The following is a 51362-nucleotide window of genomic DNA, read 5'->3' on the forward strand; positions in this document are numbered from 1 at the left end:
CGAGGGCCTCGACCGCATCGCCCACGGAAACGACCTCATTCGGGTCGACATCGTGCTTGATGGAGAGTTCGCGGGAGGGGATGACGCCTTCGGTCTTGTAACCGATGTCGAGAAGGACCTCGTCACGGTCGACCTTGACGATGGTGCCTTCGACGATATCGCCGTCGTTGAAGTACTTGATCGTCTTGTCGATGGCGGCGAGGAAGTCCTCGGCGGAGCCAATATCGTTAATGGCTACCTGCGGCGAGGTCACAGTAGTTGGCATGTGTTGGGAGGCTCCGGACGGATTGTGGTCGGTAGTGGACATGTGGGCTTTCGGTATTGCTGCGAACACACAGCGATGGAACTACGTTGGGTCATGCAACAGCACCTCGCTGTGGCGGAGCACAACGCTGCACTCAAAGCATGCGGACTCACAGCACGATTGTCTGCTCTGCCCGGCCTACTCGAAGAATCCGAGAGGATCGAGTACAGAAGACACTCGCGGAAAACAGCGTACGCGACGTCTGTTGTACCAAGCAAACACGGGTGCTGCGGCGCGAGTCGATAGGGTTGGGCAATGTCCGAAGATCAGCCCGCCCTCCCTGACGACGACCGCCACGCCGAAGCGAACTCCCTGCTCGGGACGGTAGGTGTGGCTCGCGCCAAGATTGACTCGGACGCCAGTCAGCGTGCCAGCCGCCGCTGGTGGGATGCGGACGCGGCGGCCTATCACGAGACGCATGCCGATTTCCTGGGCGTGGATTCGGCCGCGGGTGAGTTCGTCTGGTGCCCGGAGGGGCTGCACGAGGGTGACTGGCGGTTCCTCGGGGACATCGTCGACAAGCGCATTCTGGAGATCGGCTGCGGCAGCGCGCCCTGCTCCCGCTGGCTCGCCGCGCACGGCGCGCATCCGGTCGGGCTCGATATCTCCCGGCAGATGCTGGAGCGCGGCCTGGCCGCGATGGAGGCGGGCGGCCCGCGCGTCCCGCTGGTGCAGGCGGGTGCGGAGGAGCTCCCCTTCGCCGACGCCAGTTTCGACCTCGCCTGCTCGGCCTTCGGGGGCGTTCCGTTCGTGGCCGATTCCGCGCGGGTGATGCGCGAGGTGGCCCGGGTCCTGCGCCCGGGCGGCCGCTGGGTCTTCTCCGTCAATCACCCGATGCGCTGGATCTTCCCGGACGATCCGGGCCCCGAGGGCCTGCGCGCCGCGATCCCCTACTTCGACCGCACGCCCTACGTGGAACTCGACGCCGACGGCGAGCCCACCTACGTGGAGCACCACCGCACCGTCGGTGACCGCGTCCGCGAAATCGTCGCCGCCGGCCTCACCCTGGTCGACCTCGTCGAACCCGAATGGCCCGAGTGGCTGGAACGCGAATGGGGCCAGTGGAGCCCGCTACGTGGCGAAATCTTCCCCGGCACAGCCATTTTCATCACCGAAAAGCCCAGCTGACCTCCGATACGACGCCTGTGGCGGAGAGATCGCCAGCCACAGGCTCCACGGTCGCTAGAGGTCGAATCGCGCGCTGAGCGCAACCTTGAGTTGCTCCAATTGGGGCTCACCTAGCAGGCCGACTCGCTCTTTAAACCAGCCTCGGTCGAATGCAGCGAGGTCGTAAACCGCGATGGCGAGGCCGTCGTCAATGGGAACGACCAGCAGGCGCATGCCGTCAGGCACTTCGCGCATCGGCCGGACGCGCGCGGCGAGGATGCGCGAACGTTCCAGCATCGCGGGCATGGCGTCAAGTACGACAATGGTCGACTGTTGCCCGCTGACCGGGCTGACTGCTGACCAGATCTGGCCCTGTGCAATCGGAGGGTGGGTCACTCGTCGAACTCCTGCGGGAACTCGTCGCTCAGGGAAGGTTTGGGGTTACGCGTCTCGAATGCGGCGAGCTTGCGCAGGTCCTCTTCAAGAAGCCGCTGCCGCACGGCGCGGGCGATATATTCGGACACATTGCCGGCGGCGGAGGCCCGTAGAGCTTTAGCCAGCTCATCCGGCATCGAGATGGTCAGCTTGGCCATACAGCGAACGATACAGCTCAACGCTGTATCGCGCGCGGTTTCCGCTGCGGGTGCCTCCCGGTTCGAAACCCTTCCCCGGTAATAGCGGCGAGCGGCAGATCGGATCTCTTTCCCGTGATGCAGGACCGCAGCAGTATGGCCCCCTCCCGGGAGTGGGAGGGGGCCATACCGGCGATCAGGGGGATTTATGTTCTCGCCCTGCGTGTTTGAGAGCCTGGCGGAGGGCGTACTCGATCTGGGCGTTGATGCTCCGGAGGTCGTCTGCGGCCCATTTGGCGATCGCGTCGTGCACGGCCGGGTCCAGTCGGAGCAGGACTCGCTTCGGTTCGCGTTTGGCCGCCGACATCAGGAGTAGAGGGTTCCGGCATTGACGATGGGCTGTACGGCGCGGTCACCACACAGCACAACCAGCAGGTTGGAAACCATTGCCGCCTTACGCTCCTCATCGAGTTCGACCATGCCCTGTTCAGCCAGGCTGTCCAGGGCCATGCCGACCATACCGACCGCGCCGGCCACGATGCGGCTGCGGGCGGCGACCACCTGGTCGGCCTGCTGGCGAACCAGCATGGCCTGGGCGATCTCCGGTGCGTAGGCGAGGTGGGTGATGCGGGCCTCGATGATGTCGATGCCGGCCAGTTCGGTGCGGGCACGCAGTTCGGCGGTGAGCTCGCCCGCGATCTCGACGCCATTGCGCAGGCTGGTGCCCTCTACGTCATCGGTCTGATAGGGGTGGGTGGTGGCGAGGTGCCGGACCGCGGTCTCGGACTGGGTGCGGACGAAGTCGACGTAGTCGTCGACGGCGAAGGCCGATTTGAAGCTGTCGACCACGCGGTAGACGACCACCGCGGCGATCTCCACCGGATTACCGGCCGAGTCGTTGACCTTCAGCTTCTGGGTCTCGAAGTTCCGCACCCGCAGTGAGATATTGCGGCGGCTGCTCAGCGGGGTGACCCAGTGGAATCCCGACTCCTCGACCGAGCCGATGTAGCGGCCGAAGAACTGAATCACCTTGGCCTGGTTGGGGTTCACGACCACGAACCCGCTCAGTACCAGTACCGCCGCGAGAATCGTGACCGCGAGCAGCACGCCCAGCGCGGTCGAGGGATTCCCCGTGCCACTGTCACCCTTGAGCCCGTTGATCTCCGCGGCGATCGCGATGATCAGCAGGATGAGCACCCCCAGCATCAGGAACCCGTTCACCCGGAACGTCCGACGCATCTCCATGACACTCTCCTAGTATCGAAGTGATATCACGACGATAGCGCTCTCCGGAGCCGCTGCCAAGGGGTCGGGCCCGTGAAAACGCGTCACGCCCGCCATCGGAGTCATGGCGGGCGCGACGCGATTCCGGATCAGTGCGGCCGGATATTGCGGTTGAAGCGGAAGAGGTTCCGGGCGTCGTACTTCGACTTGAGGGCGGCCAGGCGGTCGTAGCCGTCCTCGGAGTAACCCGCGCGGGTCTGCGCCTCGTCCGCATCGGCCCCGCCGCCGTAGAGGAAGTTCAGATTGTGCCCGATAGTCCAGGGCTGCAACGTCTTCCGGATCCGGGCCAGTCCGTCCCCGATGGCGGCGTCGTCCGGCCCCGGCATGGCGATGGCGCGGGCGATGTACTCGGCATTGCGGTGTTCCAGCACGGACGGACCGGGACGGCCCAGCGCACCGCCCAGGTGGCGGAAACCGGCAACGACCGGCAGCGGAGATTCCGGACCCGTCGCCTCCAGGAAGGCATCGGTGGCGTCGGCCGGCAGCTCGGAGAGCAGCGCATTGGTAGCCGTATACGGGTGCGGGTTCGGCGGATCGTTGTAGATGGTGTGGCTGTCGGCGTAGGGCATGACCCGCAGATTGTCCGAGAACAGTTCGCCGACGGCGCGCAGCGGTGCGACCAGGCGCTCCCCCTCGGCCTCCGAACCGGTGTAGACGATATTCACCGTGGCCAGGTACCGGCCACGCAGGTGCTCCGGGAACTGCGGGATGTCCGGCATGGTCATCATGGTGATGGCGGAGGAAAGTTGTTCGGGGACATCGGCGGTCCACAGTCGCCAGGCCTCCAGTGCCCGCCCCACGAGCGGAGCGTCGAACTGCAGCTGGCCGCCGTACACCGTTGTCAGCGGGACCAATTCGAGCTCCAGTGCGGTGACCACGCCGAAATTGCCGCCGGTGCCCAGCACCGCGCCGAAGAGTTCGTCGCCGGGCTCGAGGCGGCGCAGGCGGCCGTCCGCGGTGACCAGCTCGACGGCTCGCACATGGTCTGCGGCATAACCGAATTCGCGGGCCATCAGGCCGATGCCACCGCCCAGCGTGTAGCCGACCACACCGACGGAGTCCGAGGAGCCGTTCAGGGGTGCGAGCCCGTGCGCGGTCGCCGCCGCGATGAGTTGTCCGGCCTGTACACCAGCGCCGACGCGGGCGGTACGGGTGGCGGTGTCGATCCGAATGTCGGTCATCCGGCGGGTATTGATGAGCATTCCACCGTCGGCCGGGACCGAGAGGCCGTGCCCGGTGGCCTGCACGGCCACCGGAAGTCCGTGCCGCGCCGCGTATTCCACGGCGGCGCGCACATCCTCGGCATGTGCGGCGGCAACCACAACGGCGGGGCGGTGTGTGTAAGCGGTTTGGAATCCCGAGATTTCGGCGTCGTAACCGGCGTCGCCCGGCCGCAGGACCGGACCGGTGGTGGCGGGCAATTCGGTGATCGAATGCGTTGTCTTGGTCATGTCCTCCACACTGCCCTACCCTGATTGATAACTCCAACAGCTAGTTTGTCTAGTAGCTATAATCATCAGTTATGGAACTGCGTCAACTGCGCTACTTCGTCACCGTCGCGGAGGAGGCCAACTTCACCCGGGCTGCCGCCCGCCTGCACCTGACACAACCCGGGCTGAGTTCGCAGATCCGCCAGCTGGAACGCGAACTGGGACAACCACTCCTGGACCGTTCGACCCGCACGGTCGGCCTCACTCCGATCGGCGCGGCGGTGCTACCGCACGCCCGGGCGGCGCTGGCGGCGACCGAGCAGATCACGCATACCGTCGACGAGTTCACCGGGCTGCTGCGCGGGCGCGTGCGAGTAGGGCTGATCTCCGGCGCGGCCAATGACGAAATCGATATCGCGCGGGTGCTGGCCGACTACCACCGCGACCATCCGCAGATCGCCATCTCGCTCACCGAGGACACCTCCGAGCACATGATCGCGGCGCTGCGGCACGGCGAGCTCGATATCGCCCTGCTCAGCATTGCGAGCGCGGACCTCGGGACCGCCATCGAGACCGAGATCGTCTTCGATTCCACCATTGTCGCGGCGGTCGCCATCGATGCCGATTTCGGCGACCGCATCGGCCTGGCCGAGCTGTGCGAGCATCCGCTCATCTGCCTGCCGCCCGGCACCGGCATTCGGTCCGTTCTCGAAAGGGCTTGCGCAGCAGCTGGTCTGACACCCGATGTGGCCTTCGAGGCGGCCGCACCACCCCTGCTCGTCCGGTTGGCCCGGCACGGGCTCGGGGTGGCGATCGTGCCCCCGCTCGCGGGCGATGACGCCACCGAACTCGGGGTGCGCATGGTCGATATCGATCCGCCGATGACGGGCCGCCTGGTACTCGGCTGGAACAACGAGCGGCCGCTGAGCCCGGCCGCCAAGGTCCTACTCGGCCAGCTCCGCATCGCCGTCGGCGGCTGGAAGGATCCGGCCACCATGTTCCGGCAGTAGGCGCCCCCGTCAGGCCGCGGGCGCGAACACCGTCCGCAGACCGCCGTCGCGCACGGCCTGAACGGCGACCAGCGCCAGCAGCAGGACGCCCGTGAAAATGTGCTCGGTGGCGTCCATGCGGTGATTCGGGAAGCTGAAGACGAGCACATGATCGGCGAACAGCGCCCAGAACCCGATGACGAATCCCCCACCGACACCGCCGATTACGCAGTACCATGCGGCCCAGTGCCTATGCAGAGCCGCCACCACGGCGGGCCCGAAAAGCAACAGTCCGGCCACCGCGTGCCAGCCGTTGTAGTCCATGCCCAGCACCGGTGTGGCGGGCGCATTTTCCCCCAGCGCGAAGCTGGGCTGAATGATCCAACCGGCGATCGCCCACGCAATGTGCACAACACCGAGCACCAGGACCGCCCATTGCAGAAAACTCCACTGCGCCACTGTGATTCGGCGCTGAACAATTGATTGTGCACTCACCGGGCACCTCCCACCCGTTGGACACTGTTACTACTACACAGTGTAGTTGACATTGGAGATGTCGAGGCGCTTCTCGAAAGACTCATTCATCATTCCCTAAACAACCCTATTGCCATAACAGATAGGGATGTTTAGAGTCGTATAGGTGAATGAACGCCTGTACTCGGTGGACGAAGTCGCCGACCGTCTCGGACTGCACGTCCGTACGGTCCGCAGCTATGTGCGGGACGGGAAGCTGCCGGCCGTGCGCATCGGTAAGCAGTACCGGATCGCGCATGCGGATCTGGAGGCTTTCACCGGCCGGCCGATACCCGACGCGCTGCGGGAATCCGTAGCCCGGGAGCGGCACAGCGAGGTGTCCAGCATTGTCGAGGTCGAAGCCGTGGATCAGGCCACCGCCCACCGGGTTTCGACGCTGCTGACCGGCGCGGCGGGCAATCAGCAGTCGGGTGACCAACGGCTGCGGTTCCAGACCTACTACGACGCCGAGCGCGCGCGATTGAAGATCATCATCGTGGGCGGCCTGGGCGCGACGGCCCGGCTGCTCGAATACATGGAAGGGGTGCTCACCTCATGAGCACGACTGTGCGGAAAACTCCCGCCCCGATCTACAAGTCCGAGGCCGGGGCGGAGGCCATAACGTGCCGCTACCGAGAAGTATTGAGCGACTGGCCCATTCCGGCCGAGCAGCTGCGAATCCCGACCCGCGAGGGCGAGACCTTCGTTCTCGCCTCCGGACCGCAGGACGCGCCGCCCCTGGTGCTGCTGCACGGCTCGGGGGCCAACTCCTCGACCTGGCGCGGCGATATCGTGTCCTGGTCGCGGGATTTCCGCACCTATGCCGTCGACCTCGTCGGCGAGCCCGGCGGCAGCGCACCGTCCCGCCCGAAGCTGGACTCCGACGCGGTCGCGCTGTGGCTCGACGATGTCCTTGCGGGACTGGGTATTTCGAGTGCGGCCCTGCTGGGCATGTCGCTCGGCGGCTGGACCGCACTGGATTACGCCGTCCGCCGCCCGGACCGCATCACCCGACTGGCCCTGCTGTGCCCCGGCGGCGTCGGCAAACAGCGCTACGGCTGGATCCTCAAAGAGATACTCCCCCGACTGGCAGGCCGCCACGACGTCCGCCGATCAGCGCAGACCGTAACCGGCTTGGACGCAGCACATCTCGGTCCCGTCCTCGACGATATCGCGCTGACCTTCACCCACTTCAACCCCCGCACCGAACGCCTCCCCCGCTTCACCGACACCCAGCTCGCCGCCCTGCCCATGCCGGTCCTGGTTATCGTCGGCGACCGCGACGTCATGCTCGACTCCGCCGAAACCGCGCGCCGAATAAACACTTTCGTCCCGAACGCAACGGTCCAGATACTCCCCGGCGTCGGCCACGCCATCCTCGGCCAAACCGACACAGTGCTCAACTTCCTCCGCACCCCCACCACCGTGCACTGAGTCCCTCCCTCGGGTGAGGGGTGCCGGGAAATGCGCCGGCCCCGCTCCGAGTCGTGGAGCGGGGCCGGGCGAGAAGGCTTGTCTCGCTACAGAATGCGGGACAGGAAGGCCTTGGTGCGGTCGTGCTGGGGGTTGGCCAGCACCTCGCGCGGAATACCGGCCTCCACCACCACTCCGGCATCCATGAACACCAGCTGATCGGCAACCTCACGGGCGAAACCCATTTCGTGGGTCACCACCACCATGGTCATACCGTCGGCCGCCAATTCGCGCATGACGCCGAGGACTTCGCCGACGAGCTCCGGATCGAGGGCCGAGGTGGGCTCGTCGAAGAGCATCAGTTTGGGATCCATGGCCAGCGCCCGTGCGATGGCGACCCGCTGCTGCTGCCCACCGGAGAGCTGCGCCGGATAAGAATGCGCCTTGTCCGCCAAGCCGACTCGGTCCAGCAGTTCATGGGCGCGGGTGAGCGCGACGGCCTTCTTCAGCTTCTTCACCTGCGTGGGCGCCTCGATAATATTCTCGAGAACGGTCCGGTGCGGGAAGAGGTTGAAGTGCTGGAACACCATGCCGATATCGCGGCGCTGCTTGGACGCATCGCGGGGATGGAGTTCGTAGAGCTTGCCGGCCTTCTCGCGATAGCCGACGAGTACATCGTCCACGTAGAGCCGTCCGGCGTTCACGTCCTCGAGGTGGTTGATGCAGCGCAGGAAGGTGGACTTACCGGACCCGGACGGGCCGATGAGACACATCACCTCACCGCGCTTCACCTCCAGCGAAATCCCCTTGAGCACATTGAGCGCGCCGAAGTTCTTGTACACCTGTTCGGCGCGCACCATCGGCGCCGACGCATCGGTAAGACTCATCAGTGCCCCTCCTCCGCCGAGCGCTCCATGGTGGCCAAGGCGCGCAACTGTTTTCCGGTCAGCTTCCGCGAAGTACCCCGCGAGTAGTAGCGCTCCAGATAGAACTGCCCCACCATGAGCACGCTCGTGATGATCAGGTACCAGGTGGCCGCGACCAGCAGCAACGGAATCGGCTGGAAGTTCACGCCGTAGATGTCCCGCGCCCGGCCGTACAGGTCGGTGGTGAGCGGGATGGCCGTCACCAGCGAGGTGGTCTTGAGCATGGAGATGAGCTCGTTGCCGGTCGGCGGAATGATCACCCGCATGGCCTGCGGCAGCACCGTCCGGGTCATGGTCTGCGACCACGACATGCCCAGCGCCACCGACGCCTCGCGCTGCCCGTCATCGACGGAATTGATTCCGGCGCGGACGATTTCGGCCATATAGGCAGCCTCGTTCAGACCCAGGCCGACCACCGCGAAGAAGAACGGCGCCGACCAGTGCTGCACATCGAAGTTCGTGAACGACGGCCCGAACGGCACGCCCACGGTGATCGTCTTGTACAGCGAGGGGAACAGACCCCAGAACACCAACTGCACGTACACCGGCGTCCCGCGGAAGATCCACAGGTACGCCCATGCCACCGAGCGCAGCACCGGATTCGGCGAAAGGCGCATGACCGCCAGCAGCACCCCGAGCAGCACGCCGATGAACATGGCCAGCACGGTCAGCTCCAGCGTGACCAGAGCACCCTTGGCAATGTTGATGTCGCGCAGGTACTTCCAGTACGTGTCCCAGTGGTAGGCCGGGTTCGTCTTGGCACCGTAGAGGAACAGCGCCACCAGCGTCAGCAGTACCGCGGCGGCGATCCACCGGCCCGGCCGTCGCAGCGGAATCGCTTTGATCGGCTGGGGGTCGGTGGGATTCGCGACCGTCACGGCCGAGGCTGCGGAATTAGTCTCGTCCTGTGACATCTAGCGTTATCAGCTCTGCGCGCCGTTGATGACCGACTTGGTGATCACGCCGTCCTGAACGCCCCAGTTCTCGGCGATCTTCTTGTACTGACCGCTGTCGATCAGGTGCTGCAGGGCCTCCTGCAGGACCGGCGCCAGGGTGGAGCCCTTCTTCAGCGGCCAGCCGTACGGCGCCGAGTCGAACATCGCACCGGCGGCCTCGATGGTGCCCTGGTTCTGCTTGATGGCGTACGCGGTCACCGGGGAGTCGGCGGACATGGCGTCGACCTGACCGTTCACCAGCGCGGTGGCCGCGGCGCTCTGCTCGTCGTAGGCGACCTTGGTGATCTCCGGCTTGCCGGCGGCCGTGCACTTGGCGCTCTTGGCCGGGATCTCGTCGGTGTCCTGAACGGTGGTGCGCTGCACCGCGACTCGCTTGCCGCAGGCATTGTTCGGGTCGATCGGCTTACCCTTCTGCTCGGCCCACTGGCTGCCCGCATTGAAGTAGTCGACGAAGTCCGCGGTGGCCTCGCGCTCCTTGTTGTCGGTGAACGACGACATGCCGATGTTGTAGGTGCCGGCCTCGATGGCCGGGATGATCTTCTCGAAGTCCGATTCCTGGTAGTCGGCCGAAACGCCGAGCACCTTGGCGACGGCGTCCACCAGATCGACGTCGAAACCGACGATCTTGCCGGTACCCGGATCCTTGTACTCGTTCGGCGAGTAGGGGACGTTCACGCCGACAACGATCTTGCCGCTGCTCTTGATGTCCGCGGGCAGCTTGGCGGCAATGGTGTCGACCTTAGACACATCCACCTTGGACACCGCAGGGGCATTGGAATCGGAGTTACTGGTACACGCGGTCAGCGCCAGGGCGCCGCCCGCGAGTACGCAGACGGCCCGCAGGGCACGCCCGCGGAAATCGATACGAACAGACACAGCAGTTCCTCCACAGTTCGGTCACGCGACAACCGGGCGTCGCCCGCCGATTGAAATGTAAGCGAGTCGAACATTCCATGCGGGTCGGTAACCGAACATTAATCGGCGACACGCCGATGCATGGCCGATACACGCCCGGTTCCGGAAGTGCGCTCACCAGCGGTGCAGCCGGGCCCGCACCTGCTCGGTGAATTCGGTGGTAGATGCTAACCCACCCAAATCGGATGTGGCGACTCCGGACCGCAACGTCTCGGCAACCGCATGTTCAATCCGCTCGGCCACCCGCCGCAGCGCGCTGTAGGAATCGCGCGCCGCCAGCCAGTGCAGCAGCATCGCGGAGGAGGCCAGCAGCGCAACCGGATTGGCGCGATTGTGCCCGGCCAGTGTCGGTGCGGCGCCGTGCACGGCCTGCGCCATGGCCTGGCTCTGCGAACAATTCAGCGACGGCGCCATACCGAGCGAGCCGCTCAATTCACCGGCCAGATCCGAGAGGATGTCGCCGAAGAGATTCTCGGTCACGATGACATCGAAATCGGCGGGCGTGCGGACCAGCAGCGCCGCCACCGCATCCACGTGCTCATCGTTCACGGCGACGTCCGGATACTCGGCCGCGACCTCGTAGCACACATCCCGGAACATGCCCATCGTCATCGGCAGCACATTCGCCTTGTGCACGATGGTGACACGCCTACTCCGACCCTGCGCGATTCCGAAGGCCAAGTGCGCAATTCGCTCAGTCGCCGCGCGCGTCACCACGCCGACCGACATGGACACATCGGCCGTGGGACGGAACTCCCCCGAGCCCGCGAACATATTCCGGTCGGCGTAGAGCCCTTCGCTGTTCTCCCGGACGATCACCAGATCCATTTCCGGGGTGGTCGCGCGCACACCGTCCAGGGTCCGCGCCGGACGGATGTTTCCGTACAGCCCGAATCGCTTGCGGATCGCGCCGCCCGGGGGCAGACCGGTGCGGTGATCGGCGGCATAGGAGGCATTGTCGTGCGGGCCCATGATCCAGGCGTCGAGACCCTCGAGCGCCTTCAGCGTCGGTTCCGGCATCGGATCGCCGAATTCCTCGATGGCGGCATGGCCGATCAGCAGCGGCACCCACTCGATGGGCGGCAGACCCACCACTTCGACGGCGTCGTCGACCACGGCCCGGGTGGCCCGCACGATCTCCGGGCCGATGCCGTCGCCCTCGATGAGGCCCAGCCGGAGCCGAATGTCACTGTCGCCCGGTAGCCGAGTCTCGCTGTCGCTCATGACAGTCATCCTCGCGTAAACGCCGAGGCAGCCACGCGGCGGCACGCGGTTGGCGGTTACCGTAGTGGGTAAAGGGAAGAGAACAGCAGGGACCGGTGTTGGACCGGGAAACCCGACACGAGAGGACGCCATGGCCACCCAGACACTGACCGAGCAGAACTTCGACGAGACCGTCACCGGAAGCGATGTGGTTCTCGTCGATTTCTGGGCCGCTTGGTGCGGTCCGTGCCGCCAGTTCGCCCCGACCTTCGAGACGTCTTCGGAGAATCACCCGGACGTTGTTTTCGGCAAGGTGGACACCGAGGCCGAGCAGGGACTGGCCGCTGCTGCAAATATCCGTTCCATCCCCACGCTGATGGCCTTCCGCGAAGGCGTGCTCGTCTTCGCACAGCCCGGCGCACTGCCGCCGGCCGCTCTCGAGGATCTCATCGGGCAGGTGAAGGCCCTCGATATGGAAGAGGTCCGCAAGCAGCTCGCCGAGCAGCAGGGCGCTGAACAGCAGGGTGCCGAGAAGTAAGGCAAACCCGCTCGCGCAGTACACAATTCGCACATCGAATGCGCCGCAACCGACGGTAACCATCCCGTGAACGGTTGCGGCGCATTCGTTCAGGCGAAGGTGTTGATACCGGCGATCATGGCGCGGACGGTGGATTCCGCGCTGTCGTCGGCAAGGGCTGCGCCCCAGCCGCGGCGACCGTTGAATTCGCACAGCACGAAGGTGGCGGTGCCGATTTCGGTGCGACGCTGATGGAACTGCAGGATCTCGATGGGATAGCCCTCGTCGTAGAGCGCCGAGGTGAGCGCGGCGACCGGGCTCCCGGACGCGGTGACGGTGCGCAGATGGCCGGCAAATTCCAGGGTCGCGGTGAAATACGCGGCGCGGAGGTGCGTCCATTCGCCCAGCTCGAGCACTCCCGCATCACGGCAGTAGCGATCGTAGAACTGGGCAGAACTCAAGCCGGCGCTCTCGGCCCGCAGACTCGCGGGGGCAGCGGCGATGAACATGTGGGTATCGATGGTGAGTGTCATTGAACTAGGTCTTCCCGACTTCTTCGCAGAATTTGGCAGAGGGGACCAGCACAAGAAAGAAATTCACACGGCCCGCAGCGGGGGGGCCGGTCCGGAATCAGACCCCGCTGCGGCGGAGAACTACGAGTACGCGCGCCACAGCCACCATCGCGGTGAGCGGAACAAGCGCGGCGCGGTCGCGGTCGGCGACATTCTGCGCTGCGCTGCGGCTGTAGGCGGGATTCGGCACGGCACCGAGCATAAGGGCAGATACAGGCATTGGCAACCATATTCGCATTCGACTCACGGGTAACTTTGTCGCAGGTCATCCACCCTGTGGCACGCGCCATAGCAACCTGCGTCACTGCCCATAGCAACCTTGGATGCCACAATGGGCAAACCCTGTCGGACTGTCGTTCGAACCCTCCGTGAACTCGAGGAGCACACCCGCGATGACCGACCCGAAAATCATGCAGACGATCAACCATCTGTTCGGCTGCCACCGCACCTGTGTCCGCCAAACCGGCGAATCCCTCGATCTCGGTGCTGCGCACGCCGCGCGCGATCACATCACCCAGCTCATGGACTGCGCCGCCATCTGCCGCCTGGCCGCCGACATCCTCGACCGCCGCTCCCCCTGGGCCCTCGCCCTCTGCGAACTCGCCGCCCAAGCCTGCACCGCCACCGCCGAGAGCTGCGAACGCCTCGACGAAAAAATCTGCGCCCGCACCTGCCGAGAAACCGCCGAAGTCCTCACCCTCCTCTGCACCCAGCTCACAGCAGCCCCCTAAACCCGCCCGTTTCGCCCACTAACGCCCGAAATGCCCGTCCCAACCTCTCTCCCTTGGCCGCTCGGGCGGCCAAGCTCTGCGGCCGGGCCGCTCGGGCGAGAAGCTCTGCGGCCGGGCCGCTCGGGCGGGAAGCTCTGCGGGGGCCGCTCGGGCGAGAAGCTCTACCGGCACCGGTCGGGCGAGAAGCTCTACCGGCACCGCATCTACGCACAGGGCCGAAAGCACTGCACCCCGCAGCTGCGCCGCGCATGAATTGGCGTGCCGCGCACGGAATGTGCGGCAATTCCATGCGCGGCACACCACTGTGTTCACGAATCTCCCTCTGACACACCGCAGCCCGTACTCATCAGAGCACGGGCTGCGAGGTCTGGAGGTGCTGCGACTCAGTGGGCGGCGGAGTCCCAGCTGCGACCGACGCCGACGGAGACCTCGAGGGGGACCGAGAGTTCGATGGCATTCGACATATGTTCGCGGGCAAGGGCTTCGAGTTGGTCGCGTTCGCCGGGGACTACCTCGAAGATCAGTTCGTCGTGGACCTGCAGGAGCATGCGGGATTTCAGGCCGGCGGCGCGGATGGCACGCTGGGTGTCGATCATGGCGACCTTGATGATGTCGGCGGCCGTGCCCTGGATGGGGGCGTTGAGGGCCATGCGCTCGGCGGCCTCGCGGCGCTGACGGTTGCTGGAGTCGAGATCCGGCAGGTAGCGGCGGCGGCCGAAGAGGGTTTCGGTGTAGCCGGTCTTGCGGGCCTCGTCGACGGCGTCGCGCAGGTAGTCGCGAATGGCGCCGAAGCGTTCGAAGTACACGTCCATCTGCGCCTTGGCCTCTTCGGCGCTGATCTTCAGCTGCTGGGACAGGCCGTAGGCCGAAAGACCGTAGGCCAGGCCGTAGGACATGGCCTTGATGCGGCGGCGCAATTCCGCGTCGACCGCGGTGATCGGAATGTCGAAGGCCTTCGAGGCGACAAAATTGTGCAGGTCCTCGCCGGAATTGAAGGCCTCGATGAGGCCCTCGTCCTTGGACAGGTGCGCCATGATCCGCATTTCGATCTGGCTGTAGTCCGCCGTCATGAGCGATTCGAACCCGGGACCCACCACGAAGGTGTCGCGAATGCGACGCCCGGTATCGGTGCGGATCGGAATGTTCTGCAGGTTCGGCTCGGTGGAGGACAGGCGACCCGTCGCTGCGACCGTCTGATTGAAGGTGGTGTGAATGCGCCCGTCGTCGGCGACCGATTTGAGCAGACCGTCGACGGTCACCTTGAGGCGCGTGGCATCGCGGTGCTCGAGCATGTGCTGCAGGAACGGGTGCTGCGTTTTCTCGTAGAGGCTTTCCAGCGCATCGGCATCGGTGGTGTAGCCGGTCTTGGTGCGCTTGGTCTTCGGCATGTCGAGCTCGTCGAAGAGCACCACCTGCAACTGCTTGGGCGAGCCCAGATTGATCTGCTTGCCGATCACGTCGTAGGCCGCATTGGCCGCCTCACCGACCCGGTTCGCGAATTCGCGCTGCAACTCCTCGAGCTGATCGGAGTCCACGGCAATGCCGGCCTCCTCCAGATCGGCGAGCACGGTCAGCAGCGGCAGTTCCATATCGCCGAGCAGCGCGGTGGATTCGATGCCCTCGAGTTCCGCGTCGAAGGCGTCGGCGAGATCGTAAACGGCACGCGCACGCAGCATTTCGCCCTGAGCGACCTCGGCATCGGCCTGATCCTCGTCGTCGAGCAGGGAGAGCTGGGTTTCGACGCCGTCGTCCACGCGCAGTTCCCGGCTCAGGTAACGCAGTGACAGATCGTCGAGGTTGAAGGAGCGCTGGCCGGGGCGTACCAGATAGGCCGCGAGCGCCGTATCGGTGCTCAGCCCGCCCAGCTGCCAGCCCCGCCCACGCAGCGCGTGCATGGCGGCCTTGGCCTCGTGCACGGCCTTGAAGGTGTCCGGGTCGGCGAGCCAAGCGCCCAGCGCCGCTTCGTCTTCCGGGGTGAGGATGTGGACGTCGAGGTAACCGCCCTCACCGTCCGCGGCGGCCAGCGCGATCGCCTTCACATCACCGTGCATCGGGGTGCCCACGCCCACCACCGAGAGACCGTGCCGCACACCGGACTTCGCATGCTCGGCGAGCCAGTCGCCGATGGTGCCGGGCAGCAGTGCCGCGCCACTGATCTCGAAGCCGGACTCGGCCTCCGGCTCCACGGGTGCGAGCGTGTCGAACAGCCGGTCACGCAGCACCCGGAATTCGAGCTCGTCGAAGAGCCGGTGGATCTTGTCCCGATCCCACGGCTGCATACCGAGCTGATCGGGCGTGTAGGGCAGCGGCACATCCTTCACCATTTCGGTGAGCTGCCGGTTGAGCACCACGCTGGAGAGGTTGGCGCGCAGCGCGTCTCCGACCTTGCCCTTCACCGTATCGACCTTGTCGACCAGGGTCTCCAGATCACCGTATTCGATGATCCACTTGGTGGCGGTCTTCTCCCCCACGCCCGGAATGCCCGGCAGATTATCGCTCGGGTCGCCGCGCAGCGCCGCGAAATCCGGGTACTGCGCCGGCGTGAGCCCGTACTTCTCCGTCACCGCGGCCGGGGTGAACCGGGTCAGCTCGGACACACCCTTCTTCGGGTAGAGCACGGTGACATTGTCATTGACCAACTGCAGCGCATCACGGTCACCGGTCACGACCAGCACCCGGAAGCCTTCGGGCACCGCCTGCGTGACCAGGGTCGCGATCACATCGTCGGCTTCGAACCCGTCGATGGCCATGACCGGAATGCCCATTGCCCCGAGCACTTCCTTGGTGGTCTCCACCTGCCCCCGGAACTCGTCCGGAGTCGTGGCCCGATTCGCCTTGTACTCCGGATACACCTCCGTCCGGAACGTCTTGCGACTCACATCGAACGCGGCGGCCACATGCGTGGGCTTCTCGTCCCGCAGCAGGTTGATCAGCATGGCGGTGAACCCGTACACCGCATTGGTGGTCTGCCCGCTCGCCGTCTTGAAGTTCTCCGCGGGCAGCGCGAAAAAGGCGCGATAAGCCAGCGAATGTCCATCCAGCAGCAGCAACGTCGGCTGCACGGTGGAGTCGGCGGCGCCAGATGCGGACGCGGCGCTCGGCCGCTGATCGGTAGAGGCAGGGGTCACGGCACAGAGTCTAGGGACGTGCACCGACACGTGCGGGAACCGGGCGCATTCGGCACGCCCAGCCGATCCGGCCGCACCTGGAACCGGGCGATCGACACTCGGTCATCCGGGGTTTTTGCTGGATAGCGGCCTCGAACGGAAATGGATTTTCACCGGGCGGCGCGGGCTGATATTGTAGCCACGCGAGAACCAAGGGGCGTAGCTCAATTGGCAGAGCAGCCGTCTCCAAAGCGGCAGGTTGCAGGTTCGATTCCTGTCGCCCCTGCAAGTAGCTTCGGGCCGGTCACCCATTACGGGTGACCGGCCCGAATGCTTTCCGGGGCAGGCGGATTCAGCCGACGCCGAGGTAGGCGGATTTCACCGCCGGGTCGTGCAGCAGCTCGCGGCCGTTGCCGGTTTTGGTGACTTCGCCGGTTTCCAGAATGTAGGCGCGGTCGCTGCGGGTCAGGGCCTGCTGGGCGTTCTGCTCGACCAGCAGGACCGTGGTGCCCTGGGCATTGATATCGGCGATGATGCGGAAGATCTGCTGGATGATCATGGGGGCCAGCCCCATCGACGGTTCATCGAGCAGCAGCAGCTTCGGTCGCGCCATCAGCGAGCGGGCGATGGCGACCATCTGCTGCTCACCGCCCGACAGCGTGCCGCCCACCTGCTTCTGGCGCTCCTTGACCCGCGGGAAGAGCGAGAAGACCCACTCCAGCGTCTGGTTGTAATCGGATTTGTTCTTGAAAGGCCGTGAGTAGCAACCCATATCGAGGTTTTCCTGGACCGTCATACCCGGGAAGACACCGCGGCCCTCGGGCGCCTGGATCAGGCCCAGGCCGACGCGGTCGTGCGCCTTCACCCGGGTGATATCGCGGCCCTCGAACAGGACACGGCCACGGCCCAGCGGGAGCAACCCGGACAGCGCGCGCATGGTGGTGGTCTTGCCCGCGCCGTTCGCACCCAGCAGGGTGACCAGTTCACCCGGCGCCACCGACAGCGAGATGCCGTGCAGGGCTTGGATTCTGCCGTAACTCACCACCATGTCGTCGACCTGGAGCAGCGCATTCGGATCGGCGGGCGGCAGCGGCGCTTTCGCGTTCGGCGCTTTCGCGGGGTTCGGCGATGTCACAGGGCTTCACCCATCTCTTCGTCGGGCACGCCCAGGTAGGCGGCGATCACCTTGGGATCCTCGCGGATCTCGGCCGGCAACCCATCGGCGATCTTGCGGCCGAATTCGAGCACCACCACCCGATCGGTGACGCCCATGACCAGGCGCATGTCGTGTTCGATCAGCAGCACCGTGAAGCCGTCGTCGCGGATCTTGCGAATGAGATCCATGAGGGCGGATTTCTCGCGCGGATTGAACCCCGCCGCGGGCTCGTCGAGACACAGCAGCTTCGGTTCGGTGGCGAGGGCGCGCGCGATCTCCAGGCGGCGCTGATCACCGTAGGAGAGATTGCGCGCCTTCTCCACGGCATGCGGGGCGATGCCGACGAATTCCAGTAGCGCCATACCTCTTTCGACCGCGTCGCGTTCCTCACGACGATGCCGCGCCGACCGGAATACCGCACCCGGCACGGAGGTCTTGTGCCGCGCGTCGGTGCCCACGACCACGTTCTCCAGGGCAGTCATCTCGGAGAAGAGCCGAATGTTCTGGAAGGTGCGGGCGATACCCAGGCGGGTGATCTCATTGCGTTTGGTCTTGGTGAGCGGTTTGCCGTCGAAGTACACCGTGCCGCCGGACGGACGGTACACGCCGGTAATGGCATTGAAGCAGGTGGTCTTGCCCGCACCGTTCGGCCCGATGAGCCCGAGGATCTCGCCGCGGCGAATATCGAAGGTGACATTCTCCAGCGCGGTGAGACCGCCGAATTTCACGGTGAGCCCCTCGGTGCGCAGCAGCGGCTCCCCCACCTGGGTCTGGATCTCCCGGTGCGGCGCAACAACTTCCGCGACCGCCTCGGGATCCTTGTAGACCGGAAGCACAGCGGTCACGTCCAGCATGCCCGCGGACGGTTCGTAGCCCGGCTCCCCGGTGTATCCGGCCGACATGTCCTCACGGTCGAACATCGCGTCGCCCGGACCCGGCCCGGTCATCGGTTCGCTCCTGACGTAGCTTCGGCGGCCTCGCCGGGACGCCGCACCGCACGCGTGATCTGCCTGCCGTAGGCGAGCAGCTTCTGCCGCACCGGGAACAGCCCCTGCGGCCGGAAAATCATCACGACTACCAGCGTGACACCGTAGAAGAGGTACTTGTAGTCACCGAGCGACTGCCCGCCGATATTCACCGACATGAACCGGTTCGGCAGATAGACGATCAGGAACGCGCCGACGATCACGCCCAGCTTGTTGCCCTGGCCGCCGATCACCACCGCGCACAGGAACAGCATCGAGTTGATGATGTTGAAGCCGGTCGGATTGATGAACTGCACCTGCCCGGCGTACAGCGCGCCCGACATACCGCCGATGCCCGCGCCGATCATGAACGCCCACAGCTTGAACTTGAAGGTGGGCACGCCCATCATCTCGGCGGCGTCCTCGTCCTCGCGGATGGCCACCCACGAGCGGCCTACGCGGCTGCGCTCCAGATTGCCGACGAAGAGCAGGATGAGGACCACGAACAGCATGCCAAGCCAGAACCACCAGGCGCCGGAGTTGGCCCGGTCCAGCAGATTCCAGCTGTGCGGTTGCCCCAGATTGCCGGAGGAGAAGTAACCCTCCGGATGGCTGTCGGAGACCCCGACACGGGGATACGCGATCCGTGAGAGGCCGAGGCTGCCATTGGTGATATCGCCCAGATTGTCGGCGAGCAGTCGCACGATCTCACCGAAGCCGAGGGTCACGATGGCGAGGTAGTCACCACGCAGCCGCAGCGTCGGTGTGCCCAGAATCAGGCCGGATACCGCGGTGACCGCAATGGCCAGCGGCACACACACGATCCAGGCCCAACCGGGCTTCAACCAGCCGTCGGTTTGATTCCACGGACTGTTGGGACTGGTGAGCAGGCCGACGGTGTACGCGCCGACCGCATAGAAGCCGACATAACCGAGATCGAGCAGACCCGCTTGGCCGACAACAACATTCAGGCCGACGGCAATGAGTGCCGTCATGGCGAACTGCGCCATCACCCCGGAGAAACTGGTGCCCGGCGTATCGATCAGCGGCAGCTTGAACAGCGGCAACAAGGCGAGCAGGGCGATCGCGGGCACGCCCACACCCCACTGCGCGGGGCGCGAGAGCCCGTTCCACCAATTGCGGATCGCGTCGCCGACACCTTTTCCGGCGGCGGGCTTTTCGTTCGGTAGTACTGCGTGTGTCATACCCGCGCCCTCCCCAGGCTCTCACCGAGAATGCCGGTCGGACGGAACATGAGCACGGCCACCAGCACCACGAACGCGACCACGTCGCGCCACTGGGTGCCGAACAGAATCTGACCGTAATTCTCCGCCAGGCCGAGCAGCAGGCCGCCCAGCAGCGCACCGCGCAGATTGCCGATGCCACCGAGCACCGCGGCGCTGAAGGCCTTGATGCCCAGGATGAATCCGCCGGAGTAGATGATCCCGTTCGGGATCTTCAGCGTGTACAGCAGTGCGGCGGCGCCGGCCAGCAGCCCGCCGAGCAGGAAGGTCAGCATGATGATCCGCTCCCGCGAGACGCCCATCAGGGTCGCGGTGTCCGGATCCTGTGCCACGGCGCGAATACCGCGGCCGAATTTGGTTCTGTTGATGAGGATTTCGGTAGTGGCGGCCAGGATCACCGCGGCCACGATGATCACCAGGGTCACATTGGTGACCGACGCACCGAAGAGCTTGAACTGCTCGGTGGGCTGCACCAGCATGATCGGCTGCTGCGCATTGGTGCCGCCGATGTTCTTGTTGGTGAGCTTCGGCAGCACATAGTGCACGGTCTCCTGCAGCACGAACGACATACCGATCGCGGTGATCAGGAAGATGAGTGGCTTGGCGCCGCGTTTACGCAGCGGGCGATAGGCGACGCGTTCCAGGCCGACCGCTGTCAGCCCGGACACCAGCATGCCGATCACCATGGCCACCAGCAGATATACGACGGTGAGAACTACGCCTTCGGAATACACGTTTCCGCTGGGGCTGAATCCGACCACCATGAGGCCGACATATTGACCGAACATGCCCACCATGAATATTTCCGAATGGGCGAAATTGATCAGCCGGAGCACACCGTAGACGAGGGTGTATCCGACTGCGACCAAGGCGTAGATCGAACCGTATGCCAAACCGTCCACGGTAAGTCGCCAGAACTGGTCGACCACACCCGAAACGTTGAATTCGATGGACCCGTTGGCAAGCAGAGCCGCATCGGCCAATAGGGATGAAGACATTCAATACTCTCGCCGTAGAGGAAGCGGCGTGTGCCGGGATCGCCGGCACACGCCGCTCCAGAATCGGGGGGTGGCTACTTGACCTGGTACATCCAGATCAGCGCATTCGACAATTCGCCCTGCGCATTCCACTTGTATTCGCGGGCCAGACCCTGGCCGTCGTAGTTCTTCACATAGTCGACCAGGTCGGGGCGGGTCACCTTACCTGCGGCGATGCCCTTCAGGACGATGGTGGTGAGGTCGTAGCCCTCGGTCGAGTAGGTGCCGGCGTCATAACCGCTGGACGCCTTGTAATCGGTGGCGAACTTGTCCGGAGCCGGACCACACGGGCACGACAGCAGCGCGTCCTTCGACGAGTTGCCTGCCTGCTTCACGAACTCGACGTCCTTGGTGCCGTCATCGGAGATGAACGTGGAAGTCACACCACCCGAACGCAACTGCTGCACGAACGGGGACGCTTCGGCGTAGTAACCCGCGTAGAAGATGCCGTCCGGCTTGGCGGAAGCCATCTTGGAGACGACTGCCGAGAAGTCCTTGTCACCGGCCTTGACCTGGGCGGCGCAGCTGGAATCCGCGATCGGGCCGAGGCCTTCGGTCAGCGTCTTGGCAAGACCCGTGCCGTAATCGGAGTCGTCCTGCACGACGCAGATCTTCTTGTACTTGCCGGTGCCCGCCAGGTACTTGGCGACCGACGGACCCTGCACGCCGTCATTACCGAGGCCGCGGAAGAAGGTCTTCCAGCCATTGGTGGTGAGGCTGACATTGGTGGCCGACGGCGTCAGCGACAGCAGCCCGGCATCGCTGATGATCTGGCCGGTCGCCTTGGTCTCGCCCGAGAAGGTCGGGCCGATCATCGCCGCGATGGACGGATCGCTGATGATCGTCGGAATGACCTGGGTGGCCTTCTGCGGATCACCCTCGGTGTCGAACTTCTTGACCGACACCTGGCAGTTCGGATTTGCCTTGTTGTGCTGGTCGAGCGCCAGTTGGACGCCGCGCACGATATTGAGGCCGAGGTTCGCGTTCGGGCCGGTCAGTGGGCCCGACATCGCGATCGTCTGCGGCGCGCACTTGTCATTGCCGTCGCTCGCCGGATTCGCCGCCGCGGAGTTGTCGGAAGCCGGCACTTCCTTACCGTTGGCGTCGATCTGGACCAGGGGCTGGATGGTCAGATTGCTGGCACCGCTTGCACCTGTACTGGAATTGTCGGTGGACTTGCTACTACAGCCGGCAGCGCTGAGCGCGAGTACTGCTGCAGCTCCGACGACCACCACCCGGGCCGTGCGGCTGTGCCGCAGGGCCGACGTGCGCGTCATTGAACCAAGCACGATTCACCTCTATGTTCTCTACTCCCCGGCTCGCCGAGGAGGGCCGCCCCATCGATCGGCCCGGACAGAACATATCCCCGCTACGTTAGGTCCGCATCACAAACGCATCATCCATGTGACATCGCAACAAACGAATGAGCCCCTCGTGTTGCCGGAATGTAAATCGCTTCAGCGCATTCACGGCAACAGAGGGGCAAAGTTCGAGCAAAACAGTCTTACTTGGGTGCCAAATTCTCCAGCACTACCTCGGCGACCGCCTTCATCGTGGTGCGACGGTCCATTGCCGTGCGCTGAATCCACTTGAACGCCTGCGGTTCCGAGAGGCCCTGGGTCTGCATGAGCACACCCTTGGCACGCTCCACGAGCTTCCGTGTTTCGAGCCGATCGGCGAGATTGGCGACTTCGCCTTCGAGCGCGGTGATCTCATGGAATCGGCTGACCGCCAATTCGATGGCGGGCACCAGATCCGATTTCGTGAACGGCTTCACCAGGTACGCCATCGCACCCGCGTCCCGAGCCCGCTCGACCAGGTCACGCTGGCTGAACGCGGTCAGAATCACCACCGGCGCAAGACGTTTCGACGCGATCTCACCAGCGGCGTCGATACCGTCACGCCGTGGCATCTTCACATCCATGATCACCAGATCAGGACGCAACTCCTCTGCGAGGTCCACGGCCACCTGGCCGTCTCCCGCCTCCCCCACCACCTGATAGCCCTCTTCCGAGAGCATCTCCACCAGGTCCATCCGGATGAGCGCCTCGTCCTCGGCAACCACCACCCGCTTGGGGGCCGATGCCGCGGCATCTTTCTTCGAACCGCCCCCTGCTGTCGTTCCCATAGATGAACCCCTGTCGCTCCGATACCAACACCCGACGGCACACCGGTCCGAAGCCACCCTCAACGGATCGGCACGTACCCGAGTTAACCAAAGAGTACCGTCCAACGCCCGCTACAACCCACGTACCCAGCGCAAACCGACCAGTATCACAACGATGTTCTTCTCACCCCCGCCCCGCCGAGCCCCGGTTAGGCCACCGAGCCCCCAACCCGCTATGCTCTTCCAGCGGTGCGCCGAGTTGGCGGAATAGGCAGACGCGACGGTCTCAAAAACCGTTGTCCGAAAGGACGTGTGGGTTCGATTCCCACACTCGGCACCGAGTGGCGGGCTTGATCGGTGATCATGCCCGCCTTTCTGATTCATCCGGCCCGCAGTTGGCCCGCAGCAGCTCCCGCTCCGGCTTCCGTTCCGGCGGCCACAGGGTCTAGATCGTCTGGGAACAGATGCCCGTACAGGTCGAGGGTCAGCGTCGCCGTCTTGTGCCCAACATCCGTTGCACCACTTCGATATTCGCTCCGGCACTGATCGCGAACGATGCCGCGGTAATGCCGACACCCTTGTGGTACAACATCTTTCAATTCGGAAGCCCTGGCCGCCTCATTGAAGACTCAACGGGACTCGGGCGAGGTCAGGTAGCTGCCCATGCGATTTGCAAACACCAGGGCGTCGAGATCGCGGCCGTCCAGGAGCACGCCGAGGACGGCCTGCCATTCGCACTCGCCGGGTACGTCGAGCAGGCGATGGAGCGCGCTTTCAGGGATCGACCTTCGCTACGTCCTGCGATGTCAGAATTGCGATCTCGGCGGGAGAGGCATCGGGAAACATCTGACGGATCGCGATCAGGCTCAGCATTCGGTCGCGAGTCTGGCCGACGGGCAGCATCGATGCGGCCTCTTTGGCGGCCTTCGTTCGCTTGGCGGTCTCGACGGCCTTGTCCAGCCGCGCGAGGTTGTCGTGCACCACCGTGTCGAGGTCTCCGGCGCGCTTGTAGAACATCGCCGATATCGCCGTGGGGAGTGCACCGCAGATTGTCGTGAAGATCGCGACATCTCGACTGCCGAAGAGAGCGATGGCGGCGGCAGCCAGGAGCACGCAGATACCGAGGAGACCGGAGACCAGGTATGTCCAAAAATAGATCCCGCTTTGACTTTTAGCACTCTCGATGTGGTCGAAGTACTGGCGCACTTGCAAGTTATCGACATTCGACGGCGTGCGGCGATCCGGATTGTGCGCCCGAGTGGGAGGGGCCGCTTTGATCTGACCCGGGACGGAACCGGGGGTTTTGGTTCGCGACGGTAGAAATCGGCGGCCACTGGACGGCGGCGGTGCATAGGCAGTGGGCGGCGGTGATGCGTAGACCGGGGGCCCCGGCAGTGTCCGGACAGGAGTTTCAGGCTGTTGGGGCGCAGGCGACCGGTGGTCATGGGGGCTGAGCCATTGCGGGATTGGCAGTTGTCCGGATCCCGCAGCGAGATCAGGGTCCGGCGTGGGCCTGCGAGCCCGCAGCGAACGACCGTCGAACTCCTCGGCCTCGACAATCACCTGCGCCAACTCCCCGGCGTGCTTCAGCGCCGACTGCTGACGAGTTGCTCTGGACAGAGTCACCCCGATAACACCGGCCGCGGCCGAAATGACGGCCGCGCTGAACACAGTCGCAGAGACGACCGTCTCGAAGCTCATGAGGCATGATGCACCGCAGCCGGTGAATCGTCAATCGCGGGGCCCGAAAGTGGCTGTAAGCGCAGTCAATTGGCGCCGCATGCAGAGCGGTGGCCGTGCCCGAGTCCGGCTCAGCAGGATTCGGGCAGTGTGAATTGCCCTGCGGTGCAGGATCATCCAGTCATGCAGAAGTCGGTTGCCGTCTCAGGAATAGTCCGCGAGCGAGGGCGGGGTGTCGGTTATTCCGCAGCTGCGCAGATCCGAGGCGGTGAAGGTGTCGTCGGCTCGGGGGCCCAGGAGGATGCGTAGTAGGTCCTCGAGGAGGTCTAGGTGGGCCTCCTTGGAGAGGTTCAGGAGTTTGTCGATTCGGGTCGAGGCCAGGACGACACGCTTGCCCGGGTCGCCTGCGGCTTCCAATGAGCGCAGCAGCAGGCCCGCTTCGGGATGGCCGGGGGTGCGGAGGGCCAGGCAGGACAGGACCGTGCTCTTGAAGTGCATGAACAGCACTGTGCCGCGCGGGATTTCGACCATGTTCTTCATGTTCAGCTCGAGGCCGAACAACTCCTCCAGGGCACCCAGGAGGCGTTCGCGGTGGATGCGGAGGGCGGCGTTGTAGGCGGAATTCTCCTGGTGGTAACCGCCGATCGGGTCGGACCAATTCGCTTGCGCGAGAACGTAGGTCTCGGCAAAATCTCGCAGGCTGTATGTGCGCGGGGTGGCGGCGGTAGCGGAGCTCACGTACCGGAGGGTAGCCAGCCGATGGGCCCCGCCGCACGCCAATGGCGCGACTGTCGATCGAACCGGGCGAACCGGAACGATTATGCGAGGTCGTTGTCCTGCAGGAAGCGGAACCAGCCCGCGGGGTCGGTCAGATCGGCGGCACTGACGAATTCGCCGTAGCGCGGGCCGATCATGCACTCGTCGAAGAAGGTCAGCAGATCCGGCGCGATGATGCGGGTGGTGTCCACTTCGCCGGGTCGCGAGAACTGATGGTCGGCGAACATGACCTCGCCGGTGATGAGACTGACCAGGAACTTGTCGTCGGCGACCGATCCGACCGCGAGCCAATGCTCGTCATCGCGATGCGCCCAGCCGTGCGGGTCCATGATCTCGCCCTTGTCGAAGGCCTGGAACAGGCTGATACGTCCCGACTTCGGATGTGCCGTGATCCGGTACAGCTCCACCATGGCGCGGGGCAGGGTCAGCTCGTCGAGCCCTGCCCGCGCTTCGACCGGCAGATGCCCGGAGGCGAAGTAGTACTCCATCGTCCGGCGATAGCCCGCCAGCTGTTCCGCATTGTCCAGTTCGACGCCGGGCGGGAATTCGGCCCGGAGGTAGCGGCCACGCGACAGCACGGACCGCAGCCGATCCACCTTCTCGGAAACCTCTACGAGGAGCGCACTCACCGGCACGACACTACGGACCAGCCGGCGGGCGGCGCAGCGTAGGGCACTCGCGGGGGCGGGGTTCACGACATGCGGGAATGGCCGTCGAACCGGATAAGCAGGATAATTCGTATAACCGCACAGGCCGAGTACACGGCCGCGGCGATGTGGAGGTCCCGCATGCGGGTCAACAGGGTGACGGCAGATCTATCCGAGTATCCGGATCTGGTCGTCATACTGCTCGGGATGCGGGTGCACAGACCGCGCGGAATCCTCCGGCTGATCGGCGTGGGCCCGAAGTTGTATCGCTCACATAAGGACCGCCCCGACGGGTTGCTCTCGCACGAGGACGTGGTGTGGTCGCTGTTCCCGCCGCACTGGGGCGCCCGGCAGTACTGGCGGGATCTGGAGAGCCTCGAACGCTGGACCCGCTCCGAACCGCACCGGATCTGGTGGCAGGAGTTCCTGAAGAACTCCGGCGGCACCGGCTTCTGGCACGAGGCGTATTTCGCCCGCGGCGGGATCGATTCGGTCTACGACGATATGGCTCCGGTGGCCGGACTGACCCGATTCGCACCGACGGTGCCTGCGCGCGGGCGGTTGTTCTCCACGCGCCAGCGGGTGCGCGGGGCAGCACCGGAGGTGGCCTCGGTGGTTGCGGAGAGCTCGTATTACGAACAGCAGGCGACCGACATTCAGCGACCGGATGAATTTCCCGGTCGAACCGTGTGACAAACCCTTCCAGGCATTTTCGTAACCGAATCGTGAGCATAGGTTGGGCGAATGCATGTGCTCTTCGTGTGCAGCGGAAACGTTTGCAGGTCTGTCATTGCCGAGCGCCTCACGCTGGCGGTGGCCGCCGAACACGGGCTACAGGAGCTATCCGCCGAAAGCGCGGGCGTGCGGGCACTGGTCGGCTTCCCGGCGGAACCGCTTGCCGCGCAAACGATTGCCGGACTCGGCGGCGACGCCAGTGATTTCAAGGCCCGCCGGCTGAAACCGGAGATGGTGCATCGCGCCGATCTGGTACTCACCATGACCGAGAAGATTCGCGATCAGGTGCGGGAGCAGACGCCCGAGGCCCTCGCGCGCACCTTCACGCTGCTGGAGGCGTACCGGATCGCGAAGGTCAGCGGTGCGCGCACGGTGGTCGGACTGCATGCCGCACGCGACGATCTCGCCTATGTGGGGCGCGAGAACATCTCGGACCCGGTCGGTCTCAAGGCTCAGCAGTTCTGTGAGGTCGGCGATCGCATTGCCGAGGCCCTGGTGCCGCTGCTGCTGGCCCTGCACGCGCATCAGCATCCGGAAGCCACCATCCAGCCCCGCGCCGGCGCCACGACCACCGGTGCGACGCGCCCGGCGCTACTCGTACTGCCCGGCGGACGCGTCGATACGGGCGAATTGCCCAAGCGGTCAGTCGAACCCATCCGCCACGCGGCGGAATCTGCCGGGTAGGAGCACATTCCGCGATCTCGGTACCCCTTTACCTATTCCACTTCTGCGTAACCAGGATTACGCTGGACCCAGCGTGTCAATACACCTGTCTGCCCGCTAAGTCCGGTAAGGGATTACACTTCCGCGCGGAACACCACCGCCGGTGGTTCGACACAGGAACAGGACTCAGACATGCCGAAGCGAATTTCGGATGTTTCGCTCCATGTTTACGTGACACCGCAGACCCTCCACCGCGTCACCGAAACGGTGTGCCGCGTCGTGGATGAGTACGTGGACGATCGCGACATCTTCGCCTGGCGCTTCACCCTTCCGGTGGAGTGCGACGATCCCACCCATACGGTCCTCGAAACCCAGTGGCGCCTGGACAATCCCGACGCCGACCCGGGTGAGCGCCGCACCTACGAGATAGCACTGAGCCTGGTCGGTGATTCGCGCCAGCTCACCAAGGCCGGTATCGCACGGCTGGAACAGCGGCTCGTCCTCGGCCTGTCCGCCGACGAGCCGATCCCCTACATCGTGCACGCACTGCAGCGCGAGAACTTCGAGCTGGAAGAGAACCGCGAACTCATCTGAGTCGCGCGGACCTGCAAGACAAGTCAGGCCGCACCCAGGTGGGTACGGCCTGATTTTCGCGTGCTGGGCTCAGCTATCCCCGCGGCGGGAAGTGGCGAATCACGCCCTCCTGCACCGTGGTCGCGAGCAGTTCCCCGCCGCGCGCGTAGAAGTGCCCGCGGGCCAGGCCGCGCGACCCGGCGGCAACCGGCGACTCGGTGGCGTACAGCGCCCACTCGTCGAACCGGAACGGCCGATGGAACCAGATGGAGTGATTGACCGTGGCCGCGATGATGCGGTCCAGACCCCAGGACAGCCCGTGCGTGGTGATGATCGAATCGAGCACCGTGGTGTCCGACGAATACGCCAGCGCCGCAACGTGGATCAGCGGATCGTCCGGCAGCCGCCCGTCGGCGCGCATCCACACCCGATTGTGATTGAGCTTCTCCCCCGTGCCCTTGAGGATCCAGGCCGGATCGTTCGTGTACCGCATATCGATGGGATGCGGGGCCTTCACGAACATTTCGAGCTTATCCTCCAGCCCGGCGAAGGACTCCTCCACGCGCGGAAGGGTTTCCGGGTCCGCGACATCGGGCAGCGGGGTGCCGTGTTCGAGACCTTTGCCCGAGTCCTGGAAAGCCGCCAGCATGACGAACAATTCCTGCTCGTCCTGGACGGCCGTCACCGTGCGATTGGCGAACGAGCGCCCGTCGCGATGCCGATCGACGTGGTATTCGATCGGCTTCTTGGGGTCGCCGCCGCGCACGAAGTGCGCATTGACGGCGTGTACCGGGCGACCGGGTCCCACCGTGCGCCCGGCGGCGATGATCGCCTGCGAAACCAGCTGACCGCCGAACGTCCGGCTCCACACCTTCGAGGGGTGCTGACCGATGAAGATGTCCGGCCCGTGCTCCTCGAGATCGAGCAGTTCGAGCAGTACTTGCAGATCAGCCGACGGGCCCGATTGTTCCGAGCCCGAAACAGCTTCGCCTAGCGATGCACTCACCTAGTGGTCCTCCTCGCCGATCCGGTGGACGTGAATCATATTGGTGGAACCCACGGTACCCGGCGGGGACCCGGCCACGATGACGACAAGATCGCCCTTCTTGTACCGGCCGATCGACAGCAGGGCGGTATCGACCTGGTGAATCATCTCGTCGGTGGTACCCACCGGCGGCACGATGAAGGTTTCGGTGCCCCAGGTCAGGGCCAGCTGATTGCGGATCACCGGATTCGGTGTGAAGGCCAGCAGCGGCAGCGGGGTGTGCAGGCGGGCCAGGCGGCGCACGGTATCGCCGGACTGTGTAAAGGCCACCAGCGCTTTGGCATTGAGCCGCTCGCCGATATCGCGGGCCGCGTAGGAGATGACGCCCCGCTTGGTGCGCGGCACGTGAGTCAGCGGCGGCACCCGGGTGGAGGATTCGGACTCCACCGCGTGCACGATGCGGGCCATGGTGCGCACGGTCTCGATCGGGTAGTCACCGACGGAGGTCTCGCCCGAGAGCATGACCGCGTCCGCGCCGTCGAGCACCGCATTGGCGACGTCGGAGGCCTCGGCGCGGGTGGGCCGCGAGTTGGTGATCATGGACTCCAGCATCTGGGTCGCCACGATCACCGGCTTGGCGTTCTCCCGGGCCATCTGGATGGCCCGCTTCTGCACCAGCGGCACCTGCTCGAGCGGCAGCTCCACACCGAGGTCACCACGCGCCACCATGATGGCGTCGAAGGCCAGCACGATGGCCTCCAAATTGTCGATGGCCTCAGGCTTTTCGAGCTTGCCGATGATCGGCACCCGGCGGCCGACCCGATCCATGATCTCGTGCACCAGCTCCACGTCGGACGGGGAGCGCACGAAGGACAGCGCGATGAAGTCGACGCCGAGGTTCAGCGCGAATTCGAGGTCCTCGATGTCCTTTTCGGACAGCGCCGGCACCGAGACGTCCATGCCGGGCAGTGAGACGCCCTTGTTGTTGGAGACGGGGCCGCCCTCGGTGACCCGGCAGACCACATCGTGGCCGTCGACGCGTTCGACCGTCAGGCCGATCTTGCCGTCGTCGACGAGCAGGCGGTCGCCGGCCTTGGCGTCCTCGGCGAGTTGCTTGTAGGTGGTGGAGACACGGTCGTGGGTTCCTACGATGTCTTCGACGGTGATACGTATTTCTTCACCGGTCGCCCAGACGGTCTTGTTCTCGATGAATCGGCCCAGTCGAATCTTCGGTCCCTGCAGATCGGCGAGAATGCCGACCGTGCGGCCGAGTAGATCGCTTGCTTGGCGTACCTTTTTGTAATTCTCGGCATGGTCGGAGTGTTCGCCATGGCTGAAATTCAGCCGCGCCACATCCATACCACTCTCGACGAGTTCACGAATTCGGTCCTCCGACGACACCGCCGGGCCCATTGTGCACACAATCTTCGTTCGTCGCATCACATCATCAACCCTAGACCTGCGCTCATCGTCCCGCTGACCGGGCACGCGAAGTTTGCCGAACGTTCCAGCTAACTGCCGGTCAGCGCGCTACATGGCGGGCGAGCCGGGTCTCCAAGCGGGTTTGGCCGAAGCCCAGGAACAGGCATATTACCCAGTAGTAGAGCGCCGCAACGCCGTAGAGCGCGAAGAAGTCGAAGGTCGGCGCGGCGGCCAGTTGCGCCGTGCGCAACAACTCGGTGACCAGAATCGTGGACGCCAGCGAGGTGTCCTTCACCAACGAGATCAGGGTGTTCGACAGCGGCGGCACGGCAATGCGCGAGGCCTGCGGAAGGATGATCAAACGCAACGCCTGCGAATAGGTCATACCAACCGCATAGGACGCCTCCCACTGCCCGTGCGCCACCGAAAGAATGGCGGCGCGAATGATCTCCGCGGCATACCCGCCCACATTGAGGCTGAAGGCGATGACCGCCGCCGGGAACGGGTCGATGAGGATATGGAACTGCGGCAGCGCGTAGAAGATGATGAACAGCTGGACAAGCAGCGGCGTACCCCGAATGACCGAAATGTAGAAGCGGGCCGCCGCGGACAGCAGCCGCATCTTCGACATCCGGGCCAGCGCCACGAACAGCGCCAGCACCAGACCGATCACGAAACTGACGGCGGTCAGCGGCAGCGTCTGCTTGAGGGTGGCCTCCAGCATCGGCCACAGGTTCTGCCGGATCAGCGCCCAGGTGGCAGGATCCATGGTCGGTTCGCCCTCGAATCTCCCAGTGGCCCTTACTTGCTGACGTCGGTGCCGAAGTACTTCTCGGAGATCTTGGTGAGGGTGCCGTCCGAGCGCAGCTGATCCAGCGCGGTATTGATCTGGTCGATCAACTGCTGCGAATCCTTGCGCGCGGCAAAGGCCTGCTGACTGGTCTCACCGGTCTTGCCGGCCACGTGCACGCCGGTGTCGCCGGTCTTCTTGCTGTACTCGCCGACGGCCAGGGTGTCATTGACGGTGGCATCGACGCGGCCGTTCTTGAGCAGCTGGATGGCCTGCACGAAGCCCTCCACACCCTCGACCTTGCAGCCGGCGCCGGAGGCGACCTTGCTCCAATTGCTGGTGGAGGACTGGGCGCAGGTCTTGCCGTTCAGATCGGCCAGCGCGTGAATGCCCGCATTGTCGGTCTTGGTGACGATGACGCCCTCGGAGGTGGTGTACGGCTGCGAGAGCGAATACTTCTGTGCGCGATCGGGATTGACGGTCACCTGATTGGCGACGAGATCGAAGCGCTTGGACTCCAGGCCCGCGAAGATGGCGTCCCACGGCGTCTGCACGAATTCGACCTTGCGGCCCATCTTGTCGCCGACGGCCTTGATCACCTCGACGTCGTAGCCGGTGAGGTTGCCACCGTCCTGATAGCTGAACGGCGAGTAGGTGCCCTCGGTGCCGACCTTCAATACATTGGGGTCGTTGCTGCCGCTGCTACAGGCGGTGAGCCCCGCGGTGGCGGCAACAATGGCGAGCACGGCGGCGAACAGCTTACGGCGCACGGGCGGACTACCTCTCCTCGAGCGTGGCGCAACCACGCGGCAGACAACCGACAAAGGGTACGCCAGAAACCGGCTGTGTCTAATTGCCCCTCCGCTTCGCTCCGGGGCGGGTTCGCGGCCCCGAGTCCCGGTTCTTCCCTCCTCCGCTCCTCCGCTTCGCTCCCCCGCTCCAAGCGCGGGGAGGCGGAGCGCAGTCCAGAACCGGGACGGCCGCGAACCAACAGAGGGGGCAACCGAGAAGTCAGTCCTTGAGGGGACGGCCCTGCAGGTCCGGCACCTTGCCGGTGAGGATCATGATGCCGTCGATGAGGGCCCAGATTCCGCAGCCGCCACACGTGAGCAGTTGCAGCACACCGATTGTGGTGTAGCCGAGGTAGAAGCGGCCGATACCGAAACCACCGCACAGCAGCTGCAGCAGGCCCGCGGTCAGCTTGCTCTTGTCGGAGAACGGCACGCCGTAGATGTCACGGCCGTACGGGGCCTCCGCGTCCGCGCCGTAGGGCATCGGCTGACCGTAGGGACCGGGCTGGCCGTACGCGGGCTGCTGACCGTACGGCGGCTGGCCGTAGCCGGGCTGCTGGGGCTGACCGTATCCCGGCTGCTGACCGTAACCGGGCTGCTGACCATAGCCGGGCTGTGACTGGTCATACCCCGGCTGCTGCGGCTGGCCGTACTGCTGGGGCGGTTGCTGCCCGTACTGCGGGCCGGTGCCGGGCGCGCCGTACTGCGGGCCGCCCTGCTCCGGTTGCTTGTTGAATGGGTCCGTCACTCGAGTCCTCCTGAATCGCGGGCCGCACGGCCCCCATGTGCTGAACCCGCCGTGCGAATCTCGATACGCGGCGGTCAGGACTCATTCTTGCCGGAAGAGACCGGTTTCGTCGCCTCGAATGTGACCGCCGGCTCGGAATCGCCGGATTCGGAAGGGTTATCGCCGTTCGCCTCGGATTCGTTGCCGGCCGAAGGGGATTCAGACTCGGACGAATCGGACTTTTCCAGGTCGGCGGACTGCACTTCGGTCTCGGCTTCCGCTCCGGTCTCCGGCTCGGACGCGGTACCGGCCTCGGCTGCCGCCGACTCCGCCGTCGCCCCGGTGCGTTCGGCGCCGTAGGCGCGCAGTGCGCCGAACTGCCACGGCAGCGGCCGGTACACGCCCGCCTGTACCTGTTCGGCGGTCTCGCGGCCCTTGGTCGCGAAGAGGAAATACGCGACGGCACAGATGAACACGATGGCCGAGGTGAAGGTGTTGACGCGCAGACCCAGGATGTGGGTGGCCTCGTCGTCGCGCAGCAGCTCCACGAAGAAGCGGCCGAAGCAGTAGACGGCCACGTACAGCGCGAACAGCCGCCCATGCCCGATGCGGAATTTGCGATCGAGGAAGATCAGCGCGGCGACGCCCAGCAGATTCCACACCAGCTCGTAGAGGAAGGTGGGCTGCACGATCTTCTCGGCGGCGCCGCTGGCGATGCCGTTCATCATGTCCAGCCCGCCGTTTTTATCGAAGCGCTGGTAGATCTCCAGGCCCCACGGCACGGTGGTCTGGCGGCCGTACAGTTCCTGGTTGAAGTAATTGCCCAGGCGGCCGATGGCCTGCGCCAGCAGAATGCCGGGTGCGATGGCATCACCGAAGGCGGGCAAGGGAATTCGGTAGATACGGCAGCCGATCCACGCCCCGATGCCGCCCAGCAGCACCGCGCCCCAGATGCCCAGACCGCCCTGCCAGATCTTGAGCGCGTCGAGCGGGTGGCCGCCCTCGCCGAAGTACTTCTGATAGTCGGTGGCGACGTGGTAGAGCCGCCCGCCGATCAGGCCGAACGGCACCGCGAACATGGCGACGTCGAGCACCATCCCCGCCTGCCCGCCGCGCTGCTGCCACCGCTTCTCGCCCCACCAGATGGCGGCGATAATGCCGATGATGATGCAGATGGCATAGGCGCGCAACGGGAACGGGCCGAGCTCCCATACGCCGCGGGGCGGACTGGGAATGTAGGCCAGCACGTCGGAGGCCGAAACTTGGTCGGCCAGGGCTCGTATGGTCACGCGCCCACCGTAGCGGAATTACCTGAGCGCACTGTTGCCCCGGGTAGCGCGCCGCTCATATCAGGAAGCGACTGCCGCCGAACGCACGCCCTGCGCGAGTTCCGCGGTCAATGTCCGCACCGCGTCGAGGCCCTGGGCAGCGGCACTCACCAGCGCCGAGCCCACAATGACACCGTCTGCGTAGGAAGCGATTTCGGCCGCCTGTGCACCGCTGCGCACACCCAGGCCGACGCCGATCGGAATATCGGAGTGCGCACGAATGCGGGCGCACAGCGCCGGAGCCATGGAGGACACCGCATCACGCGCGCCGGTGACACCCATGGTGGAGGCCGCGTACACGAACCCGCGCGAGGCCTCCAGGGTCTTCACCAGGCGCTCCTCCGTGGAGGACGGAGCCACCAGGAAGATGCGGTCCAGGTTGTAGGTGGACGAGGCGACGAACCAGTCGTCGGCCTCCTCCGGAATCAGGTTCGGCGTAATGAGGCCGAGGCCGCCCGCCGCCGCCAGATCACGGGAGAAGGTGTCGACGCCGTACTGCAGCACCGGATTCCAGTAGGCCATGACCACAGCCTTGCCACCGGCCTTGCTGATGGCCTCCACGACCTTGAACACGTCGCGCACCCGCACGCCACCGCGCAGCGCCTGCTCGGCGGCAGCCTGGATGGTCGGGCCGTCCATCACCGGATCAGAGTAGGCGACACCGACTTCGATGACGTCACAACCGGATTCGACCATGGCGACGCAGACATCGATGCTGCCCTGCACATCCGGATATCCGGCGGGCAGATAGCCGATGAGCGCGGCGCGATTGTCCTCGCGGCAGGCGGCAAAGGTATTGGCGAGACGGGACTGCTGGCTCACTGCTGCTCCTCCGGCTTGTCGAACAGCCCGAACCACTTGGCGGCGGTATCCATATCCTTGTCACCGCGACCGGAGAGATTCACCAGAATGATTGCGCCCTCGCCCAATTCCTGGCCCAGCTTCAGCGCTCCCGCAACGGCGTGCGCCGATTCGATGGCCGGGATGATGCCCTCGGCGCGGGACAGCAGCAGCAGCGCGTCCATCGCCTCGGTATCGGTGATGGGGCGGTACTCGGCGCGGCCGATGTCCTTGAGCAGGGCATGCTCCGGGCCCACGCCCGGATAATCCAAACCCGCCGAGATGGAGTGCGAGTCGATGGTCTGACCGTCCTCGTCCTGCAGCAGGTACGAGTAGGCACCCTGGAAGGCGCCCGGCCGACCACCGGCGAAAGTGGCTGCGTGACGGCCGGTTTCGACACCGTCGCCCGCGGCCTCGTAGCCGATGAGCCGCACCGCGGCATCATCGAGGAAGGCGTGGAAGATGCCGATGGCATTGGAACCGCCACCGACACAGGCGACTACCGCATCGGGCAGCCGTCCGGTGTGCGCCGGCACCTGCACCCGCGCCTCCATGCCGATAATGCGCTGGAAATCGCGCACCATCAACGGGAAGGGGTGCGGGCCGGCCGCGGTGCCGAAGCAGTAGTAGGTCGCGTCGGCATTGGTGACCCAGTCGCGCAGCGCCTCGTTGATGGCGTCCTTGAGCGTCTGCGAACCCGTTGTCACACTGATGACTTCGGCGCCGAGCAGCCGCATGCGGGCCACATTCAAGGCCTGCCGGGCGGTGTCGACCGCACCCATGTAGATGACGCATTCGAGGCCCAGCAGCGCGCACGCGGTGGCGGTGGCGACGCCGTGCTGGCCCGCACCCGTCTCCGCGATGACGCGGGTCTTGCCCATGCGCTTGGCGAGCAGCGCCTGCCCGAGCACATTGTTGATTTTGTGAGAACCGGTGTGGTTCAGGTCTTCTCGCTTGAGCAGGATGCGAGCGCCGCCCGCGTGCTTGGCGAGATTGACGCATTCGAACACCGGTGACGGGCGGCCGGTGTAGTCGCGCTGCAACCGGTCCAGCTCGTGCAGGAAGTTCGGGTCGACGCGCACCTTGTCGTATTCGGCGGTGACCTCTTCGATCACGGCCATCAGCGCCTCGGGCACATGCCGGCCGCCGTAGACGCCGAAGTGTCCCCCGGCATCCGGCTCGTGCAGGCTCTTGTGCGACACGCCTTCGCTGGCCTGCGGCAGGCCGGCGTTCTTGCCGAGAATGTCGTTCGTCTGTGTCATCGGCTCTCTCACCGGCCCCGGCGAACCGGCTTCGGGCAGGACGGATGGGTTCCGGCGGTCACCAGTTCGGCCACCGCGGCACGCGGATCGCCGCTGGTCACCAGGCCCTCACCGACGAGCACGGCGTCCGCGCCCGCACCGGCGTAGGCCAGCAGATCGGCGGTGCCGCGAATGCCGGATTCGGCAATGCGAATAACGTCGCTGGGCAGGCCGGGGGCGATGCGCGCGAACACATCCCGATCCACCTCGAGGGTCTTGAGATTGCGGGCGTTCACACCGATCACGGTGGCGCCGGCCTCGAGGGCACGGTCCGCCTCTTCCTCGGTGTGTACCTCGACGAGCGCGGTCATACCGAGCGATTCGGTGCGGTCGATGAGCGAGGACAGCACGTCCTGCGGCAGCGCCGCCACGATCAGCAGAATGACATCCGCGCCGTGCGCACGGGCCTCGTGGATCTGGTACGGGCCGACAATGAAGTCCTTGCGCAGAACCGGAATATCGACCACGGCACGCACCGCGTCGAGATCCGCGAGCGAACCGCCGAAGCGGCGCTGCTCGGTCAGCACGCTGATGATGCGCGCACCACCGTCCTCGTACGCGCGGGCCAGTACGGCCGGGTCCGGAATGTCGGCCAGGGCGCCCTTGGAAGGGCTGGACCGCTTCACTTCGGCGATCACGCCGATACCCTCTTCGTGCAGCGCCGCCTTGGCGTCACGAGGAGAGACAGCCGCGGCGGCGGCCTTCTTGACACCCTGGAAATCCAGGAGGGCTTCCCGTGCGGCGACATCCGCACGGACCCCGTCGAGAATCGAGTCGAGTACCGTCATCTGGCTCGAATCCTTTCTGGGGAGACGGACTTGCTGCCTGAGAATCCCCCCAGGCGCTGTCTCACCGATGCTGATAAAGAGTAAATGGCTATCTTTCCGCCGTTGACGGCGGGGGCGGTACCGGGAGCGACACTGCTCCCACGCCCAGTTCAAGCGGGCTTGTGGCCCGCACCGCCGCTACCTGGATCATCGTGTGCGGCAGCGGTATCGGTTTCCTCGTCGGTCGGATCCGCGCCCGCGTCGAGGGCATCCCACAGCACCCGGCCCGACAGTTGTTCCTGCGGCGCGTCCTGTGACCCGGATTCCGAAGCACGCTGCACTGCGTGATGTTCGGCAACCTGTTCGGCGGCCTCCGACTTGCGGAAGACCGGGTTGTCGTATTTGCCCGACATGCGCGCGCTCTCGGAGGGCATGCGTGTCAGCAGCACACCCGCCAGGAAGGCGGCGACCGCACCGACCATGGTCAGTACGGCGGGCAGTGTCGAAGTCTGCGCCGTACCCACATGCTCCCAGGTGCGCAGTTCGGCCAGCCGCCCGGCCCGCTCGGCGGTCTTGCCCTGGCCCTGCAGCAGGGCATACGCGGGGACCGCCGCCACCGCGGCCAGCACGGCCACCACCACGCCGATGATCCGGCGCGGCCAGCCCCGCGTGGCGAAGACCGCGGCAATGGTCGCGATCAGCACCAGCGCCAGCGGAGTCAGGGCGCCGAACCAGGTCGAACCGGACAGATGCACGGACCGCGGCGGCCCGAGCTCGCTGATGACCTGCACGCTCACCCAGGTCATGCGCGACGCGACCCACAGCAGCGCGGCGGCGATGGCCAGCAGCGCCACCGCACCCACCGGCCTGGGCTTCTTCTGCCCTGCGGCTTCACCGGCGCGCGCATCAGTTTCAGCGGCACGCGCATCAGTTTCAGCGCACGCATCAGCTTCGGCGGCGCGCGTTTCAACCTCCGCGGCGCGCTCATCAACCCCCGCGGCGCGTGCATCAGCTTCGGCGTCGGCCGTATCGGCCTGTGCCGCTTGCATATCGGCGCGGGCGGCGGCTAGGTCGGCGTCCACCTCACCGCTCGAGTCAGGCTGCGCCCCGGGCGCCTCCGCCGCACCGCCGACTGCTTTCGCCTGTGCCGCCGAGGTTTTCGGGTCGGGCTCCGGAGCGGTCATCAGGCAGTCCCGTTCGGGCGGTAGGCGCGCACGGTTTCCGCCGCGGCAATGGCCTTGAGGACGGCCATCGCCTTATTGCGGGATTCGACGTCCTCGTAGTCGGGATTCGAATCGGCCACCACACCCGCACCCGCCTGGACATACGCGGTGCCGTTCTTGAGCAGCGCCGTGCGGATGCAGATGGCCGTATCGGCGTCACCGGCGAAATCGAGGTAACCGACCACGCCGCCGTAGATGCCGCGGCGGGTGGGCTCGAGTTCCTCGATCAACTCCATGGCACGAACCTTCGGGGCGCCGGAGAGGGTGCCCGCCGGGAAGCACGCCTGCACGGCGTCGAAGGCGACCTTGCCGGCGGCCAGCCGGCCGGAGACCGTCGAAACCAGGTGCATGACATGGCTGTAGCGCTCGATGTGCCGGTACTCGGTGACGCGCACGGTGCCGGGCTCACAGACGCGGCCGAGATCATTGCGGCCGAGGTCGACGAGCATGAGGTGCTCGGCGTTCTCCTTCTCGTCGGCGAGCAGGCCCTTCTCGAGGAGCAGATCGTCCTCCTCGGTGGCGCCGCGCCAGCGGGTGCCCGCGATCGGATGCGTGGTGGCCACGCCGTCCTTCACCGTGACCAGCGATTCGGGGCTGGATCCGACAATGGAGAACGCGGTGCCGCCGGCACCGTCCGGAATGTGCATGAGGTACATGTACGGGCTCGGGTTGGAGGCGCGCAGCATGCGATAGAGGTCCAGTGGCGTTCCGCCGTACTCCATTTCGAAGCGCTGCGACAGCACCACCTGGAAGGCCTCGCCGGCCTCGATCTCCTTGACCAGGCGGCGGACACCCGCGCCGAATTCGTCGGAGGTGCGCTGGCGGCGGAAGTTCGGTTCGGGTTGGTCGAAGACCGACACGGTGGAGTCGGCGGGGGCGGCGAGGGCCTCGGTCATGCGATCGAGGCGGGCCACCGCATCGTCGTAGGCCTCGTCCACGCGCTCGTCGGTGCCGTTCCAGTTGACCGCATTGGCAATGAGCGTGATCGCGCCCTCGTGATGATCGAACGCGGCCAGATCGGTGGCCAGCAGCAGCACCATCTCCGGCAGTTCGAGATCGTCGGCGGCGAGCACGGGCAGCCGTTCCATGCGGCGCACCGCGTCATAGCCGAGATAGCCGACCATGCCACCGGTCAAAGGCGGCAGACCGGGCAGCCGTTCGGTCTGCAGCAATCGCAGGGTCTCGCGCAGTGCGAGCAGTGGGTCACCGCCGGAGGGCGCATCGGCCGGACTCTGCCCGAGCCAGGCCGCTTCCCCGTCGACAACGCTCAGAGCCGTGGGACTGCCCGCGCCGATGAACGACCATCGCGACCACGATCGCCCGTTCTCGGCGGACTCCAGCAGGAAGGTTCCCGCCCGGTCCGCGGCCAATTTGCGATAGGCAGAAAGCGGAGTCTCCGAGTCGGCCAACACCTTTCGAACCACCGGGACAACCCGATGATCGGCCGCCAGCAGGCGGAACTGTTCGCGGGAGGTGGTGGAGGTGTTAGAAGCACCGTGCATTCGCCCATCATTCCAGGCCCACATCAAGGTTCGCGGCCCGGCTCGGTCTGGACTGATGGAGCGGGGGGAGCGGAGGAGGGAAGGCCGAGCTTGCAGGGCCGCGAACCCGCCCGGAGCGAAGCGGAGGGCAAATTAGACAGAGCCGCGGACCCTCCGGCCGCGAATACACGATGCGGTCATCACTACGCACGCGGCAATCTGCTCCTCCAGCAGATGGAGAGGTCGCCACGCGGTATCCCAATCGAGAGGAGTTCAACACAGATGTACCCCTCGCAACCGGTCGCACCGGAGGGTCCACGGCACGCAGCTCCGCAGGTAGGCATGGGTTCGATGCCCGGTCAGCCGCCGCGGATGATGGGCATGAACCAGCAGGGCGGCGGCAAGTACAGCGCCATCGCCTCGTTCGTCACGTACGTCAAGGCGCTGGAAGCGCTCGATCCACGGTCCTTCCCGGACGAGTACGCCGAGCACACCGATCGCATTCGGGAGCTCAAGCCCTTCCTGCGGGCACACGGCATCCTCGATGTCATGCACATCAAGAACCCGGAGGTCGCCGCGCTCATCGGTGCCTAACCGTGGGCCGAACCCCGATCGTCGAGCAGCCCGCGCACGGACCAAGTCAGACCGGTCCGTCTGCGGGCTGATTCGTATCCGGCGCGGATCCCGTAATCTCCTGCCTATGAAGCCAGGCCAGCTCGCCCCGCAGTTCGAGCTTCCGGACCAATCCGGCACTCCCCGATCCCTCGATTCGCTGCTTGCGGACGGACCGGTCGTGCTCTTCTTCTACCCCGCCGCCAATACCCCGGTGTGCACCGCCGAGGCGTGCCACTTCCGGGATCTGGCAGGCGAATTCAAGGCCCTGGGCGCCTCCTGTGTGGGCATCAGCGCCGACGCCGTGGACGTGCAGTCCGGTTTCGCGGAGAAGCAGTCGCTGAACTACCCCGTGCTGTCGGACGTCGGCGCGAAGGTCGCCGCCGAATACGGCGTGAAGCGCGGCCTGCTGGGCGCCTTGATCCCGGTCAAGCGCACCACGTTCATCATCGATCCGGACCGCACCATCGCCAAGGTGATCAATAGCGAACTGCGCGCGAATGTCCATGCGGACGAGGCCTTGCAGTTCCTGCGCGATCGCGCGTGAGTTAACCCTCGATGCCCGATTGGTCCGGAGTGGCGCGACGGACGTGCCGCCTGGACGGGCATACGCTGGACCTATGACTACGCCCAGCGGGGATGTGCCGGAGCGCAAGCGCTCATCGTTCGTCACGTGGCGCAATCGCATCATCGCGCTCGTCGTGGCGGCGGTCGTGCTGTGGGTGGCGTATCTGATTCTGGCGGCTTTCATTCCGCGGTGGTGGGCGCAGCGCATCGCCGAAAACGTGCACGGGAGTTTTGCCAAGGGCATCTGGTCGGGCCTGGCCATCGGTGTGGTGTGCACGGCGCTCCCGCTTTTCCTCTTACTGCTCGCGGGAATGACGTGGCGGAAACGGGGCGGTCCGTTTATTGCGGGCGCTTCGGCCGTTTTGGCACTTGTCACCGCCATCCCCAATTTGATGACGCTGACCATCGTGCTCGGCGACTCCAATGCCGCACATGCTGGAGAACGCATTCTCGACGTCGATGCGCCGGGTTATCGCGGCGCCGTCCTGGTGGGCGCGATTGTGGCCGCAGTATTGTTCCTGCTGGTGGCATTTCTCTTGGTGCGCAGGCGAATCCGCAAGCATCGCGCCGTGAAGCAGCAGCCGGATCAGGAAAAGCCACGCGTGTCGGCAGAGATTCCGCCTAATCCCGCAGAACCCGGCACGCACGAATTCTGACCTGCGACACGCGTGATGGATGTCACGTCATTCAGCAACGCCGTGACTGATGAGCGAAATCGTGGCAAACTTTGATTTGCGGGTGACTCGCTGTTGCTGCTCCACCGTCCGCCGGACCGACCAGCGCAACATGTCACTTGGCTGCTACGAGAGGGCTGGCACGGTGACGAAGTGGTTGAATCCGATGGAACAGCGAGCTTGGCGTACCGTCATCGCGCTGACGACCAGGCTGCCCGCTGCCCTGGATACCCAGCTTCAACGTGAGTCCGGGATTACCCATTTCGAATACTTCGTGATGACGCTGCTCTCCGAAGAACCAGGCCACCGGTTGCAACTGAGTGAGCTTGCGCAAAAGGCAAACGCATCGCTATCGCGCCTTTCGCATGTGATTTCCAAGCTCGAGAGATTGGGCTGGGCCGAGCGTGTCAGCATCTCCGGCCGGCGTGGCGCGCAGGCGGTGCTCACCGACGCCGGCTATCGCAAAGTCACCGAGGCCGCGCCCGGATATCTGGAGTGTGTGCGCGGCCTGGTATTCGACGGGCTCGACAAGGAGGAGACCAAACAGCTCCTCGAAATCAGCGAGGCTCTCGTCGCACAATTGGACAAGGCGATGGCGCGCGGTGTGGGCCGATCGGGGCGGCCGTCGAGCCACGACGATGTCGATACCCGCGACAACCCTTAGCGCACAGTCACTTTCGCGCAGTCACCGGCGCGAGCTCAGTCCTCGCCGGACAGCAGCTTGTCGCCTTGCGCCAGCAGCACATCGGTATCGAAGCAGGTGTGCGTGCCGGTGTGGCAGGCCGCGCCCTCCTGATCGACGATGAGCAGAACGGTGTCGCCGTCGCAATCGAGGCGCACCTCGTGCACGTACTGGGTGTGCCCCGAGGTCTCCCCCTTCACCCAATACTGTTGCCGCGAACGCGAATAGTAGGTGCCCCTACGAGTCTCCAGGGTGCGCGCGAGGGCCTCGTCATCCATCCAGGCCATCATGAGCACATCCCCGGTGCCACGCTCCTGCGCGACGGCTGCGAACAGACCGTCGGCATTGCGCTTGAGGCGGGCGGCGATTGCGGGATCCAAACTCACCGGACCACGATACCTTCGGTGCGCATGGCGTCCTTGACCTGGCCGATGGTGAGGTCGCCGAAGTGGAAGACGCTGGCGGCCAGCACCGCGTCCGCACCGGCCTGGACGGCGGGTGCGAAATCATCGACCTTGCCCGCGCCGCCGGAGGCGATCACGGGAACGGAGACCGCGGCGCGCACGGCGCGGATCATGGTGAGGTCGAAGCCGGCCTTGGTGCCGTCGGCGTCCATGGAATTGAGCAGGATTTCACCGACGCCGAGTTCGGCGCCGCGGACGGCCCATTCGACGGCGTCGATACCGGTGCCGCGCTTACCGCCGTGCGTGGTGACCTCCCAGCCCGAGGGGGTCGGGGCCTGGCCCGCGGGAACGGTGCGGGCGTCGACCGAGAGCACGATGCACTGGGAGCCGAAACGCTCCGACATCTCGCGCAGCACTTCGGGTCTGGCGATGGCGGCGGTATTCACCGACACCTTGTCCGCGCCGGCGCGCAGCAGGCGGTTCACATCCTCTACGGTGCGGACGCCGCCGCCGACGGTGAGCGGGATGAAGATCTGCTCGGCGGTGCGAGTGACCACATCGATCATGGTGCCGCGGTCGCCGGTGGAGGCGGTGACATCGAGGAAGGTGAGCTCGTCCGCGCCCTGGGCGTCGTAGGTGGCGGCGAGTTCGACGGGATCGCCCGCGTCACGCAGGTTTTCGAAGTTCACGCCCTTGACCACGCGGCCGGCATCCACATCCAGGCACGGAATCACGCGCACTGCCAACGTCATTGCTCAACCTCTCCTCGGGCACGATCGGCTGTCGCATTGATCATGTCCAGTAATTCCTCGTGCACGCCTGGCGCGGCCGCCAGCACCGAACCGGATTCGATATTCCAGTCGCGGCCCAGCAGATCGGTGACCACGCCGCCCGCGGCACGCACCAGGGCGACGCCCGCGGCATTGTCCCAGGGGTGGTGGCCGAAGACCACGGCTCCACCCAATACGCCGGATGCGGTGTACGCCAAGTCGATTCCCGTCGAACCGTGCATGCGCACCCGGCCGGACAGGCGACTCAGCGCGCCCAGCAGATTGAAGCGGAAGATGCCCGGAATGCGGCCCGCACCATCGATATTGAAGGCGCCGAAGCCGATCATGGCGGAGGACAGCGTCTTCCGCTCCAGGCTCGGCAGGGGTGTGCCGTTCAGGAAGACCGGGCCACCGGTCGCGGCGGCATAGCGCTGGCCGAGACCGGGCAGCCAGGTGAGGCCGAGGACCGGCTCGCCCTCCTGCACCAGTGCCAGCAGCATGCCCGAAAGTGGGTGGCCCGCAGAGTAATTGAAGGTGCCGTCGATGGGGTCCAGGACCCAGGCGGTGCCGGAGGTCAGCTCGGGGCCGCCGAATTCCTCACCGTGCACCGGGAATCCGGTGCGCTCGGTCAGCTGCTTCGAGAGGGTGCGCTCCAGCTCCAGATCGAGTTCGGTCGCGAAATCACCGCGTCCCTTGTCGACAGCGCTGGGTGCGCCCACACCTTCCACGAAACGCGGTGCGGCAGCGTCGAGTACATCACTGGCAATGGTGAGCAGCTCGGCGAGTTCGGCGGCCATAGGTCTCAGCGCACCGCTACAAGGGCTTCGGGCAGGGTGAAGCGGCCCGCGTACAGGGCCTTGCCGACGATCGCGCCCTCCACACCGTCTTCGACCAGGGTCGCGATGGCGCGCAGATCGTCGAGGGTGGAGACGCCGCCGGAGGCGATGACCGGCGCGTCGGTGGCATTGGCCACATGCTGCAGCAGATCGAGATTGGGGCCGGTCAGGGTGCCGTCCTTGCTGACGTCGGTGACCACGTAGCGCGAGCAACCGTCCCGCTCCAGGCGCTCGAGCACCTCCCACAGATCGCCGCCGTCGGTGACCCAGCCGCGGCCGCGCAACCGGTACTCACCGTCGATGAGCTTCACATCCATGCCGACCGCGATCTTGTCGCCGTATTCGCCGATGGCGCGGGCGCACCACTGCGGATCCTCGATCGCCGCGGTGCCGAGATTGACCCGCGCGCAACCGGTCGCCAGCGCCAGCTTCAGCGACTCGTCATCGCGAATACCGCCGGACAGCTCCACTTTCACATCGAGCTCGCCGATCACCTGCGCCAGCAGCTCCCGATTCGAACCCTTGCCGAACGCCGCATCCAGGTCGACCAGATGCACCCATTCGGCCCCATCGTGCTGCCAGGCGAGGGCGGCATCGCGCGGCGAACCATAGCTGGTTTCGCTGCCCGCCTCCCCCTGAACCAGGCGCACGGCCTCACCATTGGCGACATCGACGGCAGGTAGCAGCACAAGACTCACGCAAGCATCCTAGTGGTTACCGCGCGCTGCTCCGTCGTCGGCCTGGGCAGATACCGCAGATCGACCTTGTCCTATTCGTAAACGTCGCGCGCTACCGTCCATATAAAGCAGGTGAACGTCCGTTCGGCGATTTCGTCTCAGGGAGGAACGGCTCATGTTCCGTCAACTCATCTTCGGCACCGCGGCCCTCGCACTGGCCGGACTGCTCACCGCCTGCCAATCGGATCCACCGGTCCCGCCGACGACACCCGTCGCCCTGTCCTCGATTCCCAACGCCGCACTGCCCACCTCGGCAGGCATACCCGCAACCGCGGCCGCCGCGCCCACCACCGCGACCTGCGGCCAAAACCTCTCCGCCCCCGAGGTCCGCGACGCGATTGCCGCGCAGCCCCCGGTACAGAACGACTCCGGCACCCCGTGGAAGTGGGCCACCCAGCCCGTCTCCGGCAATTTCGACCCGTGCGCCACTTTGTCCGCCGCACTCATCATCATCGAAAAAGGCACCGCCAGTTCACCGATGCAGATCCTGCTCTTCCACCAGGGCAGCTACCTCGGCACCGGCACCTTGAAGTGGCGCTCCTTCACCGGCATGGACCCCACCCACACCACCCCCGACACAGTTGGCATCAAATACCACGTCCCCGGCACCTGCAACGCCTGCAGCGACGGCACCGACTACTGCGTCCAATACCACTGGACCGGAACCGAAGTCGAAATGCTGGGCACACCCCCCGATGAATCCCCCACCGGCACCGAAATCCCCGGCTCCCCCCGCTGCTGATGCCACCGCAGCGGCCCTCACTCGAAAGCCGTTGCAGGGCTTGGGCCCTCACTCGCCGGAATGAACTTCCAAGATCCGGTTGAGGGTCAGGACGAAATTGGCCCGTTCGGCGGGGGTGAAGCCGGGGAGCAGTTCGGCTTGGGCGATTTCGAGGCGGGTGTCGAGATCGGCCAGGTGATCCGCGCCGGCCGAGGTGAGGGTCAGGACATTGCGGCGGCGGTCGGCAGGGTCGGGGGTGCGGTGCACGAAGCCGCGGTCCGCCAACTCGTTCACCGCGGCGACGACATCACTGCGATCGATCCCCGTTCGGCGTCCGACCTCGGCTTGGCTACCGGCCCCGAGTTCGTCGAGCGTGGCGAGCAGCGCGTAGTGATAGCGGCGGGAGCCGGTGTGTTCCAGCGCCCGCTCCGTCGCCCGATTGGCAATGATCGCCACCTGCCCGACCAACCGCGTCGGCAGAGCGCGAAGCCTCCCCGATGCTCCCGTACGCGCAGTGTCCATTCCCGCAATCTACCAACACTTGTTGGCCCGACCCACAATATGAGACAGGTTGCCGGCTAGAGGGAGTTGACCCAGTTGCGGAGGAGTTGGGCTCCGGCGTCGCCGGACTTTTCCGGGTGGAACTGGGTGGCGCTGAGGGGGCCGTTTTCTACTGCGGCCAGGAAGGGGGCGCCGTGTTCGGACCAGGTGAGTTTGGCCGGGGGGAGGGTGCCGTGGTCTTCGAGGGACCAGGATTGGGCGGCGTAGGAGTGGACGAAGTAGAAGCGGGTGTCTTCATCCATACCTGCGAAGAGGACGCTGTCTTCGGGAGCCTTGACCGTGTTCCAGCCCATGTGCGGCAGGACGGGGGCGTCCAGACGCTCTACGGTGCCGGGCCATTCGCCGCAGCCTTCGGTTTCCACGCCGAATTCGACTCCGCGCTCGAAGAGGATCTGCATGCCTACGCAGATGCCCAGCACGGGGCGGCCGCCGGCCAGGCGTTTGCCGATGATGCGGTCGCCGCGAACGTTCAGCAGGCCCGCCATGCAGGCGGCGTAGGCGCCGACGCCGGGGACTACGAGACCGTCTGCGTTCAAGGCGATTTCGGGGTCGGCGGTGACGGTGACGTCCGCACCGGCGCGGACCAGTGCGCGCTCGGCGGAGTGCAGGTTGCCGGAGCCGTAGTCCAGGAGGGCCAGCTTCTTGGTCATAGGGTTCCCTTGGTGGAGGGGATGCCGGTGACGCGCGGGTCGAGCTCGACGGCGGCGCGCAAAGCCCTTGCGACAGCCTTGAATTCGGCCTCGGTGATGTGGTGCTGGTCGCGGCCGTAGAGCACGCGCACATGCAACGCGATGCGCGCGTTGAGCGCGATCGACTCGAAGACGTGGCGGTTCAGGACGGTCGAGTAGGACGCACCGGGACCCGCGGACGGAATCACGGTGTGCAGCAGGTGTTCCGGTTCACCGGTGTGCACGCAGTACGGGCGGCCGGAGACATCGACAATGGCGTGGGCCAGCGTCTCGTCCATGGGAATGAAGCAGTCGCCGAAGCGGCGGATGCCCTTCTTGTCACCCAGGGCCTGCGCGAGCGCCTGGCCGAGGACGATGGCGGTGTCCTCCACCGTGTGGTGCGCCTCGATCTCGATATCGCCCTTGGCGGCCACGGTCAGATCGAAGCTGCCGTGCTGGCCGAATGCGGTGAGCATGTGGTCGTAGAACGGGACACCGGTGGAGATATCGGTCTTACCGGTGCCGTCGAGGTTCAGTTCCACCACGATGCTGGATTCACGAGTGGTGCGTTCCACCCGGGCGATTCGGTTCATGCTCGCTTCCGTATTCACGGGGAGGCTCGCCTCCGTACTCATAGGGCAACCACTTCGGTCGCCACCAATTTCTCACTGACACGCAGGAATTCGTCGTTCTCGGCGGCCAGGCCGATGGTGGTGCGCAGGTAGCCGGGAATGCCGACATCGCGAATGAGCACACCCTCGTCGAGGTAGTGCTGCCAGGCGCGCGGGGCATCGGTGAAGCGGCCGAAGAGCACAAAATTGGCGTTCGACGGAATGACGTCGTAGCCCAGCACGCGCAGGGCCGCCATCACCCGATCACGCTGCGCCGCCAATTCGTGGACGCTGCCGAGGGTTTCGTCGGCATGCCGCAGCGCCGCCCGCGCCGCGGCCTGGGTGACGACGGACAGGTGGTACGGCAGTCGCACCAGCAGCATGGCGTCGATAACGGCGGGCGCTGCCGCGAGATACCCGAGCCGGCCGCCCGCGAAGGCGAAGGCCTTCGACATGGTGCGGCTGACAACAAGTTTCGCGGGGAACCGGTCGATCAGCGACACCGCGCTGGCCACATCGGAGAACTCCGAGTACGCCTCGTCCACCACCACGATGCCGGGCGCGGCCTCGAGGATGCGCTCCAGATCGGCAATCGGAATGCTGTGCCCCGTCGGATTATTGGGGCTGGTCACGAACACCACATCGGGGTGGCGATCGGCGATCACCATGACGGCGTAGTCGATATCGAGGGAGAAGTCGCCATTGCGCTTGGCTTCGATCCATTCGGTATCGATGCCCTCGGAGATGATCGGGTGCATCGAATACGACGGCACAAAACCGAGCGCCGTACGGCCGGGCCCACCGAACGCCTGCAGCAGCTGCTGCAGGATTTCATTGGAACCATTGGCGGCCCATACATTCGACACGTCCACCGCGATACCGGTCTGCCGGGTCAGGTAGGCGGCCAGATCGGTGCGCAAGGCCACCGCATCCCGGTCCGGGTAGCGGTGCAGCTCAGCAGCGGCGACGCGCACGGATTCGGCGACATCGTCGATCAGCGCCTTACTCGGCGGGTGCGGGTTCTCATTGGTATTGAGCTGTACGGGCACCGTCAATTGCGGTGCGCCGTACGGACTCTTGCCGCGCAGGTTGTCCCGCAGCGGCAGATCATCCAGCGAGACGGCGGATCCGGGCACGGTCACAGCGTTCGACGCGAGGCTCGCCTCGGCATTCATGACAGTTCTCCGAATCGCACCTGTACGGCCTGACCGTGCGCGGGCAGATCCTCGGCATTGGCCAGCGCGACCACATGTCCGGCAACGTCCTTCAACGCCGCCTCCGAGTAGTCCACGACGTGAATGCCGCGCAGGAAGGTCTGCACACTCAAACCCGAAGAGTGCCGGGCACATCCGGCGGTCGGCAGCACGTGATTGGAGCCCGCGCAGTAGTCGCCGAGACTGACCGGCGACCACGCGCCGACAAAAACCGCTCCGGCACTGCGCACCCGGGCGGCGACGGCGGGGGCATCCACGGTCTGGATCTCCAGGTGCTCGGCCGCATAAGCGTTCACGACGCGCAGCCCCTGAGTGATGTCATCGACGAGCACAGTGCCGGACTGCTTGCCGGACAAAGCTTCCGCCACCCGATCGTGGTGCTTGACCACGCTCATCTGCGCGGTCAGCGCGGCATCCACCGCATCGGCCAGCTCCACGCTGTCGGTGACGAGCACACTCGCGGCCAGCACATCGTGCTCGGCCTGCGAAATCAGATCCGCGGCAACGTGCACCGGATCGGCGGTGCCATCGGCCAGAATCGCGATCTCGGTGGGCCCGGCCTCGGCATCGATGCCGACCAGCCCGCGGCACAGCCGCTTGGCGGCGGTCACATAGATATTGCCCGGCCCGGTGATCATGTCGACCGGATCCAGTTGCGCGCCATCGGTATCGGTGCCGCCATAGGTCAGCAGCGCCACCGCCTGCGCACCGCCGACCGCCCACACCTGTTCGACCCCGAGCAGCTTGGCGGCCGCCAGAATCGTCGGGTGCGGCAGGCCGTCGAACTGCGCCTGCGGCGGCGAGGCCACCACCAGCGAATCGACGCCCGCGGTCTGCGCGGGAACCACGTTCATGACCACGCTCGACGGGTAGACGGCATTACCGCCCGGGACGTACAGCCCGACCCGCTCGACCGGCAGCCAGCGCTCGGTGACGGTACCGCCGGGCACCACCTGGGTGGTCTTATCGGTGCGCCGCTGATCGGCGTGCACCTTGCGGGTGCGCTCGATCGCGACTTCCAGGGCGGTGCGCACCGCGGGGTCGAGCTCCTCGAGAGCCCTGTCCAGTTCGGCGGCGGGCACGCGCACCGACGTGGGCGTCACGCCGTCGAACTTCAGGCTGAACTCCTGTGCGGCCTCGACGCCCCGATCGCGGATGGCCTCCACGACCGGCCGCACATGATGCAGCACCGAATCCACGTCGACGCCCCCACGCGGCAACGCCGCGCGCAGTTCGGCAGCAGTGGGAGTACGTCCGCGCAGATCCACGCGGGCGAGCTCGATGCGGCTAGTCATAGCGCTGTCAAGTCCTTGTCTGTGCTGATCTTCGAAGGGGTCGCGCACGCAGCCGAAACTGCCCACGACCAGGTACCAGACTATCGGGTCCGAACCACCGGTTATTCGCCGGTCCGACCGGCTAGAGTTCGGCGGTCATGGGGAAGAGTTCCGCGGCGCGGCCCGCAGGGTATTGGCCCGCCGATGCACAGCAACCGCCATCGGTCGGCTTATCGACCGGGCTGGTGCTCGCCTCGATTCCGGCGACGATGGGTGTGGTGGCGGTGCTCGCGGGCCGGCGGGCGGTGCTGACCGGGGAGTTCGAGATCTACGGGGCGTTCGGGCTGGCGCTGGCGCTGCTGCTGCTGATCGGCTGCATCGCGGCGTTCACGGTCGGTATCGCGCTGTTGCGGCCGCCGTTCTTCCGCACCGCGGACAGCGTGATCATTCATCGTGGGCTGTGGCGGAACGGGCTGTTCTACTGCTTCGCGTGCTGGACGGGCTGCGGCGCTCTCTGGCTGCTGATCTGCATCACGGCCGGAGCGTGGCTGGCGGGGATCGCGGGCGCGATTGTTCTGCTGGTCTCGGTCCTACTGCTGGTCGCCACGATCCAGGAGGGCCGCAGCACGCTGGTGGTCGGGCACGATGGCCTGCGGCTGCGCCTCCCGCGTCGCGATCACGAATTCCCCTGGGATGCGGTGTCACAGGTGCGGCTGGTGCAGGTCCGGGTCGGCGAGCGGGAACGACCGCAGCTCGAATTCCATTGCCGGGCATCGGCGGTGGTGAATCATCGCGGGGCGCGAGAGTCGGTGTTCGCGAACGATGCCGACGTGCCGCGGCCCTACAAGATCCTGTTCAAGGGTCTGCCGGTGCGGCCGGAGGCGCTCCTGGCGACCATGGAGTTCATGGTCGCCAACCCGGATCAGCGGGTAGAGCTGGGCTCGAAGCGCCTGGCCGACATGCTCGCCTGATTACGGCACGGTGGTGGCCGCGTCGGCGGCGGCTTCGGCGTCGAAGCGGCGGTAGACCAGGTGCTGCTGGGCGAAGGTCCACGCGTTCTGGGTGACGAAGTACAGCAGGATCGCGACCGGCCAGAGCGCGCCCGTCACCAGGGTTCCGATGGGGAACGCCCACATGGACAGCATGTTCATCACCCGGGTTTGAGCCGTGTCGGGAGCCGTCTCGCGCTGACGCGCCACGGCGAAACGGGCCGTGAAGTGGGTCGCGATCGCGGCGATGATCACCAGTGGAAT

Annotated in this window: 57 protein-coding genes, 2 tRNA genes and 1 pseudogene; 17 read left to right on the forward strand and 43 right to left on the reverse strand. The window is 65.7% G+C overall.

Annotated features, from left to right (window positions below):
- A partial coding sequence (locus JWN03_RS23290) for a S1 RNA-binding domain-containing protein (protein ID WP_297618956.1) occupies positions 1–265 on the reverse strand: 265 nt, incomplete at its 3' end.
- Positions 266–559: 294 nt separating this feature from the next.
- Here JWN03_RS23290 and JWN03_RS23295 point away from each other — a divergent pair.
- Positions 560–1432 carry a class I SAM-dependent methyltransferase gene (locus tag JWN03_RS23295; RefSeq protein WP_297618808.1) on the forward strand — a complete coding sequence of 291 codons (873 nt, stop codon included), beginning with the start codon at positions 560–562 and terminating at the stop codon, positions 1430–1432.
- A 54-nt stretch (positions 1433–1486) separates the two neighbouring features.
- On the opposite strand, the gene JWN03_RS23300 is transcribed toward JWN03_RS23295, so the two are convergent.
- The 4 genes from JWN03_RS23300 to JWN03_RS23315 form a co-directional block, all read right to left on the reverse strand.
- Positions 1487–1807, reverse strand: coding sequence for a hypothetical protein (locus JWN03_RS23300; RefSeq protein ID WP_297618811.1), 321 nt, complete (start codon positions 1805–1807; stop codon positions 1487–1489).
- The gene (locus tag JWN03_RS23305) at positions 1804–2004 is read right to left on the reverse strand and encodes a hypothetical protein (protein WP_297618814.1); all 201 of its coding nucleotides are present in this window, start codon (positions 2002–2004) and stop codon (positions 1804–1806) included. The genes JWN03_RS23300 and JWN03_RS23305 overlap by 4 nt, the downstream gene beginning before the upstream one ends.
- A 345-nt stretch (positions 2005–2349) precedes the next feature.
- Complete coding sequence (locus JWN03_RS23310; RefSeq protein WP_297618817.1) at positions 2350–3228, reverse strand: SPFH domain-containing protein; 879 nt, start codon at positions 3226–3228, stop codon at positions 2350–2352.
- Positions 3229–3356: 128 nt separating this feature from the next.
- A complete protein-coding gene (locus tag JWN03_RS23315) occupies positions 3357–4718 on the reverse strand; it encodes an FAD-binding oxidoreductase (protein WP_297618820.1) in 1362 nt (453 codons plus the stop codon).
- Between the two features lie 71 nt (positions 4719–4789).
- Here JWN03_RS23315 and JWN03_RS23320 point away from each other — a divergent pair, with 71 nt between their 5' ends.
- Entirely contained in the window at positions 4790–5707 is a 918-nt protein-coding gene (locus JWN03_RS23320; protein WP_297618823.1) for a LysR family transcriptional regulator, read from the forward strand.
- A 9-nt stretch (positions 5708–5716) separates the two neighbouring features.
- On the opposite strand, the gene JWN03_RS23325 is transcribed toward JWN03_RS23320, so the two are convergent.
- A complete protein-coding gene (locus tag JWN03_RS23325) occupies positions 5717–6181 on the reverse strand; it encodes a DUF4383 domain-containing protein (RefSeq protein ID WP_297618825.1) in 465 nt (154 codons plus the stop codon).
- Between the two features lie 145 nt (positions 6182–6326).
- Here JWN03_RS23325 and JWN03_RS23330 point away from each other — a divergent pair, with 145 nt between their 5' ends.
- Both JWN03_RS23330 and JWN03_RS23335 read left to right on the forward strand, forming a co-directional pair.
- Positions 6327–6758 carry a helix-turn-helix domain-containing protein gene (locus JWN03_RS23330; RefSeq protein WP_297618828.1) on the forward strand — a complete coding sequence of 144 codons (432 nt, stop codon included), beginning with the start codon at positions 6327–6329 and terminating at the stop codon, positions 6756–6758.
- A complete protein-coding gene (locus tag JWN03_RS23335) occupies positions 6755–7633 on the forward strand; it encodes an alpha/beta fold hydrolase (RefSeq protein WP_297618831.1) in 879 nt (292 codons plus the stop codon). Before JWN03_RS23330 ends, JWN03_RS23335 begins: the two co-directional genes overlap by 4 nt.
- Before the next feature lie 86 nt (positions 7634–7719).
- On the opposite strand, the gene JWN03_RS23340 is transcribed toward JWN03_RS23335, so the two are convergent.
- The 4 genes from JWN03_RS23340 to JWN03_RS23355 all read right to left on the reverse strand — a co-directional run bounded on the left by JWN03_RS23340 (position 7720) and on the right by JWN03_RS23355 (position 11633).
- Positions 7720–8499, reverse strand: a complete 780-nt coding sequence (locus JWN03_RS23340) for an amino acid ABC transporter ATP-binding protein (protein ID WP_297618834.1) — start codon at positions 8497–8499, stop codon at positions 7720–7722.
- Complete coding sequence (locus JWN03_RS23345; RefSeq protein ID WP_297618837.1) at positions 8499–9452, reverse strand: amino acid ABC transporter permease; 954 nt, start codon at positions 9450–9452, stop codon at positions 8499–8501. The genes JWN03_RS23340 and JWN03_RS23345 overlap by 1 nt, the downstream gene beginning before the upstream one ends.
- 9 nt (positions 9453–9461) lie before the next feature.
- On the reverse strand, positions 9462–10370 hold the full coding sequence (locus JWN03_RS23350; protein ID WP_297618840.1) for an ABC transporter substrate-binding protein: 909 nt from the start codon (positions 10368–10370) through the stop codon (positions 9462–9464).
- 153 nt (positions 10371–10523) lie between these two features.
- Positions 10524–11633, reverse strand: coding sequence for an isocitrate/isopropylmalate dehydrogenase family protein (locus tag JWN03_RS23355; protein WP_297618843.1), 1110 nt, complete (start codon positions 11631–11633; stop codon positions 10524–10526).
- A gap of 130 nt (positions 11634–11763) precedes the next feature.
- Between JWN03_RS23355 and trxA the strand changes: the two genes are divergently transcribed.
- On the forward strand, positions 11764–12150 hold the full coding sequence (gene trxA, locus JWN03_RS23360; protein WP_297618845.1) for a thioredoxin: 387 nt from the start codon (positions 11764–11766) through the stop codon (positions 12148–12150).
- A gap of 89 nt (positions 12151–12239) precedes the next feature.
- Here the strand turns inward: trxA and JWN03_RS23365 are convergent, their stop codons facing one another.
- Complete coding sequence (locus JWN03_RS23365) at positions 12240–12662, reverse strand: 2-keto-3-deoxygluconate kinase (protein WP_297618848.1); 423 nt, start codon at positions 12660–12662, stop codon at positions 12240–12242.
- Positions 12663–12759: 97 nt separating this feature from the next.
- Positions 12760–12891: a hypothetical protein gene (locus tag JWN03_RS23370; RefSeq protein ID WP_297618851.1), complete on the reverse strand. Its 132-nt coding sequence runs from the start codon at positions 12889–12891 to the stop codon at positions 12760–12762.
- Between the two features lie 202 nt (positions 12892–13093).
- Between JWN03_RS23370 and JWN03_RS23375 the strand changes: the two genes are divergently transcribed.
- Positions 13094–13432 carry a four-helix bundle copper-binding protein gene (locus JWN03_RS23375; RefSeq protein ID WP_297618854.1) on the forward strand — a complete coding sequence of 113 codons (339 nt, stop codon included), beginning with the start codon at positions 13094–13096 and terminating at the stop codon, positions 13430–13432.
- Between the two features lie 383 nt (positions 13433–13815).
- Here JWN03_RS23375 and polA read toward each other — a convergent pair whose 3' ends face one another.
- Entirely contained in the window at positions 13816–16560 is a 2745-nt protein-coding gene (gene polA / locus JWN03_RS23380; protein ID WP_297618857.1) for a DNA polymerase I, read from the reverse strand.
- Between the two features lie 192 nt (positions 16561–16752).
- Here polA and JWN03_RS23385 point away from each other — a divergent pair.
- Positions 16753–16825 (forward strand) — tRNA-Trp (locus JWN03_RS23385).
- A 66-nt stretch (positions 16826–16891) separates the two neighbouring features.
- On the opposite strand, the gene JWN03_RS23390 is transcribed toward JWN03_RS23385, so the two are convergent.
- The 6 genes from JWN03_RS23390 to JWN03_RS23415 all read right to left on the reverse strand — a co-directional run bounded on the left by JWN03_RS23390 (position 16892) and on the right by JWN03_RS23415 (position 23069).
- Positions 16892–17587 carry an ABC transporter ATP-binding protein gene (locus JWN03_RS23390; RefSeq protein ID WP_297618959.1) on the reverse strand — a complete coding sequence of 232 codons (696 nt, stop codon included), beginning with the start codon at positions 17585–17587 and terminating at the stop codon, positions 16892–16894.
- 83 nt (positions 17588–17670) lie between these two features.
- Entirely contained in the window at positions 17671–18642 is a 972-nt protein-coding gene (locus tag JWN03_RS23395) for an ABC transporter ATP-binding protein (protein WP_297618860.1), read from the reverse strand.
- Positions 18639–19865, reverse strand: coding sequence for a branched-chain amino acid ABC transporter permease (locus tag JWN03_RS23400; protein WP_297618862.1), 1227 nt, complete (start codon positions 19863–19865; stop codon positions 18639–18641). Before JWN03_RS23400 ends, JWN03_RS23395 begins: the two co-directional genes overlap by 4 nt.
- The gene (locus JWN03_RS23405; protein ID WP_297618865.1) at positions 19862–20902 is read right to left on the reverse strand and encodes a branched-chain amino acid ABC transporter permease; all 1041 of its coding nucleotides are present in this window, start codon (positions 20900–20902) and stop codon (positions 19862–19864) included. The genes JWN03_RS23400 and JWN03_RS23405 overlap by 4 nt, the downstream gene beginning before the upstream one ends.
- 74 nt (positions 20903–20976) lie before the next feature.
- Positions 20977–22218 (reverse strand): branched-chain amino acid ABC transporter substrate-binding protein, encoded by a 1242-nt coding sequence (locus JWN03_RS23410; RefSeq protein ID WP_297618868.1) that lies wholly within the window; start codon positions 22216–22218, stop codon positions 20977–20979.
- Positions 22219–22445: 227 nt separating this feature from the next.
- A complete protein-coding gene (locus JWN03_RS23415) occupies positions 22446–23069 on the reverse strand; it encodes an ANTAR domain-containing response regulator (protein WP_297618871.1) in 624 nt (207 codons plus the stop codon).
- 232 nt (positions 23070–23301) lie between these two features.
- Between JWN03_RS23415 and JWN03_RS23420 the strand changes: the two genes are divergently transcribed.
- Positions 23302–23385: transfer RNA gene (locus tag JWN03_RS23420), tRNA-Leu, on the forward strand.
- Between the two features lie 437 nt (positions 23386–23822).
- On the opposite strand, the gene JWN03_RS23425 is transcribed toward JWN03_RS23420, so the two are convergent.
- The 3 genes from JWN03_RS23425 to JWN03_RS23435 all read right to left on the reverse strand — a co-directional run bounded on the left by JWN03_RS23425 (position 23823) and on the right by JWN03_RS23435 (position 26134).
- The gene (locus JWN03_RS23425; protein ID WP_297618873.1) at positions 23823–24749 is read right to left on the reverse strand and encodes a TRADD-N-associated membrane domain-containing protein; all 927 of its coding nucleotides are present in this window, start codon (positions 24747–24749) and stop codon (positions 23823–23825) included.
- A 183-nt stretch (positions 24750–24932) separates the two neighbouring features.
- Positions 24933–25466, reverse strand: coding sequence for a hypothetical protein (locus tag JWN03_RS23430; protein WP_297618875.1), 534 nt, complete (start codon positions 25464–25466; stop codon positions 24933–24935).
- A gap of 80 nt (positions 25467–25546) precedes the next feature.
- A complete protein-coding gene (locus JWN03_RS23435) occupies positions 25547–26134 on the reverse strand; it encodes a hypothetical protein (RefSeq protein WP_297618878.1) in 588 nt (195 codons plus the stop codon).
- A 159-nt stretch (positions 26135–26293) separates the two neighbouring features.
- Here JWN03_RS23435 and JWN03_RS23440 point away from each other — a divergent pair, with 159 nt between their 5' ends.
- From JWN03_RS23440 to JWN03_RS23450, 3 genes are all read left to right on the forward strand, one after another.
- Entirely contained in the window at positions 26294–26845 is a 552-nt protein-coding gene (locus JWN03_RS23440) for a monooxygenase family protein (protein ID WP_297618880.1), read from the forward strand.
- 51 nt (positions 26846–26896) lie between these two features.
- The gene (locus tag JWN03_RS23445; protein WP_297618883.1) at positions 26897–27571 is read left to right on the forward strand and encodes an arsenate reductase/protein-tyrosine-phosphatase family protein; all 675 of its coding nucleotides are present in this window, start codon (positions 26897–26899) and stop codon (positions 27569–27571) included.
- Positions 27572–27742: 171 nt separating this feature from the next.
- On the forward strand, positions 27743–28144 hold the full coding sequence (locus JWN03_RS23450; RefSeq protein ID WP_297618885.1) for a hypothetical protein: 402 nt from the start codon (positions 27743–27745) through the stop codon (positions 28142–28144).
- 73 nt (positions 28145–28217) lie between these two features.
- On the opposite strand, the gene JWN03_RS23455 is transcribed toward JWN03_RS23450, so the two are convergent.
- From JWN03_RS23455 to JWN03_RS23505, 11 genes are all read right to left on the reverse strand, one after another.
- Positions 28218–29129: an acyl-CoA thioesterase gene (locus JWN03_RS23455; protein WP_297618887.1), complete on the reverse strand. Its 912-nt coding sequence runs from the start codon at positions 29127–29129 to the stop codon at positions 28218–28220.
- On the reverse strand, positions 29130–30551 hold the full coding sequence (pyk, locus tag JWN03_RS23460; RefSeq protein ID WP_297618889.1) for a pyruvate kinase: 1422 nt from the start codon (positions 30549–30551) through the stop codon (positions 29130–29132).
- A 79-nt stretch (positions 30552–30630) separates the two neighbouring features.
- Positions 30631–31299 (reverse strand): amino acid ABC transporter permease, encoded by a 669-nt coding sequence (locus JWN03_RS23465; RefSeq protein WP_297618891.1) that lies wholly within the window; start codon positions 31297–31299, stop codon positions 30631–30633.
- 32 nt (positions 31300–31331) lie between these two features.
- Positions 31332–32090, reverse strand: a complete 759-nt coding sequence (locus JWN03_RS23470; RefSeq protein ID WP_297618892.1) for an amino acid ABC transporter substrate-binding protein — start codon at positions 32088–32090, stop codon at positions 31332–31334.
- 241 nt (positions 32091–32331) lie between these two features.
- Positions 32332–32859 (reverse strand): TM2 domain-containing protein, encoded by a 528-nt coding sequence (locus JWN03_RS23475; RefSeq protein ID WP_297618895.1) that lies wholly within the window; start codon positions 32857–32859, stop codon positions 32332–32334.
- Between the two features lie 74 nt (positions 32860–32933).
- Positions 32934–34127, reverse strand: a complete 1194-nt coding sequence (gene lgt, locus JWN03_RS23480) for a prolipoprotein diacylglyceryl transferase (protein ID WP_297618898.1) — start codon at positions 34125–34127, stop codon at positions 32934–32936.
- Between the two features lie 60 nt (positions 34128–34187).
- Positions 34188–34988, reverse strand: coding sequence for a tryptophan synthase subunit alpha (trpA, locus tag JWN03_RS23485; RefSeq protein ID WP_297618901.1), 801 nt, complete (start codon positions 34986–34988; stop codon positions 34188–34190).
- Positions 34985–36268: a tryptophan synthase subunit beta gene (gene trpB, locus JWN03_RS23490; protein WP_297618904.1), complete on the reverse strand. Its 1284-nt coding sequence runs from the start codon at positions 36266–36268 to the stop codon at positions 34985–34987. The genes trpA and trpB overlap by 4 nt, the downstream gene beginning before the upstream one ends.
- An 8-nt stretch (positions 36269–36276) precedes the next feature.
- A complete protein-coding gene (trpC, locus tag JWN03_RS23495; protein WP_297618906.1) occupies positions 36277–37095 on the reverse strand; it encodes an indole-3-glycerol phosphate synthase TrpC in 819 nt (272 codons plus the stop codon).
- 149 nt (positions 37096–37244) lie between these two features.
- Positions 37245–38258 (reverse strand): TIGR02234 family membrane protein, encoded by a 1014-nt coding sequence (locus tag JWN03_RS23500; protein ID WP_297618909.1) that lies wholly within the window; start codon positions 38256–38258, stop codon positions 37245–37247.
- Positions 38258–39799, reverse strand: a complete 1542-nt coding sequence (locus JWN03_RS23505) for an anthranilate synthase component I (RefSeq protein WP_297618912.1) — start codon at positions 39797–39799, stop codon at positions 38258–38260. Before JWN03_RS23505 ends, JWN03_RS23500 begins: the two co-directional genes overlap by 1 nt.
- 261 nt (positions 39800–40060) lie before the next feature.
- Here JWN03_RS23505 and JWN03_RS23510 point away from each other — a divergent pair, with 261 nt between their 5' ends.
- The 4 genes from JWN03_RS23510 (at position 40061) to JWN03_RS23525 (ending at position 42295) form a co-directional block, all read left to right on the forward strand.
- A complete protein-coding gene (locus tag JWN03_RS23510) occupies positions 40061–40372 on the forward strand; it encodes a hypothetical protein (protein ID WP_297618914.1) in 312 nt (103 codons plus the stop codon).
- Between the two features lie 106 nt (positions 40373–40478).
- Positions 40479–40937: a peroxiredoxin gene (locus tag JWN03_RS23515; protein WP_297618916.1), complete on the forward strand. Its 459-nt coding sequence runs from the start codon at positions 40479–40481 to the stop codon at positions 40935–40937.
- Between the two features lie 73 nt (positions 40938–41010).
- Complete coding sequence (locus JWN03_RS23520; protein WP_297618919.1) at positions 41011–41613, forward strand: permease; 603 nt, start codon at positions 41011–41013, stop codon at positions 41611–41613.
- Between the two features lie 130 nt (positions 41614–41743).
- Entirely contained in the window at positions 41744–42295 is a 552-nt protein-coding gene (locus tag JWN03_RS23525) for a MarR family winged helix-turn-helix transcriptional regulator (protein WP_297618962.1), read from the forward strand.
- Positions 42296–42330: 35 nt separating this feature from the next.
- Here the strand turns inward: JWN03_RS23525 and hisI are convergent, their stop codons facing one another.
- From hisI to priA, 4 genes are read right to left on the reverse strand one after another with little or no spacing between them, the layout of a single operon-like run.
- Positions 42331–42699, reverse strand: a complete 369-nt coding sequence (gene hisI, locus JWN03_RS23530; RefSeq protein WP_297618922.1) for a phosphoribosyl-AMP cyclohydrolase — start codon at positions 42697–42699, stop codon at positions 42331–42333.
- Complete coding sequence (hisF, locus tag JWN03_RS23535) at positions 42696–43469, reverse strand: imidazole glycerol phosphate synthase subunit HisF (protein WP_297618925.1); 774 nt, start codon at positions 43467–43469, stop codon at positions 42696–42698. The genes hisI and hisF overlap by 4 nt, the downstream gene beginning before the upstream one ends.
- The gene (locus tag JWN03_RS23540; RefSeq protein ID WP_297618928.1) at positions 43466–44284 is read right to left on the reverse strand and encodes an inositol monophosphatase family protein; all 819 of its coding nucleotides are present in this window, start codon (positions 44282–44284) and stop codon (positions 43466–43468) included. The genes hisF and JWN03_RS23540 overlap by 4 nt, the downstream gene beginning before the upstream one ends.
- A 5-nt stretch (positions 44285–44289) precedes the next feature.
- Entirely contained in the window at positions 44290–45021 is a 732-nt protein-coding gene (gene priA, locus JWN03_RS23545; RefSeq protein WP_297618931.1) for a bifunctional 1-(5-phosphoribosyl)-5-((5-phosphoribosylamino)methylideneamino)imidazole-4-carboxamide isomerase/phosphoribosylanthranilate isomerase PriA, read from the reverse strand.
- Positions 45022–45175: 154 nt separating this feature from the next.
- Here priA and JWN03_RS23550 point away from each other — a divergent pair, with 154 nt between their 5' ends.
- On the forward strand, positions 45176–45802 hold the full coding sequence (locus tag JWN03_RS23550) for an LppP/LprE family lipoprotein (protein WP_297618934.1): 627 nt from the start codon (positions 45176–45178) through the stop codon (positions 45800–45802).
- A gap of 48 nt (positions 45803–45850) precedes the next feature.
- Here JWN03_RS23550 and JWN03_RS23555 read toward each other — a convergent pair whose 3' ends face one another.
- Genes JWN03_RS23555 through hisD form a run of 5 tightly spaced genes read right to left on the reverse strand, consistent with a single transcriptional unit; the run spans position 45851 to position 50130 of the window.
- Positions 45851–46303, reverse strand: coding sequence for a MarR family winged helix-turn-helix transcriptional regulator (locus JWN03_RS23555; protein ID WP_297618937.1), 453 nt, complete (start codon positions 46301–46303; stop codon positions 45851–45853).
- Between the two features lie 56 nt (positions 46304–46359).
- Positions 46360–46992, reverse strand: coding sequence for an imidazole glycerol phosphate synthase subunit HisH (gene hisH / locus JWN03_RS23560; RefSeq protein ID WP_297618939.1), 633 nt, complete (start codon positions 46990–46992; stop codon positions 46360–46362).
- Positions 46989–47603: an imidazoleglycerol-phosphate dehydratase HisB gene (hisB, locus tag JWN03_RS23565; protein WP_297618942.1), complete on the reverse strand. Its 615-nt coding sequence runs from the start codon at positions 47601–47603 to the stop codon at positions 46989–46991. The genes hisH and hisB overlap by 4 nt, the downstream gene beginning before the upstream one ends.
- A 38-nt stretch (positions 47604–47641) precedes the next feature.
- Entirely contained in the window at positions 47642–48796 is a 1155-nt protein-coding gene (locus JWN03_RS23570) for a histidinol-phosphate transaminase (protein ID WP_297618945.1), read from the reverse strand.
- Entirely contained in the window at positions 48793–50130 is a 1338-nt protein-coding gene (hisD, locus tag JWN03_RS23575; RefSeq protein WP_297618947.1) for a histidinol dehydrogenase, read from the reverse strand. The genes JWN03_RS23570 and hisD overlap by 4 nt, the downstream gene beginning before the upstream one ends.
- A gap of 137 nt (positions 50131–50267) precedes the next feature.
- On the opposite strand from hisD, the gene JWN03_RS23580 reads away from it, so the two are divergent.
- Positions 50268–51080, forward strand: a complete 813-nt coding sequence (locus JWN03_RS23580; protein ID WP_297618950.1) for a PH domain-containing protein — start codon at positions 50268–50270, stop codon at positions 51078–51080.
- Here JWN03_RS23580 and JWN03_RS23585 read toward each other — a convergent pair.
- Positions 51081–51362, reverse strand: a pseudogene (locus JWN03_RS23585) (YidC/Oxa1 family membrane protein insertase); the annotation flags it as partial.

It is taken from the genome of Nocardia sp. (assembly GCF_025465275.1).
In the GTDB taxonomy this organism is placed as follows: Bacteria; Actinomycetota; Actinomycetes; order Mycobacteriales; family Mycobacteriaceae; genus Nocardia.

Bases quoted from the DNA above. Each gene is read 5' to 3' on its own strand.
- JWN03_RS23520 (WP_297618919.1), top strand. From the start codon at position 41,011: ATGACTACGCCCAGCGGGGATGTGCCGGAGCGCAAGCGCTCATCGTTC.
- JWN03_RS23505 (WP_297618912.1), bottom strand. From the start codon at position 39,799: ATGCACGGTGCTTCTAACACCTCCACCACCTCCCGCGAACAGTTCCGC.
- JWN03_RS23355 (WP_297618843.1), bottom strand. From the start codon at position 11,633: ATGAGCGACAGCGAGACTCGGCTACCGGGCGACAGTGACATTCGGCTC.
- JWN03_RS23410 (WP_297618868.1), bottom strand. From the start codon at position 22,218: ATGACGCGCACGTCGGCCCTGCGGCACAGCCGCACGGCCCGGGTGGTG.
- JWN03_RS23395 (WP_297618860.1), bottom strand. From the start codon at position 18,642: ATGACCGGGCCGGGTCCGGGCGACGCGATGTTCGACCGTGAGGACATG.
- hisD (WP_297618947.1), bottom strand. From the start codon at position 50,130: ATGACTAGCCGCATCGAGCTCGCCCGCGTGGATCTGCGCGGACGTACT.
- JWN03_RS23295 (WP_297618808.1), top strand. From the start codon at position 560: ATGTCCGAAGATCAGCCCGCCCTCCCTGACGACGACCGCCACGCCGAA.
- JWN03_RS23315 (WP_297618820.1), bottom strand. From the start codon at position 4,718: ATGACCAAGACAACGCATTCGATCACCGAATTGCCCGCCACCACCGGT.
- JWN03_RS23320 (WP_297618823.1), top strand. From the start codon at position 4,790: ATGGAACTGCGTCAACTGCGCTACTTCGTCACCGTCGCGGAGGAGGCC.
- JWN03_RS23450 (WP_297618885.1), top strand. From the start codon at position 27,743: ATGCCGAAGCGAATTTCGGATGTTTCGCTCCATGTTTACGTGACACCG.
- trpB (WP_297618904.1), bottom strand. From the start codon at position 36,268: ATGACACAGACGAACGACATTCTCGGCAAGAACGCCGGCCTGCCGCAG.
- hisF (WP_297618925.1), bottom strand. From the start codon at position 43,469: ATGACGTTGGCAGTGCGCGTGATTCCGTGCCTGGATGTGGATGCCGGC.
- JWN03_RS23550 (WP_297618934.1), top strand. From the start codon at position 45,176: ATGTTCCGTCAACTCATCTTCGGCACCGCGGCCCTCGCACTGGCCGGA.
- JWN03_RS23515 (WP_297618916.1), top strand. From the start codon at position 40,479: ATGAAGCCAGGCCAGCTCGCCCCGCAGTTCGAGCTTCCGGACCAATCC.
- JWN03_RS23340 (WP_297618834.1), bottom strand. From the start codon at position 8,499: ATGAGTCTTACCGATGCGTCGGCGCCGATGGTGCGCGCCGAACAGGTG.
- JWN03_RS23540 (WP_297618928.1), bottom strand. From the start codon at position 44,284: ATGGCCGCCGAACTCGCCGAGCTGCTCACCATTGCCAGTGATGTACTC.
- JWN03_RS23305 (WP_297618814.1), bottom strand. From the start codon at position 2,004: ATGGCCAAGCTGACCATCTCGATGCCGGATGAGCTGGCTAAAGCTCTA.
- JWN03_RS23580 (WP_297618950.1), top strand. From the start codon at position 50,268: ATGGGGAAGAGTTCCGCGGCGCGGCCCGCAGGGTATTGGCCCGCCGAT.
- JWN03_RS23310 (WP_297618817.1), bottom strand. From the start codon at position 3,228: ATGGAGATGCGTCGGACGTTCCGGGTGAACGGGTTCCTGATGCTGGGG.
- JWN03_RS23405 (WP_297618865.1), bottom strand. From the start codon at position 20,902: ATGTCTTCATCCCTATTGGCCGATGCGGCTCTGCTTGCCAACGGGTCC.
- JWN03_RS23345 (WP_297618837.1), bottom strand. From the start codon at position 9,452: ATGTCACAGGACGAGACTAATTCCGCAGCCTCGGCCGTGACGGTCGCG.
- JWN03_RS23365 (WP_297618848.1), bottom strand. From the start codon at position 12,662: ATGACACTCACCATCGATACCCACATGTTCATCGCCGCTGCCCCCGCG.
- hisB (WP_297618942.1), bottom strand. From the start codon at position 47,603: ATGAACCGAATCGCCCGGGTGGAACGCACCACTCGTGAATCCAGCATC.
- JWN03_RS23415 (WP_297618871.1), bottom strand. From the start codon at position 23,069: ATGGGAACGACAGCAGGGGGCGGTTCGAAGAAAGATGCCGCGGCATCG.
- JWN03_RS23555 (WP_297618937.1), bottom strand. From the start codon at position 46,303: ATGGACACTGCGCGTACGGGAGCATCGGGGAGGCTTCGCGCTCTGCCG.
- JWN03_RS23375 (WP_297618854.1), top strand. From the start codon at position 13,094: ATGACCGACCCGAAAATCATGCAGACGATCAACCATCTGTTCGGCTGC.
- JWN03_RS23445 (WP_297618883.1), top strand. From the start codon at position 26,897: ATGCATGTGCTCTTCGTGTGCAGCGGAAACGTTTGCAGGTCTGTCATT.
- JWN03_RS23400 (WP_297618862.1), bottom strand. From the start codon at position 19,865: ATGACACACGCAGTACTACCGAACGAAAAGCCCGCCGCCGGAAAAGGT.
- JWN03_RS23425 (WP_297618873.1), bottom strand. From the start codon at position 24,749: ATGAGCTTCGAGACGGTCGTCTCTGCGACTGTGTTCAGCGCGGCCGTC.
- JWN03_RS23525 (WP_297618962.1), top strand. From the start codon at position 41,744: ATGTCACTTGGCTGCTACGAGAGGGCTGGCACGGTGACGAAGTGGTTG.
- JWN03_RS23440 (WP_297618880.1), top strand. From the start codon at position 26,294: ATGCGGGTCAACAGGGTGACGGCAGATCTATCCGAGTATCCGGATCTG.
- JWN03_RS23500 (WP_297618909.1), bottom strand. From the start codon at position 38,258: ATGACCGCTCCGGAGCCCGACCCGAAAACCTCGGCGGCACAGGCGAAA.
- JWN03_RS23335 (WP_297618831.1), top strand. From the start codon at position 6,755: ATGAGCACGACTGTGCGGAAAACTCCCGCCCCGATCTACAAGTCCGAG.
- JWN03_RS23510 (WP_297618914.1), top strand. From the start codon at position 40,061: ATGTACCCCTCGCAACCGGTCGCACCGGAGGGTCCACGGCACGCAGCT.
- hisH (WP_297618939.1), bottom strand. From the start codon at position 46,992: ATGACCAAGAAGCTGGCCCTCCTGGACTACGGCTCCGGCAACCTGCAC.
- JWN03_RS23390 (WP_297618959.1), bottom strand. From the start codon at position 17,587: ATGGTGGTGAGTTACGGCAGAATCCAAGCCCTGCACGGCATCTCGCTG.
- trxA (WP_297618845.1), top strand. From the start codon at position 11,764: ATGGCCACCCAGACACTGACCGAGCAGAACTTCGACGAGACCGTCACC.
- JWN03_RS23570 (WP_297618945.1), bottom strand. From the start codon at position 48,796: ATGAATGCCGAGGCGAGCCTCGCGTCGAACGCTGTGACCGTGCCCGGA.
- JWN03_RS23465 (WP_297618891.1), bottom strand. From the start codon at position 31,299: ATGGATCCTGCCACCTGGGCGCTGATCCGGCAGAACCTGTGGCCGATG.
- trpC (WP_297618906.1), bottom strand. From the start codon at position 37,095: ATGACGGTACTCGACTCGATTCTCGACGGGGTCCGTGCGGATGTCGCC.